The organism is Alkalilacustris brevis, from assembly GCF_003350345.1.
GTDB classification, from domain to species: Bacteria; Pseudomonadota; Alphaproteobacteria; order Rhodobacterales; family Rhodobacteraceae; genus Alkalilacustris; species Alkalilacustris brevis.
Map to the genome: position 1 here is coordinate 1 of NZ_QNVJ01000095.1, position 43,783 is coordinate 43,783.

Here is a 43,783-nt window from a genome sequence, read left to right on the forward strand (position 1 = left end):
GCCGGTCAGCACGCAGCCTGTCGAGGTGGCGCAGTCGGAATTCGTGCCGCAGTGGAGCGAGCGCTGGCGGGTCAGCACCGAAGCGGTCGAGGCGCTGGTGGATACCGGCGAGGCCAGCCTGGTGGACGCCCGCCCGAGCAACTTTTTCGAGGGCAGCTTCTGGACCATCGCGCGGGCCAGCACCATCCGCGGCGCCGAACCTGTCGACCCGTTCGCCGTGCCGCCCGTAGCCTGCGAGGCAAAGGTGTTGTTCTTCCCCGCCCCGCCATACTGGCAGCGCAGGGCAACGCCTTCAGGTCGTTGACTTGCCCTCGCGGGCGCGGCGCCCGATAAGCTGAATCATCGGCAGCACCACCACGAGGACAATCGTGATCACGATGATCCAGACCGAGGCCTGCCGGTCCAGGAAGATGCCGAACGACCCGCGCGAGATGGTCAGCGTCTGGCGCAGCGATTCCTCGGCCAGCGGCCCCAGCACCAGCGCCAGCACCACCGCCGCTGGCGAAAAGCCGTAAAGCCGCATCATGAAGCCCACCACCCCGGCGGCCAGCATGATGTAGATCTCGATGTGAGAGCTGTTCACGCTGAACGTGCCCAGTGTGCAGATGACCAGCACCACCGGTGCGAGGACGCGGTAAGGGATCTTGAGGATCATCACGAAGACCGGGATGGCGAAGATGCTGATGGTCAGCAGTGCCATGTTCCCGAAATACATCGAAGCGATCAGGCCCCAGGCGAATTCCGGGTTCTGCGTCATCAAGAGCGGCCCGGGCCGCAGGCCCCACATCAGGAAGGCCGCAAGCAGGATAGCGGTCGAGGCCGAGCCGGGCAGGCCCAGCGTCAGAAGCGGGATCATCGCCCCGGAGGATGCACCGTTATTGGCGGCTTCAGGCGCGACCAGCCCGGCCATCTCGCCCTTGCCGAAACGTTCGGGATTGCGTGAGAGCGACTTCTCGACCGAATAGGCCACCAGCGAGGCAATCGCGGCGCCCGCGCCGGGGATCACCCCGATCACGAAGCCCAGGAGCGAGCCGCGCACCAGTGTGAAACGGGTCTCGATGAAATCCTGCGCCTTGGGCCAGAAATTGTTCTTGCGATCATAGGTGATCATGTCAGAGCTGTCGACCTTGTGGATGCCGCGATAGAAGGCATAGAACAGCTCGCCCAGGCCAAATAGCCCGATCGCCACCGGAATGAAGTTGATGCCGCCGATCAATTCGGCCGAGCCAAAGGTGTAGCGGCTGCGCCCGGTCTCCAGGTCCACCCCAACGGTACCCAGCGCAAAACCGATCAGGGCCGAAATCAGCCCCAGCCGCCAGTTCCCGCCGATCATCACTACAAGCGTGAGGATGCCCATCATCGCCAGCAGGAAGTACTCGGGCGGCCCGAAGCTGCGGGTCACCTGCGAAAAGAGTGGCGCAAGCAGGGTAATCAGGATCACGCCGACAGTTCCGCCCGTGAACGAGGCGACCGCCTGCATTACCAGCGCCGGCCCGGCCCGACCCTTTTGCGCAAGCGGGTATCCATCGAAGGTACTGGCTACCGTGCCGGAATCGCCAGGCGTGTTGAGCAGGATCGCCGTGATCGTGCCGCCATACATCGCCCCGTAATAGATCGCGCTGAGCATCACCACCGCGCTGATCGGGTCCATTCCGAACGTAACCGGAAGAAGCAGCGCGATCCCTGCGGCGGGCCCGAATCCGGGGATCACCCCGACGGTCATGCCCACCAGCGCCCCGACCACCAGATACAGGATATTGACCGGCGAAAGGGCCACCGACATGCCCATCAAGAGATCGGAAAAGATGTCCATCGAACGTCACTCCCCCCGGGATCGTTCAGCCGCTGCGCGCGGTCGTCTTGTGCTTAGAAAGGCAGGCCAAGAAGGCCTTGCGGCATCGAGGCATTCAGGAACTTGCGGAACAGGATGTAAATCGCCACTGGCACGAGAACCGACACCAGCACGTTCTGTAGATACCGCCCGCGGTTGATGACGCTAAGCGTGGCGAAAAGAAACAGGATAGTCGCCGGCACGGCATCGAGAAAGCGCAGCGCCACCAGATAGCCCACACCCATCAGGATTATGAACAGTGCCCCGGGCGAGAAATTGTCGAACCGCAGCGTGATCCCTTCCGGGGTTGCGCGCATCCGCAGCAATTCCTGCACGACACTGATCAGGGTCAAGAAAACGATTCCGCTGCCTACGATGCGCGGAAAGAAACCCGGCCCGAGCCGTCCTGTCTGGCTGAGAAACGCCAGATGGTTGAACGCGTAGTAGGTATAGAACAGCCCCCCGGCCAAGATCGCGAGCAGGAATAGTATACGCATGTGCTCGGTCCCCCCTTGGCGATGGCCCCCCGGCGCATGTGCCGGGGGGCCTGTTTGCCGATGCTGAGATCAGTCGATGTAGCCGCCAGCACGCAGCGTGTTGGCGAAGGCAGCTTCGGTGTTCAGGATGTACTCGTTGAAATCATCGCCAAAGAGCGTGATCTCGGTCAGCATGTTGCTTGCGATGTACTGTTGCCACTCAGGGGTATCGACAACGAACCGCATGGTCTCGATCCACCAGTCCACGGCCTCTTGCGGGGCGTCGGGCGGCAGGATCAGGCCGCGCGGCATCGACACGCCCGGATCCATACCGAGGGAGGCCATGGTTGGCACACCCTCCAGTTCGGCAGGCGTGCTGCCGCCGGTGTAGGCCAGCGCGCGCATCTCGCCCGCCTCGACCATGCCGACAACCTGGCCGGGGCTGTTCATTAACGCGTCCAGCGCACCCGAAAGCAGTGCGGTCTGGCTGTCAGGACGCGAGTTGAACGGCACATAGTCGAATTCAAACCCGGCCTTCTCGGCAAAGAGCGCGATGGCGATGAAGTCCACATTGACGGTGCCGGTGCCGCCGATCACCGGCGGGTTCTCGCGCGCGCCTTCGATGAATTCCTCGATGGTGGTGTAGGGCGAATCGGAGCTGACCGCGAGCACCAGGTCATCGGTGGCCAGCAGCGCGACGGGGGTGAAGTCGGTGATATGCCAGGGCGTGTCGGCCTGCAGCGGCGTGGTGATGATGCTGCCCGAGGTGGACGAAACATCATACGCGCTGCCCGCCTGGTTGTAGAAATAGCCCCAGCCCACGGCGCCGCTGCCGCCAGAGCGGTTGTTGATCGAGATCGGCTGCGTGTAGAGGTCGTATTTCTGCAAGATGTCGGCCAGAACGCGCGACATGATGTCGTTGCCGCCGCCGGGCGCGAAGGCCACGGTCATGTCAAGCGGTTGCGCGGGATAGTCCTGCGCCTGGGCGGTGCCGGTGACGGCAAAGCCAAGGATCGCAGTTGCTGCCAGCGTGGCCATGCCGCGACCGGTCAGCCCGGTTTTATGGAAACTCATGTTTTTCCTCCTCCGTTTGGCATTGCGGTCAGTGCAATGCGTTTAGTCAAGCTGGGCGCGCGCCGCTGGAGCCGGCGCCCTGCTCATAGTGTGTTGATCCAGCGGCGCTTTCCGTTGATGTGGTGTTTCTCGGCAGCCTCACGCGCGCGCCCGGCGTCACCGGATTCTATCGCGGCGAGAATCTCGCGGTGTTCCTCGTTCGAAAAGCGCATCGATTCGTCGCCACGCAGCACCCGCCGGCGCAGCAGGCGCACCTGCTTGTCGAGCGCGCTGTAGATCCGCGCCGTCCGGCTGGCGCCCGAGAGCACCGCGATACGGTCGTGAAACAGCAGGTTGAGGCGGAAATAGGTTTCCTCCTCGTCGCTGTCGATGCAGTCCTGCATCTTCTGAACAAGGGCGCGCAGTTCGGTCAGGTCGCTTTCGGTGGCGCGCGTGGCCAGGCAACTGCAGGCATAGCCGGCAATGGTGGCGCGCAGGTCGTAAAGCTCCAGCGCATCCTCAAGCGAAAGCTGGCGAACGAAGGCGCCCTGGTTGGCCACCGAAGTGACCAGCCCGTCCTGTTCCAGCAGCCTTGCGGCCTCGCGGACCGGGCCGCGGCTGACACCCAATTGTGACGACAGGAACTGTTCGTTCAAGCGCTCACCCGGTGCGATGTCGCCGCGCAGGATCATCGCCTCAAGCTGGGTGTGCACCGTCGCTGTCAGCGAGCCATGCCGCCGCAGCGTGGTGCCATTCGAACTGTCTGCGCCAGATTGCACTATCACTCCAGGAATTGTCTTTCATTCGCCCTTTAAGGGATTCGAAACGGCGCTGTTTGTCAACAGTCATCTGGTTGTTGACAATCTGACAACACCACTTCAAGTTTGCTCCATCGCAAGATCGCGCCCGAAGACCACGCCGAAACGGCGCCCTTTCGTCGCGGTCGGGTCGCGCAAAACAACAATTGTAGCGCCTCGCAGCAGCCAATTTTGCAAGGCGCCCGGCAGGCAGATTTCAGGGCCGCCGGTTTGTCGGGGGAGGAACGGGGTTCATGCAGGTCAAACCGCTTCAGGGCAAAACGGCGTTCATTTCGGGCTCGGGCCGCAATATCGGGCGCGCCGTGGCTGTGCGGCTTGCCGAAATGGGCTGCAACATCGTCATCAACGGGGCGCGTGACCGCGATGCCTGCGAAGAAACCAGGCGCGGTGTCGAACAACAGGGTGGCGCAGCGCTGATCGTCATGGGTGACATGGCTGATGCCGCCACCGTCGACAACATCGCCAAATCCGCGCTGGAGCGGTTTGGAGCTGTAGATATCGTGGTGAACAACGCCGCCATCCGACCGCATAAATCGTTCATCGAAACCACCGAGGCCGAATGGCACAGAGTCGTCGACACGGGCCTGACCGCCGCGTTCAAGATCAGCCGCGCCTTCCTGCCGGGCATGATCCAGAACGGCTGGGGCCGGATCATCAGCATGACCGGCATGAAGGCGATGCGCGGCTATTATGAGGGGGCGGCGATCTCGGCCTCGAAACACGCGCTCTGGGGTCTGACCAAGGCGCTCTCGACCGAGTTTGCGCCCAAAGGTGTCACCGTCAACGCCATTTCGCCGGGCCAGATCCTGACCGAAGGCCGCGACCCGGACGATCCGAAGAAGCTGGCCACGATCCCTGTTGGCCACATGGGCACGCCCGAGGATGTTGCGGCGATGGTGGGATTTCTGGCATCGGAGGACGGGCGTTTCGTGACAGGCCAGATGATCGGAGTGAACGGCGGAGAATCGACCTGAGAATGTTCGCGCGGTTGCTCAGTCCCGGCCTGCGCCCTGCCGAATACTCCATAACAACATGAGGGGAGGGAGGATGGTTCAGTTTGCCGAGCGTCTCGTGCGGCTCCAGCCTGCGGCGACGCGGGTTGTCTCGGAGAAGGCACAGGAGATGCGCCGCGAGGGGCGCGATGTGCTCTCGCTTTCAACCGGGGAGCCAGATTTCGTCTCGCCCGACTCGGTGATGGAGGCCGGGCGCGCCGCGCTGGATGCCGGGCGCACCTTCTACACGCCCGCCGCCGGCATTCCGGAGTTGCGTAGCGCCGTCGCCGAATACTACCGCGAACGCTTCGGGCTGGAATACGGCACCAACGAGGTGATGATCGGTGCCGGCGGCAAGCCGCTTCTCTTCGAGGCCTGCATGTCGCTTCTCAATCCCGGTGACGAGGCAATCCTGATCGCGCCGGCCTTCGTCAGTTATTACGAGCAGGTGCGCCTTTGCGATGCCACGCCGGTGGTGATCCGGACCGACCCGGATACGCTCGACTTCTCGCTCGATGACATCCGCGCGGCAATCACGCCCCGCACGCGCGTCATCATGCTGAACGCGCCCAACAACCCCTCGGGCCGGATCTATAGCGATGAGCTGGTGATCGGACTTTGCCGCCTGGCGATGGAGCATGACATCACCATCATCAATGACGAGATCTATGAACGGATCGTCTTTGACGGGCACAGCTATCGCAACCCGCTCAACCTGTGTCCCGAGGCGCGCGAGCATGTGCTGCACATCAACGGCGCCTCGAAAAGCTATGCCATGACCGGCTGGCGCATTGGCTTTGCCATCGGACCGGCTGCGCTGATCAAGAAGATGACGATGCTGCAGGGGCACAACACCTCGGGCGCGTGTTCGATCGCGCAATGGGCGGCGCTGGGCGGTTTGCAGAACGGGCAGGCCGAGGTTGACCGGATGCGCGACAGCTTTCAGGCGCGCAAGACGCTCATCACGCGTCGGCTCGATGACATGCCGCTCTTGCGTTACATCCCGCCGGAAGGGGCGTTCTACATCTTTGCCGATATCCGCGATGCCATCGGCAAGCGCAGTGGCGAGACGGTCATCACCGATGACGTGAGTTTTTGCGAAGCGCTGATCGAAAAGGCCGGGGTGGCGACGATCCCGGGTTCGGCCTTCCTGCAACCCGGCTTCTTCCGCATGTCGTTCGCCACCTCGGAGGCGATCATCAACGACGCGATGGACCGGATGCACCGCTTCCTGTCGGGCCTGGAGTGATCCGGCCCAGCATTGTGAAAGGATTACCTGATGTCTGAAAAGATCATCGACGTCTCTGAAGAAGTGCCGATCCGTGCCATCGGCGATGGCGAACTGCACAGCTTCTTCGGCTATTACAACAAGACGAACTTCAGCCTCGACGACAGCAAGATCCTCGGCAACCGCACGCCGCTCTTCACCGGCGACCTGACCGGGCGCGAAGTGGCCGAGGTGGGCTATTTCGACCTGAATGACGGCGACCGCTGGCACAAGCTGGGGGACACCACCGCCTGGAACTGGCAGATGGGCTGCCAGCTTCAGTGGCTGGGCCAGACCGGCAAGGTGATTTTCAATACCCGCGCCGAGGGGCCTGCGGGGCCTGAAAATATCTATCCCGATTTCCGCTCGCGCGTGGTCGATCCGGCCAGCGGCGAGGCGCGCGAATTGCCCCTGCCGATCTATGTGATGGCGCCGAATGGCGAATTCGCGCTGACGGTGAACTATTCGCGTTTCATCGCCACGCACCGCACCATCGGCTATGACGCCACCCATGCCGAACCCAAGCTGCCGCTGGCCCCCGAAGATGACGGCATCTGGCGCATGGACATCGCCACCGGCGAGGCAAAGCTGATCCTGTCGCTGCGCCAGCTCTTTGATTTCGAGCATGTCGCCTCGATGGACAAGGCGATGCACTGGATCACCCACATGGAGGTGAACCCCGCAGGCACGCGGTTCCTGTTCATCCACCGCTGGACTGAACGCCCCGAAGACGAGTTCTGCTATCTGCACCGGCTGTTCACCATCAATGGCGATGGCAGCGACCTGCGCCTGCTGGAAGACACCGACCACCCGCTGCCGCAACTGGCCGATGATTTCGACCCAAGCGCGCTTGGCACGTTTGACTATGAGAAATCGCCCCACCAGATCTCGCACCCGCTGTGGAAATCCGATGACGAGGTGATCGTCTGGGGCCCGCATGACGGCGAGATTCACTATCAGCTTTACAACGACCGCACCGGCGAGGTGACGGTGGTCGGCCCCGAGGTGCTGACGGAAAACGGCCACATGACCTACGGCCGCGACGGGCGCTGGATGCTGTCGGACACCTACCCCGACGCCGAGACCAACAAGCGCGTGCTGTTTCTCTACGATACCAAAACCGACACCCGCTATGACCTGGGGCAGTTCTACACGCCGCCCGATCTGGGCAAGCACAACCGCTGCGACCTGCACCCGCGCTGGAGCCGTGACAACAAGCGCGTCTGCATCGACTCGGTGCACGAAGGACGGCGGCAGATGTATCTGCTGGATATCGAGGCGCTGCTTAAACGTCTGAGTTGAGACCTGCGCGCGGGGTGCGGGCTGAGCTTGCCGCGCGCGCATCAAACATGGCCACAGGCAAGGCGCCGCGACGGCCGGTAACGAATCCTGAGGAGGGGATCGCATGATCATCGACATTCACGGGCATTACACCACTGCCCCCAAACAGCTTGTCGAATGGCGCAACGAGCAGCTCGCCGCCAAGGGCGACCTGAGCAAGCTATCGCAGCCCGACGGGCCCGAGTTCACCGATGACGAGATCCGCGAAAGCCTGCTGAGCGCTCAGATCGCGACGCAAGTCGAGCGTGGCATCGACCTGACGCTGTTCTCGCCTCGCGCCGCAGCGATGGGCCACCATTTCGGCGACGAGGCCATGTCGCGCCACTGGAGCCGGATCTGCAACGACCTGATCCGCCGGGTGTGCGATCTGTTCCCGCAGCATTTCGCGCCGGTGTGCCAGTTGCCGCAATCGCCCGGCTGCTCCCCCGATGCCATCATCGACGAACTCAAGCGCTGCGTTCAGGAGATGGGCTTTGTCGGCTGCAACCTGAACCCCGACCCCTCGGGCGGCTACTGGACCGACCCGCCGATGACCGACCCGTGGTGGTTCAAGGTCTATGAGGTGCTCGAAGAACTCGACGTGCCGACGATGATCCATGTCAGCGGCTCGTGCAACCCGCATTTCCACTATTCGGGGGCGCATTACATCAACGGCGACACCACGGTGTTCATGCAGTTGCTCGACTCTGACCTGTTCGAGCGGTTTCCCAAGCTCAAGTTCATCATCCCCCACGGCGGCGGCGCGGTGCCGTTCCACTGGGGCCGCTACCGGGGGCTGGCGATCGACCTCAAGCGCAAGTCGCCGGCCGAACTGATGGGGGACAACCTCTATTTCGACACCTGCGTCTATCACCAGCCGGGTATCAACCTGATGGCCGAGGTGGTGCCGGTCGACAACGTGCTGTTCGCCTCGGAAACCTTCGGAGCAGTCCGCGCGACCGACCCGGAGAACGGCCACAAGTTCGATGATACGCGCCGCTATGTCGAGAACTCGCCGCACCTTACCGCGGAAGATCGCGAGAAGATCTTTTCGGGCAACGCGCGCAAGGTGTTCAGCCGGCTCAACCTGCCGGCATAAGTATCGTTGTAACGCGCGGATGGTTAGGCCGGTGCCGGGCAAGGCCCCGGGCCGGCCTTCAGATCACCCGCAGTTGCTCGGCCCCGGCCGCCACGCGTGTCTGCCTGCCCAGAAAGTCGAGAAGCACCCATATGCGGCGATCCGGGGCAATGGCCTCGATTCTTGCCACGAAACCGGCAAATGGCCCTTTCGTCAGCGCGACCTGATCGCCGGGGCCAGGCAGCGGCGGTGGCGGCGTTCCCTCAGCGTTCTCGCCACAGCGCAGCATCAGTTGCGCGACCAGATCGCATGGCACGGGCTTCGGCTCTCCACCCAGGCTGACCAGGCGCGCGATCCCGAATGTGGAACTCACCGCGCGCCATGCGGCCCGCTGCATATCAAGCGCAACAAACAGATATCCGGGAAACAATGGCTGCTTTCGGGTGACGAATCTGCCACGCGCACGCCGGGTTTCTTCCTGCAGAGGCAGGAAGGTCGGGAAGCCCTGGCGCATGAGGTTGCGCTCGGCAATCCGGTGGGCGTTGGGTTTGTATTGGGCGAGAAACCAGTGCTCGCTTGGCATGTGGGATGTCATCGCTCTCACCTTATGCGTGTGCGCAGGATGCGCTCAAATTCGAGCGAGATCAAGTGATGCGTCGCGATACCTGTCTGGCTTGGGCCTTCAGGGGCAGGACACGCGCGTAATATGGAAAAAGACCCCAGCATGAAACACAGCCCCTTGCCGAATGGTCCGCCCGGCGGCAACGCCGGGCAGCACCTGCCTGCCCCCCGGCAGGCGCTTTAGACGCCTCAACATGTTAAAACTTAGATCGTTACTTGAGCGCCGCGCCGGTGGTGCCGTCAGGCATAGGCGCCTACCCAGGCAGGCGCTGCCCTCGGGTCTCTTCTCAGGCCGTGTTCTGCAGAGGCCTTTGAAAAGACGAGCACCGCGCAAGCCGCCTGGCAGGCGCGATGCTCTGGGGCAGGGGTCCGGTCAGATGCCCTCGAAGATCATGACCGCCACCCCGGCCGCGATCAGTGCCGCCATGGAAATATTGAAAAACCGCAGGCGCACCGGGTTGGAAAGCCAGCGCGCAAGCATCTGCCCCACGCCTGCCCAGGCCAGCGCCGAGGAAAGCCCCGCAATGGCAAGCACAAGAACGATCATCGTGGCGCTGGCCCAGGGGCGCTGCGGGTCAATGAACTGTGCGGTAATGGCAATGGCCATGACCCAGGCCTTGGGGTTGATCCATTGGAAGGCCGCGGATTCCAGCATCGTGAAAGGCCGCGCGCGCGCACTTGCCCCCCTCAGGCCGCCGTGGCGGGCGATCTGCCAGGCAACCCAGAGCAGCAGCGCCGCCCCGACCCAGCGCACCACCTCGCGGAAGGTGGCGCTTTGCTGAAACAACTCGCCCAGCAGAATGCCGACTGTGAGCGCCATGAGCGGAAAGCCCAGTGTGATCCCCGCGACATGCGGCAGCGTCCGGCGCAGGCCGAAATTCGCGCCCGAGGCGGCGAGAAGCGCGTTGTTCGGCCCGGGCGTCAATGAGCCTGCAAACGTGATCAGGGCAAGCGAGACAAGGATCTCGATGGGCATGAGAGAGAACTCGGGCAAACGAGAGTGTTGAAAATGTCAGAATTGCTGACATTGATAGCGCTGCAGCGGCTGAAAGGTCAAGCCAGCAGCTCTTCGCGTGTCAGGGTGAAATCCGAAGCGATCCAGCGGTCTTCTAGCTGGCGCAACCTTTCGCCCAGAGCCGGGCCCTGAAGCGCGGGCATCAGGTCGGCTGCGGCAACTGGAAACCGGGCCTCGGCCCCGCGCGCGATATCGCGCTGCCAGCCGGGCGGCGGCGGGGTTTCATGCAAGGCCGCGCGCACCAGCACCATGTCAGCCGCGGCAAGCGCGCCGTGACGATATCCCAGTTCGGCCGGCCCGCGGGTGCGACCGGCCTCATCAAGCAGGCGGGCAAGGTGGCGCGCATCGTCGCGCGGAAGGCGCAACGTCCGGGCAACCGCGTCTGCCCCACCCTGGGCCGGCGCGGCCAGAACGGCCAGGCGCCGCGAATAGGCGGCGGGCGCGTCGCCTTCGAGATGCACGAGCACCGGCAGCGCACGCGCCGTGGTGCCGGGCAGCACCTGTGCGAGCACGCCGCTGGCCTCCATTGCGGCCACGCTTGGCGCGGGGTCGGGCGCAGCAAGCAGCCTGCGCATCTCCGCGCCCACCCTTTCACGCGAGAGGGTGACAATGCCGTCAACTTGCGCGGCGCAAGCGGCCAGCCCTTCCGGGTCTGGCCCGGCATCGGGGTCGCCATACCAGGCGTGAAAGCGGAAGAAACGCAGGATGCGCAAGTAATCCTCGGTTATGCGGGCCTCGGCCCGACCGACAAAGCGCACCCGCCGCTCCGCCAGGTCGGCCAGCCCCTCGCCCAGCGGGTCGATCACTTCGCCCGTGGGGTCGGCGTAAAGCGCGTTCATGGTGAAGTCGCGCCGCGCCGCATCTTCGGCGACATCACTGGAATAGGCGACCACAGCGCGGCGGCCGAAGGTTTCGACATCGCGCCGGAAGGTCGTGACCTCGTGCCCGACTCCATCAGCCACGATTGTGACCGTGCCATGATCGATCCCCGTGGCCACGCCGCGCAGCCCGGCGCCTTCGGCCAGTTCGAGCACGCGCTCGGGCCTTGCGTCGGTGGCGATATCGACATCATTGACCGGCTGGTGCAGCAACGCATTCCGCACGCAGCCGCCCACGAACAGCGCCCTGTGTCCGGCTCGTGCCAGCATCGCACAAACGGCCCGCGTGCCGGGGGCGTCGATCCATGTGCCGCGAATCTTCATGGCCCCATCCGTATGGCCAGGCCGCGCAGAATGCGCGCGGTCGCGCCCCAGATGTAATACGGCCCCCAGGGCACGACATAATAGTTGCGCCACTGCCCCAGCCAGCGCCGCCGCTCGATCCGATAGCGCACGGGGTTTTCCAGATGCGAAAGCGGAACGGCGAAAACCTCGTCAACCTCGCCGGGTTCGGGCCGGGCCAGCAGCGGCGCATCGAGCCGCGCCAGATAGGGCGTGATGGTAAAGCCGGTCACGGTCTCATGTTCGGTGAGCGTGCCGAGCAGCTCGACAGTGGCCGGGTCAAGCCCGACCTCTTCGCGGGCTTCGCGCAGGGCGGTGGCCGCAAGATCTGGGTCTTCGGGGTCGCGTTTGCCGCCCGGAAAGGCAATCTGCCCTGCGTGGTGACGCAGCCGCGAGGAGCGCCGGGTCAGGATCACCTCGGGGCCATCCGTGCCCGGCTGCAGGGCCACCAGCACCGCGGCAGGGCGCAGGACGCGCCCGGCGGGCAGCTTGACCTCGGGGTTCAGTTCAAAATCCGACGAGGGCGGCGCGCGTCGGGCAAGCGCGCGCCGCACCCTCTCGAAAGGGTCGGGCTCAGCCACGCGCGGCCCGGCCATCGGAGTGCCCCGATTGTGGTGGCTTACGCGTGGGCTCGAAGCCCAGGGTGCGCGGGTCAAACTCGTAATGTGCCCCGCAAAACTGACAATCGGCGGTTACCAGCCCTTCCTCGGTGGTCATGGTGGCAATGTCCTTTGCCGAATAGATGCTCAGGCTCTGACGCACCTTGGCCGGCGAGCAGGTGCACCCGAACTGCACAGATTGCGCGTCAAAGACTCGCGGGCCTTCTTCGTGAAAAAGCCGCACCAGCAGTTCCGTGGGTTGCACCTTGGGGCCAAGAAGCTCTTCCGTTTCGACCGTGTCGAGTAGCATGTTGGCGCGATTCCAGTTTTCGCTGCCGTCCTCGGCCAGCACATCATCGGGGGTAAGCAGCCCGCCCTCGCCGCTGCCGCCTTCCGACGACCTCAGGCCAGGCGAGGCCTTGGGCATGTGCTGAAGCATCACGCCGCCCCCGCGCCAGAGGCCCGTTTCCGGTTCCTTGCGGAAGCTCAGCGAAAACCGGGTGGGCAGTTGTTCGGACTGCGCGAAATAGGTCTCGGCGCAGGAGGCAAGCGCGCTTCCAGAAAGCGGTGTGATCCCCTGATAGGGGGTCATGCCCGCGCCCTGATCGAGGATCATCGCGAAATACCCCTGCCCGAGCAGGTCATAAGGGCGCGCGCCCGACGGGATGCGGGTTTCATCGAAGCTGGCCCAGGCGCGGATCAGCGCGGGCGCGTCGTCATCTGCGGGGGCATAGTAATCGGTGGCGATGATGCGCACCGGGCCATCGCCGCGAATCTGCAACGACAGCCGCCAGCGCAGCTTGATCGTCTGGCCGATGAGCGCGGTCAGCAGCACGGCCTCGGCCACCAGCGCCTCGACCTCGGGCGGATAGGCGTGCTGGGCGAGGACATTGTCGAGCACCCCGTCAAGCCGGGCCACCCGGCCGCGAATGTCGGGCCGGTCAAGCTGAAACGGCAGGACGGTATCGTCCCAGGCGATCTTGGAGCCGAGGGTCATGTCTTTCCTTGCAAGATGGGGCTTGGCATATCCGTCAGCATATATGATCCAATGCGCGACGGCCAAGGGGGTGCGGCGGCCGAAGGTTTTGGCGGACAGGCGGGCGCCGCCTGACATGTGCGGCGGCAAACCCGGAAACGGCAAAAGGTTTCCCTCATCCCCGCTGAGGGCTATATGCAGGCCATTACCCGCAAGAGGCCCGCCATGCGCCGCAATGCGCTGACCTATCTCGAACGCCTCGTTGACCCTTACACATCGTATGCGGAAGACGACACGCCCCCGCGCCGGCTCTGGCCGTTCCTGCGGCAATACACAGGGCCGTTTCGCGGTGTGTTCTGGGCGGCGGGGCTGATGTCGGTGCTGGCGGCGGCGGTCGAGGTGGGCTTGATCTGGTACATGGGCCGTATCGTCGATGTGCTGGCCGAAACCGGCCCGGCCGAGATGTGGGCCGTGCATGGGGCCGAGCTGATCGCCGCGGCGGTGTTCATCCTGATCCTGCGGCCGCTGGTGCAGGCGCTTTCCACGGGGCTGCTCAACAATGCCATCCTGCCCAATTTCGCCACGCTGATCCGCTGGCGCTCGCATCGGCAGGTGCTGCGCCAGTCGGTCGGCTGGTTCGAGAACGATTTCGCCGGTCGCATCGCCAACCGGATCATGCAGACCCCGCCCGCCGCCGGCGAGGCGGTGTTTCAGGTTTTCGACGCGCTGAGCTATTCGCTGGCCTATCTGGTGGGAGCCGCGCTGTTGCTGATGGGCGCCGATCCGCGGCTGGTGCTGCCGCTTCTGGTCTGGTTCGTCCTTTACATGGCGCTGGTGCGCTGGACGATCCGCCATATCGGACCGGCGGCCAAGGCCTCGTCGGATGCGCGCAGTGCTGTCACGGGGCGCGTCGTGGACAGCTACACCAACATCCACTCGGTCAAGCTGTTCGCGCATCACGATCGCGAGCTGGACTATGCTCGCGAGGCGATTGAAAAGGCGCGCAGCACCTTCCAGCGCGAGATGCGCATTTTCACAATCATGGATATCGGGCTTGTGGTGCTGAACGGGCTGCTGATCGTCGCGGTCGTGGGCTGGGCCATGCTGCTTTGGGGGCAGGGGGCGGCCAGTGTCGGCATCGTGGCGGCTGCTGCCGCGCTGACGCTGCGGCTCAATGCGATGACGGGCTGGATCATGTGGGCCGTGTCGTCGTTCTTTCGCAATCTCGGGGTGGTGGCCGAGGGTATGGAAACCATCGCCCAGCCGATCACCCTGACCGACCGCCGCGATGCCGTCCCGCTTGAATTCGGCAGGGGGGAAATCAGTTTCGAAGGCGTGACGCACCACTATGGTCGCCCCTCGGGCGGATTGCAGGATGTCAGCCTGACCATCCGCCCCGGCGAACGCGTCGGTATCGTCGGGCGTTCGGGGGCGGGCAAATCCACGCTGGTCAAGCTTTTGCTGCGTTTCTACGACCCTGAGGCCGGCCGCATCCTGATCGACGGGCAGGACATCGCCCGCGTCACCCAGGACAGCCTGCGCCGGCAGATCGGCATGGTCCAGCAAGACAGCGCGCTGCTGCACCGTTCGGTGCGCGAAAACATCCTCTATGGCCGCCCCGACGCCAGCGAGGCCGAGATGATCGATGCCGCCCGCCGCGCCGAGGCGCATGATTTCATCCTCGATCTTGCAGACAGCGAAGGGCGCAGCGGCTATGATGCCCGCGTGGGCGAACGCGGCGTCAAGCTTTCGGGCGGGCAGCGCCAGCGGGTCGCCCTGGCGCGGGTGATCCTGAAGGACGCGCCCATCCTCGTGCTCGACGAGGCGACATCGGCGCTCGACTCCGAGGTCGAGGCGGAAATCCAGAAAGCCCTTTACGGCGTGATGGAAGGCAAGACCGTGATCGCCATCGCGCACCGGCTTTCCACCATCGCGCGGATGGACAGGATCGTCGTTCTGGAAAACGGCACCATCGCCGAAGAGGGCACACATGACGAATTGCTGGCGCGCGGCGGACTTTATGCCCGCTTCTGGGCGCGCCAGTCGGGCGGGTTCATCGGCACCGATGACGCCCTGCCGGACGGAAAGGCCGCGCAATGAGCTTTGCAAGACGTGTCGCAGCCCTGATCGATGCTTTCCGCCCCGCCGAGGGGCCGCCGCCGCAAACACTGGCGGCTTTCCTGCGCTGGGCGCTGCACGGGGCCTGGCCGGTGTTGTTTCTGGCCGCCGCGCTTTCGGCGCTGGCGGGCGGGCTCGAGGTGGTTTCGGCCTATATCCTGGGGCGTGTTGTCGATGCCGCCGCTGCCAGCGACCCGGCCACTTACATTGCCGAAAACTGGCTTCTGCTGACGGCCTTTGCCGCGTTCTTCGTGCTGGTGCGCCCGCTTTCGTTCGGTCTGTTTTCACTGGCTAACAATGTGATGGTGGTGCCCAATATCGCACCGCTGGCGCTTTCGCGGCTCAACCGCTGGACGATGGGCCAGTCGGTCACCTTCTTCGACAACGACTTCGCCGGACGCATCGCGCAAAAGCAGATGCAGACCGCCCGCGCCATGGCCAATGTCACGTCCGAGGTGATCAACGCGGTTTCCTTTGCGCTGGCGTCGCTGCTGGGCTCGGTCATTCTGCTTTCGGCGATCGACGGGCGGCTCGCGCTGGTGCTGGCCGTCTGGCTGTTTGGCTATTTCGCCCTGATCCGCTTTTTCGTGCCGCGGGTGCGGGCGCGGTCCAAGGCGCGGGCCGGGGCGCGTGCGATGGTTTCGGGGCAGGTGGTGGACACGCTGACCAACATCAAGACGGTCAAACTGTTCGCCCATGCCGATCACGAGGATCGCGCCGCGCTCGATTCCATGAAGATCTACCGCAACCGCGCGATCGATTTCGGCTCGATCTCGGCGCTGTTTCGGTTTGCGCTGATGGTCACGGCTGGCATCCTGCCGGTGCTGTTGATTGGCGGCGCGCTCTGGGCCTGGAGCCTCGGACAGGCCACGCCGGGGGCCATTGCGGCGGCGGGTGCGGTCTCGATACGCATCTCGCAGATGACCGGCTGGATCAGCATGACCCTCATGGGCATCTACGCCAATATCGGCGAGATCGAGGACGGGATGCGCACCCTGACCCCGCCGCACACCCTGACCGATGCGCCCGATGCCACCGAGATGCCCCGCGCCAGAGGCGAGATCGTGTTCGAGGATGCAGGCTTTGCCTACGGGCGCCGCTCGGGTGGGATCGAACGGATCAACCTGCACATCGCGCCCGGCGAGAAGATCGGGATCGTCGGCGCCTCGGGCGCGGGCAAATCGACGCTGGTTGCGCTGCTGCTGCGGCTTTACGATGTCGAGGCTGGGCGCGTGCTGGTCGACGGATACGATCTGCGCGAAGTCACGCAGGAAAGCCTGCGCCGGCAGATCGGCATGGTCACGCAGGAAACGGCGATGTTCAATCGCTCGGCCTTTGACAACATCGTCTATGGCCGCCCCGATGCCAGCCGCGAAGAGGTCGAGGACGCCGCCCGTGCCGCCGAAGCGCACGAGTTCATCCTCGGCCTGCGCGACCATATGGGCCGGACCGGCTACGAGGCGCATCTGGGCGAACGTGGCGTGAAACTTTCGGGCGGGCAGCGGCAGCGCATTGCGCTTGCTCGGGCGTTTCTCAAGAACGCGCCCATTCTTGTGCTGGACGAGGCAACAAGCGCGCTCGATTCGGAGATCGAGGCGCAGGTTCAGGCCGCACTCCTGCGGCTGATGGAGGGCAAGACCGTGCTGGCAATCGCGCACCGGCTTTCAACCATCGCGCATATGGACCGCATCATCTTGCTGCATGAAGGGCGCATCGCCGAAGAGGGCGGCCATGAGGCGCTGCTCGAACTTGGCGGGCTTTACGCACGGTACTGGAACCGGCAGTCGGGCGGGTTCATCCGCACCGATGATGACGAAACCCGCGGCAACAGCCCCGGCGAAGGGGTGGAGGCGGCGCAATGAGTGCGCCGGACACGCACCGTGATCCTGCGGAAGGCGTGCGGATCGCCCGGCTTGGGCACCGCGGCGACGGTATCGCGGCAGATGGAACGCTGGCCGCGCGAACCCTGCCGGGCGAAGTGGTGGCGGGTGCCTGCGAGAACGGCCGTATCGCCAGCCCGCGCATCCTTTACCCGTCACCCGACCGTGTGCGCCCGCCCTGCGTGCATTACCGCCAGTGTGGCGGTTGCGCGCTGCAACATGCCAGCGACGGGTTCGTCGCGCAGTGGAAGCAGGATATCGTGCGCAATGCGCTTGCCGCGCAGGGGCTTGAGGCGTCTTTCGGGCCGATGCACAGCTCGCCCCCGTGCAGCCGGCGCCGCGCCACGCTGACCGGACGGCGGCTCAAGCGGGGGCCGGTGGTGGGCTTTCATGCCCGTGCCTCGGACGTGGTCACACCCATCCCCGATTGCCTGCTCCTGCATCCTGACCTGATGGCGGTCTTGCCCGCGCTTGAAGGCATCACCGCCAGCGCGGCCTCGCGCAAGGGGGCGCTTTCGTTCACCGTGACCGCATCGGAGGCCGGCGTGGACCTGGCCATAACGGGCGGGCCTGTGCTGGACGGCGCGCTGCGCGCCCGGCTGGGCGCATTGTCCGCGCAGCACAGGCTGGCGCGGCTGTCCTGGGATGGTGAGGTGCTGCTTCAGCACGCACCGCCCTTTCAGCGTTTCGGCGCCGCCCGCGTCGTGCCGCCGCCCGGCGCCTTCCTGCAGGCCACTGCCGAGGGCGAGGCTGCCCTGCTGGCCGCGGTCGAAGATGCCACGCCGGGCGCCCGCCGCATCGCCGACCTCTTCGCCGGTTGCGGCACCTTCGCCCTGCCGCTTGCCGCCCGCGCCGAGGTGCACGCAGTGGAGGGCGACGCGGCGATGACCGCGGCGCTAGATGCCGGATGGCGGCAGGCGCAAGGGCTGCGCCGCGTCACCACCGAGGCGCGCGACCTGTTTCGCCGACCGCTCACCGCGGGTGAGTTGGCGCGCTTTGACGCGGTTGTGATCGACCCGCCCCGCGCCGGGGCCGAGGCCCAGATCGCCGAACTTGCCCGCAGCACCGTGCCGGTGATCGCCTATGTTTCGTGCAACCCGGCCAGTTTTGCCCGCGATGCACGCGCTCTTGTCGCGGCAGGCTACAGGCTGGAATGGGTGCGCGTTGTCGATCAGTTCCGCTGGTCGCCGCATGTGGAGCTTGCAGCGCAGCTGGTGAGGCGTCATATCCCGCGCGAGTGACTGCCACCGAGGACGATATGAGCCTGCGCAAGAATGTCGAGACCCTGATCGAAACGCCGCTGTTCCGGCGCACTATCATCGGCGTGATTCTGTTCAACGCCGTCATCCTGGGAATGGAAACCTCGCACAGCCTGATGGATGCGGCCGGGCCGCTCATCATCGGGCTGGACAGGCTTTGCCTGACGATTTTCGTCATCGAGATCCTGCTCAAGCTGTTCGCGCAGCGGTTTGGCTTCTTCCGCTCGGGCTGGAACCTGTTTGATTTCGTGATTGTGGGGATTTCGCTTGTTCCGGGGGCAGGCGCCTTCACGGTGCTGCGGGCACTGCGCATCCTGCGTTTGTTGCGGGTGGTTTCGGTCACGCCCAGCCTGCGCCGCGTGGTCGAAGGCTTCCTGCGCGCGCTGCCGGGGATGGGCTCGGTCTTTCTGCTGATGGCGATGATCTTCTACATCGGGGCCGTCATGGCCACCAAGCTGTTCCAGGAAACCTTTCCCCAGTGGTTCGGCACCATCGGCGCCTCGGCCTATTCGCTCTTCCAGATCATGACGCTGGAAAGCTGGTCGATGGGAATTGTCCGTCCGGTCATGGAGGTTTACCCCTACGCTTGGGCGTTCTTCGTGCCCTTCATCATGATGACCACTTTCGCAGTGGTGAACCTGCTGGTCGGTCTGATCGTGAACTCGATGCAAGACGCCCATCACGAGGAGGAAGGCGTCCGGACCGACGCCTACCGCGACGAAGTGCTGCGCCGCCTCGAAGCGATTGAGCAACGCCTCGAACAGCGCGACAGGTAACACCCGCGTGATTGCCCCGGAACGCGAGTTTTGTGCTAGGTGAGAAGCCCGGAAAGGCTGTATGATCGCACAAAACACTGAGCGAGGCAGGCAGATGAAACTGATTCGGGCACTTGTTCTCGGCGCCGTTGCGCTGGGGCTTGCTGCGTGTGGTGAACCGTCCAAGTTCCGCAGCTATGACGGGCCGGAAGTGACACGCATCAATGTCTTCAAGGGCGAGCGGCTGATGCAGTTGATGCATCACGATCAGTTGCTGGCGAGCTATTACATTGATCTTGGCCGCACCCCCGAGGGGCAAAAGCAGCGCGAAGGTGATGGCCGCACCCCCGAGGGGATTTACCTCATCGACCGGCGCAATCCCAACAGCGCCTTTCACCTTTCGCTGGGCATCTCCTACCCCGAACCCTCGGACGAGCTGCGCGCAAAGGAAGCGGGCGACAAGCCGGGCGGCGACATCTTCATCCACGGACGCGGGCCGCGCTTCCAGAACCCTCCGCGCGACTGGACCGAAGGCTGCATCGCCGTTACCGACCGCGAGATGGAAGACATCTACGCCATGGTGCAGGTCGGCACCCCGATCCTGATCCTGCCCTAGAACCCCACCAGATCGGGCCCGTCGCGGCGCGGCATCGGCCCGCGTTCATTCGGGTTCCCGGTGACAAGCACCCACCACAGCTTGCCATTGGGATCCTGATGGAAGTTGAAGCCCATATCGCGCGCCTCGGGGTCGAGCAGCACGCTGCGGGTTTCGCGATCCTGCATCCAGGCGGTGATGGTTTCCAGTTCCGTCTCGAAGGTTTCCGAGACCAGTTCACCCTTCATGGTGCCCGGATAACCCGCGCGCCGCACCCGCTCGACCGGCGAGGAACCGTCCGAGCCGAAATGCCACGGCCGCTGCTGGCGCGACATGTCGCGCGCATGGGTCGCGGCGGCCGCGTTGAGCTGCGCATTCAGCTCCAGCGGCTGCGCGCCGCTGCGTGCCCTGAGCGTGTTCACCGCATCGAGCGCGCGGAACTGCACGCGTGGCAGATCGCCCTGGGAAATCCGGTAGACCCCTTGCACGGGGCGGCCATCGGGGCCCAGTTGCGGGCCGCCGATCGGATCGCAGGCGGCAAGGGCGAAAAGGGCGGCGGTAAGAAGCGAAATCACACGAAGCATGAGCGGGCACCTGTCATTATCCGGATGGCAGCGATAGCCGGTTATGCCCGGATATTCAAACCCAACTCTGCGTGACCGATATTCATGGGCCCGACCTGCGGCGCAGATGCCATGAATCCCGGGTGGCACGCTCACATCTGCGGCAGTGCCTCCGCCATCCTCTTGCGGGCAGCAGGGCGCATCCCCATCATCACCTGATGACGTTTGCCACGGTTCTTCTGTCGCTCTTTCTGGTCAACGGAGGCTCAGACATGCGCGACGATCCCCCGCGTTTCGGCCCCGCCGGGCCGGACCCCTGCGGCACCGAGGCGCTTGTCCATCTTCTGGGTCAGCCCGCGCCCGATGCGCGCGCGCTTGAAGAACTGGACGCTCCCGGGCGGGTGCGGGTCATCGCGCCGGGGCAGGCTGTTACCATGGACTACATCGCAACGCGGCTGAACATCGAGCTGGATGAAAACGGCCTGGTTGTGCGGTTGCGCTGTGGCTGAAGCGGCATGCAGCCGCTTGACCCGCCGCGCGCGATAACTTACCTCTCTGCCAGCGTTGCGGGTATGGTGTAATGGTAGCGCCCCAGCCTTCCAAGCTGGTCGTGCGGGTTCGATTCCCGCTACCCGCTCCAGATCCCACCTCTTCTTCCCGGCACGCTCTTCTTGGTCGAAATATCCTCGCCGAAGGCATCTGCCGGCTGCCACAGGCGCCGCGCTTGGCAACAATGCGCAGGCCCCCCGCCAGGGCCGTGGCCGGATACGACACCACACGCCTTGGGCAATGCTTGCTCCGCCGTGCACAAGCGCCTAAACGGGGGCCGTCAAGGGATCGGAGCGCATGGCAGACAAGGCAGCCGAACAGGCCGACGAGCGGCCAAAATCGCGGCAGATCGGGGCACTGGCTTCGCTCTGGCCCTTCATGCGCCCTTATCGGAAGCTGATCACGGCCGCCCTGCTTGCGCTGATCGCCACCGCCACGGTATCGCTGGCGCTGCCTCTGGCGGTGCGCCGGGTGGTCGACGGGTTCGACCAAGGCGAGACGGAGCTTCTGAATTCGTACTTTCTGGCCGCGCTGGCCATTGCCGGGCTGCTCGCGCTGGGGACGGGGCTGCGCTATTACCTCGTCACCCGCCTGGGCGAACGTGTCGTGGCCGACATCCGCAAGGCCCTGTTCGACCGGATGATCGGCATGAGCCCCGCCTTCTACGAACGGATCATGACCGGCGAGGTGATTTCGCGCCTCACCACCGATACCACCTTGATCCTGTCGGTGATCGGCTCGTCGGTGTCGATCGCGCTGCGCAACATCCTGCTGCTGGTGGGCGGGCTGGTGATGCTGGCGCTGACCAGCGCCAAGCTGACCGGTTTCGTGCTGCTTCTGGTGCCGCTGGTGATCGTCCCGATCATCCTTCTCGGACGGCGGCTGCGGCGGTTGAGCCGCGAGAACCAGGACTGGATCGCCGCCAGTTCGGGCAGCGCATCCGAAACCCTGCTCGCCGCGCAAACTGTGCAGGCCTTCACCCATGAACGCGAAAGCCGTGCAGATTTCGCCCGTGTCACCGAAACCTCGTTCGATGTGGCGCGCCGGCGCATCCTGACCCGGGCGGTGATGACCGTCATTGTGATTCTGCTGGTCTTCAGCGGCATCGTCGGCGTGCTCTGGAGCGGCGCCAATGATGTGATGGCGGGCAACATGACGCCGGGCGAACTGGTGCAATTTGTCATCTATGCGGTGATCGTGGCCGGCTCGGTCGGGGCGCTGTCGGAAATCTGGGGCGAGCTGCAGCGCGCCGCCGGTGCGTCCGAGCGCCTGACCGAACTGCTCGGCGCCGCCGATGCCGTGTCGGACCCCGCCGCGCCGCTGCCCCTGCCCGCTCCGGTGCGCGGCGAGGTGGCCTTCGAGGATGTGCGCTTTCGCTATCCCGCGCGGCCCGAGTACCTGGCGCTCGATGGCGTCAGCTTCCGCGTGCGTCCGGGCGAGACGGTCGCGCTGGTCGGCCCGTCGGGCGCGGGCAAGACCACGATCATCCAGCTTTTGCAACGCTTCTACGACCCGGAGGCCGGGCGCATCACGCTTGACGGGATCGATCTGCGCGACATGGCGCGTAGTGATTTCCGCGCGGCGATGGCGCTTGTGCCACAAGACCCGGTGATCTTCGCGGCCTCTGCGCGCGAAAACATCCGCTTCGGCCGCACCGCCGCCACCGATGCCGAAATCGAGGCCGCCGCCCGTGCCGCCGCCGCGCATGAGTTCATCGCCGCCCTGCCGCAGGGCTATGACACGCCGCTGGGCGAACGCGGCGTGCTGCTGTCGGGCGGGCAGAAACAGCGCATCGCCATCGCCCGCGCCATCCTGCGCGACGCGCCGGTGCTGCTGCTCGACGAGGCGACAAGCGCGCTCGATGCCGAAAGCGAACGCGCGGTGCAGCGCGCCGTCGATGCCATGGCGGCCGAACGCACCACCCTGATCGTGGCGCACCGGCTGGCCACCGTGAAAAAGGCCGACCGCATCCTTGTCTTCGAGGCCGGGCGCATCGTGGCCGAGGGCACGCATGACGAACTGGTCGCTCAGGACGGGCTTTATGCGCGGCTGGCACGGCTGCAATTTACCGACGGCATCGCTGCCGAATAATCGGCCCCGGCGGAAAGTTTCTTGCACCTGCGCGAGCGACTGTACATCCTGTGTCGATCAGAAGGGGAAGGCGCGGGGCAAACACGCGCCCCGCATCGGGAGGGGACCCGAAGGCATGAGCAACTTCCGCTCATTCGCGGATCGCGATGCAATCGAGAGTGAAGCAGGCTGGGCCGAAGTGGAGGCCGGCTTGCCACCGACAGTCTACGGGCTGCTCTCGCGCACCAGCGAACGCTTTGCCGACCGGCCGGCGATTTCGTTTCAGATTACATCGGGCGCCAGGGACAGGGCCGAGACGCTCGATTGGGCCACGCTTCTTGCCCGCACCACGCAGGCCGCCAACCTGTTTCGCAGCCTTGGTATAGGCGAGCAGGATGTGGTGGCCTTCGTGCTGCCCAATGCAAATGAAACCGTCATCACCCTGCTGGGCGCGATGACGGCGGGCATCGTCAACCCGATCAACCCGCTGCTGGAGCCGTCCACCATCGCGGGCATCCTGCGCGAAAGCGGCGCCAGCGTCGTGGTGACGCTGAAATCGATGCCCAAGACCGATGTCGCGCAGAAGGTCGCAAAGGCTGTTGCCGACGCCCCCGATGTGCACACGGTTCTGGAGGTCGACCTCAACCGTTACCTCAGCCCGCCGAAAAGCTGGATCGTGCCGCTGATCCGCCCGCGCGTCGAAGTGCAGCATCAGGCGCGCGTTCTGGGTTTCAACGCCGAGGTCGCGCGTCAGCGCGCCGATGCGCTGGATTTCGACCCCGGCAACGAAGACCGGGTCGCTGCGCTGTTCCATACTGGTGGCACCACGGGTTTGCCGAAACTGGCGCGGCACCGGGTTTCCGGAATGCTCTACAACGGCTGGCTGGGCCAAAGGCTGCTGTTCACCGAACGCGATGTGCTTCTGTGCCCCTTGCCTATGTTTCACGTCTTCGCGGCCTATCCGATTGTCATGTCGCTGCTGTGCTCGGGCGCGCATGGGGTGTTTCCCACGCCGCAGGGCTATCGCGGCGAGGGCGTGTTCGACAATTTCTGGAAGCTGGTCGAGCGCTGGGGCGTGACCTTCATGATTACCGTGCCCACGGCGCTGGCGGCGCTGATGCAGCGCAAGGTGGATGCCGACATATCCACGCTGCAGGCGGGGATTTCCGGCTCGGCCGCGCTGCCGGTGGAGCTTTACAACAGGTTCGAGCGTGCCACCGGCGTGCAGATATCAGAAGGCTATGGCCTGACGGAAGCCACCTGCCTTGTCTCGTGCAACCCCGTCGGCGGGCACAAGAAGGTCGGCTCGGCGGGGATACCCTTTCCGCATACCGAGTTGCGCATTCTCGAATTCGACGATGAGGGCCGGATTCAGCGTGATTGCGACACCGACGAGGTGGGCGAGATCTGCGTGGCCAACCCCGGCGTGCAGCCCGGCGCGATCTACACCGACCCGGCAAAGAACCGGAAGCTTCTTGTCGAGGAGCGATTTCTGCGCACCGGCGATCTGGGGCGGATTGATCCAGACGGCTACCTCTGGATCACCGGACGCGCCAAGGATGTCATCATCCGCAGCGGTCACAACATCGACCCGGCGACCATCGAGGATGCGCTGCTCAGCCATGACGCCGTTGCCTTTGCAGGGGCCATCGGCCAGCCCGACGCCTTCGCAGGCGAGCTGCCCTGCGCCTATGTCGAACTGGTGAACGGCAGCCAGGTCACGAGTGACGCGCTGATGGAACATGCCCGCACCCGCATCGGCGAACGCGCCGCCACACCCAAGCATCTTGAGGTGTTGGACGAACTACCCAAGACCGCCGTGGGCAAGGTGTTCAAGCCCGCCCTGCGGCAGCGTGCGATCATGCGGGTTCTCGATGCCGCACTGCGCGAGGCCGGGCTGGCCGCCGAGGTGGCAGAGGTCGTCGAGGACCGCAAGCGCGGGCTGGTCGCCCGGCTGCGGTGCCGCGACCATGCCGACAAGCCCGCGGTCGAGAACCTGATGGGAGAGTTCACCGTGCAATGGGAATGGCAGGAAACGGCCTGAGCACGGGGTTGCAAAGCCGTATGTGCCGGCTGATATTTGGATCATGCCCGTTCTGCTTTCCCTCGGCCATGGCTATTCCGCCCGCGCGCTGGCGCGACGCCTGCTGCCGCAAGGCTGGCAGATCATCGGCACCACCCGCAGCGTCGGGAAGGCCGAGGCTCTGGCGCGCGAGGGTGTGGAGGCACATCTCTGGCCCGGCACCGATCTGGCGCCGTTACTGGTGCGGGCCACGCATCTGCTGACCTCGATCGCCCCGGATGAAGGGGGCGATCCGGTGCTGGCCGCCCATGGCGAGCAGATCGCCGCCGCGCGCCACCTGCAATGGGTTGGCTATCTTTCCACCACAGGGGTTTATGGCGACACCGGCGGCGACTGGGTTGATGAAACCACGCCGCTTGCCCCCAGCACGACCCGCGGCGCGCGCCGCGTTACGGCCGAGGCCCAGTGGCGCGAGATCTGCGCGCACGGGGGGCTGCCGCTGCATATTTTCCGCCTTGCGGGCATCTACGGCCCCGGGCGCGGCCCCTTTGCCAAGGTGCGCGCAGGCACGGCGCGGCGGATCATAAAGCCGGGGCAGGTGTTTTCGCGCATCCATGTCGAGGATATCGCGCAGGTACTCGAGGCTTCGATGCGCCGCCCCCGCGCCGGCGGGGTCTATAATGTCTGCGATGACCTGCCCGCGCCGCCGCAGGATGTGATCGCCCACGCGGCCGAACTCCTCGGTCTGGCCCTACCCCCAGAAGAGGATTTCGACACCGCCGAGATGTCCCCCATGGCGCGCAGTTTCTATTCCGAGTCCAAGCGCGTGCGCAACGATCTGATCCGCCAGGAGCTTGGCGTCACGCTGACATATCCCGATTACCGCGCCGGTCTTTCCGCCCTGCTGCGAGAGGAAAGCGCGAAATAACTGTAATGCACTGGTTTGAATAAAGGAGTTTATAGAAATGACAGCCAAGGCCATTATCGGAGCCGCCCTACTGGCAGCAATCCCCGCTGCCGCCACGAGCCAGCAGGTAATCGGCGAGATTACTGCCACGCTCGACGGTGAGGAGCGCAGCTGGCAGACGCTGGGCCATGGCCCGGACAGCTACAATACCGGGCTGACCGATTTCGGATTTGGCATGTATCAGGTTTCGATCCACGGCTTTCCCGACGGGCGGCCGGGCATTCGCGGCTCGCTTCAGATCGTGTTCGGCGGCATGGAGGGCGGCGACGATCCGACCGAGGTTGAAATCCTCTACATCCCGGAACGCATGTCGCAATCCTATGCCCTTCCTGAAGATGACGCCGCCCGCGCCGGGGCGCTGGTGCTCGACCGGCTGGAAGCCGACGGTAACGAAGGCTTTGCGGCGGGGCGGATTTCGGCCATGCTGTGTTTCAAGGAGGGGTTCATGGCCACACCCGATCCGGATGACTGCATCACGGTTGAAGGCCGGTTTGAAACGGCGCTGCTGCTGGAAGACTTCTGAACAAGGGCGTCGCCGCAAGAAATGGTCACGATCCAGCGAGGATCGGCCAGATACGGCAGCATCCGGCGCGGTGGCGCTTGAATCACGCCCGACATGCTACAGGATCAACCTGTGGTATCCGACGGGCGCGCGGCACATGCCTGCCGGGCGAACAAGTCGAGGAGGAGCCAGCAAGATGCACCCAGATCTTGAGCGTGATAGCCGCACGGGGCGCCGGGCCGGGCAATGGCTGCGGCGTCCGGGGCGGCTTCTTGCGCGTATGCTCGCCCTGCTTGCGCTTGTGCTCGGGGGCTTCGGGCTGGCCGCGCAAGACAGCGCACCGGCGCAAAATCCGGCACTGGTTCTGACTGTCGATGGCGCGATCAGCCCGGCGAGTGCCGATTACATCATCCGCGGCATCCGCGAAGGGGCCGAGCGCGGCGCGCCGCTGGTGATCCTGCGGATGGACACGCCCGGCGGGCTTGATACCTCGATGCGCGATATCATCCGTGAAATCCTGTCTTCGCCGGTGCCGGTGGCCACCTATGTCACGCCGTCGGGCGCCCGTGCGGCGAGCGCGGGCACATATATCCTCTATGCCAGCCATGTTGCGGCGATGGCCCCGGCGACCAATCTGGGCGCGGCCACGCCGATTGCGATTGGCGGCGGGGGCGGGGGCGGCGAGCAGGACGAAGAATCGGACCCTCGCGGCTTGCCTTTCAGCCTGGGCGCCGAGGCCCAGACCGACGAGAATGGCGAGGCCGATACGAACGGCGGCGCAAACGGCACTGCAAACGCAGACGATACCGAGCAGCCCGACAGCCGCGACGACGCGGCCACCGAGAGAGAGGAAGACACCGGCAGCACCGCCGGCAATGGCGTGAGCCCCCCGCTCAGCGCCAGCGAAGCCAAGGCCATCAACGATGCGGTGGCCTATATTCGCGGGCTGGCCGAGTTGCGCGACCGCAACGCCGACTGGGCCGAGCGCGCGGTGCGGCAGGCCGAAAGCCTGTCATCGCGCGAAGCCGCCGAGATGGGCGTGATCGATTTCGTGGCCGAGAACCTCGACGATCTGCTGCGGCAGGCCGACGGGATGACGGTGAAGGTTGGCGAGGCCGAGACCACGCTGCAGACCGCAGGGTTGGATTACGAATTCCTCGAACCCGACTGGCGCACCGCGATTCTGTCGGTGATCACCAACCCGAATGTGGCGCTGATCCTCATGCTGGTGGGGATATACGGGATCATCTTCGAGTTCCTCAACCCCGGCGTGCTGGTGCCCGGCACGGTTGGGGCGATCAGCCTGTTGCTGGGGCTTTATTCGCTGGCCTTGCTGCCACTCAACTATGCGGGGGTGCTGTTGATATTGCTGGGGCTTGCGTTGATCGTGGCGGAAGCCTTTGCGCCATCCTTCGGCATCCTGGGAATCGGCGGCACGGTCGCGCTTGTGGTGGGGGCAGTGATGCTTGTGGATACGGATGTGCCCGGCGTGGCGGTGTCGATGCCGCTGATTGCGGCGGTGGCGGTGATGGGGCTGATTCTGACGCTGATCATCGCGCGGCTGGCCACCGGGGCCTTCCGCGCCCGGGTCGTGACCGGGCAGGAAGAGCTGGTCGGCGCACAAGGCCGCGTGCTCGAATGGAGCGGCACCACAGGCTTTGTCTGGCTGCATGGCGAACGCTGGAAATCCGAGGGGCCGGAGGGGCTGGCCCCCGGCGAAACGGTGCGCGTGGCCCAGGTTTCGGGCCTCGTGCTTAGGGTCGAGCGGGCCGCCTGATGCGTGCGCGCCACCCCCCGCAATGAAAGGGAGACCATGATGGAAATCTTCTTCGATATCGGATTTTACGGCCTGCTCGCGATTTTCCTGATCGCGCTTCTGGCCTCTGCGATCAAGGTTCTGCGCGAGTACGAGCGCGCTGTGGTCTTCACCCTTGGCCGTTTTACAGGAACAAAGGGGCCGGGGCTGATCATCCTGATCCCATTCGTCCAGCAGATGGTGCGGGTCGATCTGCGCACGATCGTGCTGGATGTTCCCAAGCAGGACGTGATCTCGAAGGACAACGTGTCGGTCAATGTCTCGGCGGTGATCTATTTTCGCGTGATGGATGCCGAAAAGGCCACCATCCAGGTCGAGAACTTCATGGCCGCCACCAGCGAGCTGGCGCAGACGACCCTGCGCGCGGTGCTGGGCAAGCACGAGCTTGACGAAATGCTGGCCGAGCGCGACAAGCTCAACAATGACATTCAGGAGATCCTCGACAGCCAGACCGAGATCTGGGGCATCAAGGTCGCGAATGTCGAGATCAAGCATGTGGATGTGGCCGAGTCGATGATCCGGGCCATCGCCCGCCAGGCCGAGGCCGAGCGCGAGCGGCGCGCCAAGGTCATCAACGCCGAGGGCGAGCAGCAGGCCGCGCAGAAGCTGCTGGAAGCGGCTCAGATCATGGCCAAGGACCCCGGCGCGATGCAGCTGCGTTATCTCAGCTCGCTCAATTTTATCGCCGGCGACAAGAACTCGACCATCGTCTTTCCCTTCCCGATCGAGATGGCGAGCCTGGTGCCGGGGATCAAGAAGGCCTGATCGCCAGCCAGGGCGGGGGCACGGCCCCGGCCCTGGCTGGCCTGGGTTCGGGCAAAGCCCGCCTGATGGAATCCCCGCCCCAAAGACCCCGGGGCAGCCGCACCCCGGCTGGCGCTGCGTGCCTTCGGCGAGGATATTTGGACCAAGAAGAAGGGGCGCGCCCGCGTTGTTTTCGCAGGGGTGCGCCCTTTGCCGGGCCGGGGGCGCGCAGGCTGATCGCAGGCGGCGGGTGCAGCAGGCTCAGCGCGCCGCCGGTGCCGGGGCGCTGCGGCCTTTCCACCAGTTCAGCAGCACGACCAGCAGCAACACGGCCGCGCCTGCGGCCTCGATCGTCGCGTCGGGCCAGAAGATCGCGACAGTCGCGGGTATGATAACCAGACGCGACACGGGATCGAGCCAGGTGAAGAGGTAGCCCTCGATCGCGGCGGCGAATGTCACCAGCGCCAGGATCGCGATGACCCCGGTCCACAGCACGACATGCAGCGGACCGCCGAGGATGATCTCGGGGTTGAACACCATGAACATCGGGATCAGGTACAGCCCCTTGGCGAACTTCCAGGCCTGTACGCTGGTTTCCATCGGCTTGGACCCTGCCACCGCCGAAGCGGCGAAAGCGGCAAGCGCGATGGGTGGCGTGACGTTGCTGTCCTGACTGTACCAGAACACCACCAGATGCGCGATCAGCAGCGGGATGCCGAACTCCGTGTGCAGCGCGGGGCCGACCAGGACGATCAGCACGATATAGGCTGCCGTCACCGGCAGCCCCATGCCCAGCACCAGGCTGGCGAGCAGGACAAGCAGCAGGGCCAGCACGATGTTGCCGCCCGAAAGCGCGATCATCATGGAGGAAAACTTGAGCCCCAAGCCCGTCAGGCCGACCACCCCCACGATGATCCCGGCCACGGCACAGGCGATCGAGACGGCCACCGCATTGCGCGCGCCCAGCGCCAGTGCCTCGATCAGCTTGCTGATGCCGAGCTCCGCCGCATCGCGCAGCACGCCGATGGTCAGCGGCTTGCCCCGGCGCGGGTCGATCACCACAATCACGACAAGCGCCCGAAGCAGGGCCACGGCCACCACCGAGATGATGGCCCAGAACCCCACCCGCATGGGAGAGTAGTTGTTGACCAGAAGCCATATCAGCACCACCAGCGGCACGATGAATTGCCATCCGGCCTTGAGCACATTGCGCACCAGCGGCAACTCGGCGGCTGTCATGCCCTTCATGCCGGACTTCATCGCCACGATATGCACAAACAGGTAGACCGTCCCCAGGTACAGGATTGCGGGGAAGATCGAGACCATGACGATCTCGATATAAGGAATATTGGTGTATTCCGAGATCAGGAACGCCCCGGCGCCCATCAAGGGCGGTGTGATCTGCCCGCCGGTGGAGGCCGCCGCCTCGATCCCGCCGGCCTGTTTGCCCTTGTAGCCCAGGCGTTTCATCAGCGGGATGGTGAAGGCGCCGGTCGTGACCACATTGGCGATCGCCGAGCCAGAGATCGAGCCCATCCCCGCCGAGGCCACCACCGCGGCCTTTGCCGGCCCGCCCGGCTTCCGACCGGTGGCGGCAAAGGCAAGGTCGATGAAGAAGCGGCCCGCGCCGGTGACTTCAAGGAACGCGCCAAACAGCACGAACATGAACACGTAAGTTGCCGCCACCCCCAGCGGCAGGCCGAAGATCCCCTCTTGCCCGAGGTAGAGCTGCCCGATCAGACGTTCGACACTGGCGCCACGATGGCTCATGATTCCGGGCATCCATTCGCCCAGTCCAGGCAGCGCGCCGCGCGCGCCGGCCAGCGCGTAGAGGATTGCGATCGCGCCGATCACGGTCATGCCCAGCCCGACCGCGCGGCGGCTGGCCTCGAGCACAGTGATGGTGGCGATGATGCCCATGGTGATGTCGGTCTGGTTCCAGAACCCCGCGCGCATGATGATGGCGTCCAGATTCCAGACCATGTAGAAGCCGCTCATGAAGGCCGCAGCCAGGAAGGAGCCATCGACCAGCCAGCCCAGCAGCCCGCGCCTGCGGTCAGGCCCGAAGACCGGGAAGATCAGGAAGCACAGAAACAGCACGAACGCGAGATGGATCGAGCGCTGGTAGAAAAGGCCGAAGGTCTGGATGCCCGCCGAATACATCTGAAACAGCGACATCGCCACGGCGACAAGCGTGATGAGCACCAGCACGGGCCAGGGTTGCACGCGGTCTGCGGATTTCAGGTTCGAGGGCAGCTCCGCGATCTCGGGCGCGGAGTCATCGCGTGTCGGGGAAGGCTTGGCCATGGGGCTTCCTGCTATTCGGACCATCGTTCAAGCAACTCCAGAAAAAGTTGGCGGACCTTTTCGGTTCGGAGTTGCGCAAGTTCAAGAACCTGCAGCGTTTCGGACGTTTCAGGGAAAAGTCGAAACGCTGTGGAAACCGTCCCGCCGGGCCGGTCATGGTGCCGCCGGGTCGGGTGACAGGGCAAGGGTGACACGGGTGCCCGCGGCGATGGCGCTCAGATCCAGCTCGGCACCGTCAGGCGCGACCAGCCGGTGATGCACCCGCGCGCTGCCGACGCGCAGCGGCAGGGCATTGCCTGCGACGGGTTCGTCCATCCCCTCGATCCAGTAGCCGCCCTCGCTGGCGCTGCGCATCTTTCCGCGTTCGGGCAGGTGGCCAAGCCCGGCGGCGAAATCGTGCAGGTAGGATCGGGTCAGCATCAGCTGCCCTTCGTGTTCGGCAAAACAATCGGCCACTGCCCCTCCGGTCACGGAATGATTCCAGTGCAGGCACCATTCCTGCCCCGGCGACGCCTCCAGAACGGCAAGGATGCGGCCATCGTCATGCCGCACCTCGACCTGTGCCGCTGCCATTTGGGGCATCATCATCGCCACAAGCGCCAAGCCCGTTAGAAAAGGAGCAGGGGGCGGCCCGATCTTGTCAGGCCGCCCCGCCTTTGCCCTGTTGTCGATCACGGACGCAGATTGTCCGGAACTTCGGCGCCGCTTTCCTCGTAGTAGCGGATCGCGCCGGGGTGCATCGGGATCGGCGTCGAGCCGAGCGCGAACTCGACCGTGGTGTCATTGGCCGCCGGGTGAATGGCGATCAACTCATCGACATGTTCGAAGAGCACGCGCGTGATCTCATAGGCGAGACCCTCGTCCATCTCTTCATGCACGACCAGCACGTTGGGGGTCGAGATCGTCAGCGTGGCTTCACCGATGCCCTCGTAGATGCCTTCACGCAAGGTATAGGCGGCGAAGGTCGGCTCCACCTCGATGGCGTTGGCGATCTGCTCTTCGGTCAGCGGCACCAGCGCGATGTCGCGGGTGGCGGCCAGGTTCATGATCGAGCTGGTGGGCGGGCCGACGCTCCAGAAACCGGCATCGATGTCACCGTCGCGCAGCGCATCCGCGGTTTCATTGAAGTTCAGCCGCTGGGGCTCGAAATCATCATAGGTGATGCCATTGGCCGCCAGCAGGGCCTGGGCGCTTACCTCGGTGCCCGAGCCGGGCGCCCCGACCGAGACGCGCTTGCCGCGCAGGTCATCGATTCCTGCGATGCCGCTGCCGGCGATGGTGACGATCTGCACGGCGTTCGGATAGATTGAGGCCAGTGCGCGCAGCTCGCTCATCTGACGACCTTCGAACGGGTCAGTGCCATTGTAGGCGGCAAAAACCGTGTCGGCCAGCGCCAGCGCCAGATCGCTGTCAAAGCGCGAGATCAGCGCCATGTTCTCGACCGAGGCGCCCGTTACCTCGGCGGTGGCGCTGGCACCATCGACATAGTTTGTGATCAGCTCGGCCAGGCCGCCGCCGTAGGGGTAATACACGCCCCCGGTGCCGCCTGTCGCGATCGACAGATCCTGCGCCTGCGCACCTGTTCCCAGCGCCAGAACAGCTGCCACGGCGTATGTCAGTTTCTTCATGATACCTTCTCCCTGTTTGCAAACGGACGGGGTATCGGGCCCCGTTCCTGCATGGCCCATTCACCCTTAAAAATGCGCGCCCTGTCAACCGCCTTGACGAAAAGCGGCCCGTGCCGTGACGTCACGCCGCGGATGGCACAGGGCAGCAGGAGGCGAAGCCGGTCTTGCTTTGCCGGAGCACGAGCCGAAATCATGGAAATAATTGCGTGGCCGGGGCTCAGTAGTCGCGTTCGAAGAAGACCCCGACGCCGCTGCGACCCTCGCTGTCGGTGCGGCCGCGAACCGAAACCGAAGGCGAAAGGTCCAGGTTCAGCGACACCTCGCTGCGGCCCTCGGCATCGACAGTCACGTCGGTATAGACGTTCTCCGTCAGATAACGCCCCACCCTGAGCGCTGCGGTGCCGTCATCGCCCGTGCTGATGTCCAGATCATCCAGTCCGAAACTCTCGCGCAGGTTGCCCACCAGCCCTTCACCGCCCCGCCCGGCCAGCGTGGCCACCGCCGAGGCAAGCTGTGCTGCCTGAAAGGGCGATAGGCGGCTCAGTTCGCGCCCAAATAGCAGCCGCGCGACGATTTCTTCCTCGGGCAGTTCCGGCGACGAGATGAAGCTGATCTGCATCGCGTCGGCCTCACCCGCGAAAACGATGCTGGCGGTGATGCCATCGGTCGTGGTCGTTGCCGTCAGCCGGATGAAGGGCACGAACCTTCCCTGCAAGCGTGCCACCCCGTCGCTGAGGGTAAAGCGCCGGCCAAGAATATCGAGCCGTCCGCGCAGCAGGGTGAACTCGCCCGACGGCACCACATCCAGCGTGGTGCCAGTCAGCCGCAGCGTGCCGCCCAGTTCGGCATCCAGCCCGCGGCCACGCACGAACACGCGGTTGGGGCTGGACAGGGCGACATCCAGGGTAAAGGCATTGGGCTCGCGCCCATCGGCACGGCGCCCATTGGCGATGACCCGCGCTGCGCGGCGGGTGGCCAGGCTGGCCGCGCTTTCGTTGACGTGGATAAGGTTGGGGATGTACTCGCCTGCGCCCAGCCCGCTTGAGGGTATGCGCACCTCGGTTCCGTCAAGGAACAGATCACCCGCGATACGGCCCTGGCTGCGCAGCAGCCCGCCGGTGATCGCCAGATTGCCGGAGACGCGGGTCTCGAAGATGCGGCGGTCGCTGATTCGGGCGCGGTCCAGCGTGACGGAAAGGTCGGCTGGCAGGACACCGGGCTGAAGCCCGATGCTGCCGTTGATCCCCAAGCTGCCACCGCCCTGCACCTGTGCTGCGGCATCGACCTGCATGGAACCGCCGCCAAGCTGCGCGCTGCCCGAAATTTCCTCAAGCGTCACGCCCTGCTGCGGCGCCACGGCGCGTGCGCCACTGGTCGTGACCGTACCCGACACGGTATCAAGCCCGGGGCGGCCCTGAATCCGCAGGTCGTATTGCGCCAGCCCCTGCACATTCACCGGCTCGTGAAACGGGTTGGACAGTGCCAGGTTGGCAGTGCCGGTTATTGCCAGGTCGGCCGTCAGGTCGCGCGCCATGTTGCCGGTGACACGCGCGTCTATCCCGCCCGGCCCGGTGCCGGAAAGGTCAAGTGCATAGCCATCGCCCGGCCCGTCGACGATCTGTCCGCCAAATGTGACCGGGCCGCGCAACTCCGGCACGATCAGCCCCAGATCGGCCAGCCTGACCGACAGATCCATCAGCCGCCGCGCGCCCTCTACCTCGGCGCTGGCCGAGGCGGTCAATTGCGGATTTTCCAACGTGAAACGGTCAAGCTCGAACAACTCGCCGCGCTGAAAGCCCGCGAGGCTGAGCTGACTGCGCCCGCGCCAGAGCCGATCCACCGGTCCCAGGCCCAGCGCCAGGTCACGGGCTTCAGCCTCGAGGGAAAGGCGCCGGTCGGAGCCATCGTCGAACAAATGTGCCTGCGCGTCGAGCGTGCCGCCATAGCCTGCGCCAAGCGCAGCGAGGTCGCTGAACCGGAACTCGGCCACCAGGTCGCTTGCTTTTTCAGCGATCCGACCGCGTGCCTCGGCCGAAAGGGCGCTGGCCGACAGCGCGAAATGCGCGATGTCGAAATCGCCGCCTTGATGCGTTGCATCCAGCCGAAGGGTGCTTTCCCCGCGAAGCAGCCGGTCAAGCTGCGCGATGCCGACTGTCAGATCCTGCCCCTCGGCGGTGAAATGAACGCTTTGCGCGCCGTCGGTATCGGCAAAGCGGCCTTCGGCGGCCAACGCACCGCCATAGCCTGCCCCCAGCACCGAAAGATCGGCCAGGTCGACCGTTCCGCTGACCCGGCTGTGCAGGCTGCCGATGAACCCGTCGAGATCGGCCTCGAGCTGTTGCGCCCGCAGGGCAAAACGGTCGATATGGGTGCCGTCGGCGTCGCGCCGCAGATCGGCCTCTATGCTGCTGGCCCCTTGCAGCAGGCGATCAAGCTCGGGCTGGTCGGCGCGCAGATCGCGGCCGTTGACCGACGCGCGCAGATCGAATGCCCCTGAAAACAGTTCCACATCGCCCTCGACCTGGCCCGAGAGCGCGCCGCCCAACTCGCGCCCGGCCAGCGCCGAGAAACGGTGCAATGCCAAAAGCCGCGCCTCAAGCTCTAACGCCATGTCCAGCCCGCGCAATTGGGCAGTACCGCTCAGCCCGTAATCGCGCCCCGACAGAACCAGCCGTTCGAGCGTGAGCGCTCCGCCCTGTTCCCAGTTCAGCCGGGCGTTGCCGCGCACCCTTTCGCCCAGCGCTTCGGCCAGGGCGGGGTCGCCGGGGGCCAGGCCTTCAGCGGCGAAATCGAAGGCTGCCGCCAGCCCGGGCACCGCGCCCGGCATACTGGCGGCGGTGATCTGCCCTTCGCCGGTCAGCCGCAGCAGCCCAATGCCCAGGCCGGGCCGCGAAAACCCGGCAACCGAGATGTCTCCGCGCCAGTCTTCGCCGCGCGCGGCATCGAAATCCAGATCGAGCCGTGCGCGGTCGATCCGGGTGCGCGGCCCCGCGGCGGGCAGCAGCACGGGGCGGCTTTCGGGGTCTGCTATTTCGCCATGCAGCTGGATCAGTTCGGGCAGCCCATCGGCGCCGATTGCGACATTCCCTATCAGCCTCAGCGCATTGGCGCGCAGGTCAAGCGTGCTCAGCTCCATCCGCCCGTCGGGAAAGCGTGCGCCTTCGGCCTCAACGCGGATATCCTCGCCGAAGAAGTCGCGAAACTCGGGCGCAAACAGCGGCGCGATATCACCGCCAAGCGCGGCGCGGAAACGTTGGGTGCGCGCGGCGGGGTCTTCGGCGTCGTCATCGCCCTCGGAAAGCAGCGCCACCTCGCCCGACAGGCGTTCCTGCCCGTCGGTTTCCAGCCCGATCTGCGCCACGAAATCATCAAGCAGCCCTTCGCCGGCAATCGACAGGGCGATATCGGGGCGGCCGGGGATGTTGAGCAGATTGGCCGCGATTCCGTCCTCGGCCTCGCGCACATGCAGATCGAGCGAGAGGATGCGCGTGGCGTTGCTGTAGGCCCCATCAAGCGTGAGTGCGCCCATCTCGCCATCGACACGCTCGATCGCGATATTTGCGCTACCCTCGCCACCGGCAAGCTGCGCGCCACCGTCAAGGGTGACGACCGCCTCTGCACCGAAAAGCGCCTCGCCCAGAACGACGCGCCCGGCCGATACCTGCCCGACCCGCAGCGAAACCGGCAGCTCGGGCAGGGCAAAAGGCGTGGCTTCGGGGCTGGGGCCTTGGCTGGCGCCCCAGCCGGGCATCCGCTCCAGGATGATTTCCTCGGCGGCAAGCTCGTTGACCTCGACCTGCCGGCGCAACAGCGCGGCGCGATTCCAGTCAAGCACCGCGCCGCGCAGGGTAAGCCACACACCGTCCTCGTCGGCGATGGTCATCTCACGGATGGTGGCGCGCGACGACAGTGCGCCCTCGAACCCGATGATGCGCACCTCGCGCCCTGCATCCGACAGGAAATCCTGCAAGGTCCGTGTCAGGAAGCTTGCGTCTTCCTCGTTGGCTGTCGCAGGCAGGGCCGGCACCAGGGCCAGCGACACGATCAGGACAAGTCTGGCGATGATCCGTTCCAGCATCAGAAGGCCTGCCCGATCCCGATATAGAGTTGCGCCCCGTCGCCGGTATCGCCGCGCACCGGAAAACCGACATCCAGCCGGATCGGACCGATGCCGGTGGCATAGCGCACGCCAAGCCCGGCGCCGGCGTGCCAGCCGGCGTTGCCACCAAAGCTGCCATCGCCCACGAGCCCGGCATCGGCGAAGCCGACAACGCCGATATTCTCGGTCACGCGCGCGCGCACCTCGGCCGAGAGTGCGGCAAAGCTGCGCCCGCCCGAGCCGACGCCGCCCACATTCACCCCCAGAGAGCGGTAAGGCTGGCCGCGCACGGTGCCGCCTCCGCCCGAGTAGAACAGGTAATCGCGCGGTGTCCCTTCGATGCTGGCCCCGACTACAGATCCAAGCTGCACCCGCCCGGCCAACACGAAGCCGCGTCCCGCGCCGACCCCGTAATAGGCACGCCCGTCAAGACGGAACTGCGCCCCCGAATCTGCGCCGGTGAGGCCAAGGAACGGTGTTGCCCGTGCATCGATATAGGTGCCCGAGGTGGCGTTTGTGTCGCTGTCGCGGCGATCCCAGTTCACGCCGATCGGCAGCGCCAGTGTGCTGCGGGTTCTGCGCCCTGCGGCATCTTCGGTGCGTTCGCGCAAGTACGCGATGCCGGCCTCGCCGGTCAGGCGGTCGGAAAAGAAATGCGTCACGCCCACATCGACGGTGCCCAGGATGGAATCGTAATCATCGACATCGACGGTGCGCAACTCGCCCCCGAAACTGAGCGTGGTCTCCGGCGTGAAGGTCGCCGGGCGGCTGAACCGTGCGGCAAAGCGATAGTCGCGCCCGCCACTGCTGGCACCGATGCGTCCGATCTCGCCGTCAAGGCGCAGCCGCTCGGCCCCGCCCAGCAGGTTGCGGTGCAGCCAGAAGGCGCTCAGCCGCACCCCCTCGACCGTGTCAAGCTCGGCACCAAAGCCGATCCGCCTGAGCGGCGCCTCGATCAGGGTGGCGGTGATGTCGAGCGTGTCGTCCGCGCCGATATCATCGGATTCGGACATGGCGACCGATCCGAAAGTGCCGGTGCGCCGCAGCCGGCGCGCGGCGCGCTCTATGGCCTCGGGGTTGAATACCTCGCCCTCGGGCAGGCCGGCGATCTGGCGGACCCGTTCGGCGCGCGTGCGCTCGTTGCCTTCGACGATGAGGCGGCCGAATCGCAGTTGCGGGCCGGGGGTGAAGCGCAGGAGCGCATCGAGCGTGGCATCGCGATGATCGGCAGTGATCCGGCTTTCCGCTTCGGTGGCCTTGGCATGACCTTGCGCGCGCCAGCCGTCGACCACGGCCTGCGCGGTATCGCGGATGATCGGGCTGCGCGCGGTGCGCCCCGGTGCGAACTCCTCGGGCAGATCCGTGCCGGGTGCCATCGGCACGACTTCGGCCCGCGCGAAGGTGAAGGCGGGGCCGGGATGCACGGTGATGCTGATTTCGCGGATGTCCTGCGGCAGTTCCAGCGGTGAAAAGGCCGCGGCTTCGCGCCCGTCGATGCGCACCTCGACCACACCCGAATAATGGCCTGCGGCATAAAGCGCGCCGACCTGCCGCCCGTATTCCGAGTTGGCAATGGCAAAGAGTTCCTGCGGGTCGTTGACGCCTTCGCGCCGGGCCTGAAGCAGCGGCGAGGCACCGCGCAGGGCCTCGACAAGCGCCTCATCCGCGCCCGGTGCGGAGAAACGTATCGCGTCGATTGCCCAGACTGGCATGGCCGCCGCCAGAAGCGCCGCAACTCCGAAGCCCTGCAGCCACCTCCGGCCTTTCTGAAACCGCCCCCGCTGACCCAATTCGCAACTCGCAATGAAACGCATGGGTGCAGTCTCGCATGTTGCGCCGCGGCCCACAATGCGCTTTGCCGTGTGTTGCGCGGTGCGCGCGCGGAACCTTGCCACCTGCGGGCCTGCCGGGGCCGCGGCCCTCAAACCCCGACCGTTCGGCCCTGACAGGCCGGGCCTGTCAGGGAGGATATTTTTGCCAAGAAGAAGTTGCCGCGCGCTTCAGACCAGGCGCGAGACCTCGACCGCGGCGCGCACGAAATCGGCAAAGAGCGGATGCGGCGCGAAGGGTTTCGATTTCAGCTCGGGGTGGAACTGGACACCGATGAACCAGGGGTGGTTCTGGTACTCGACGATTTCCGGCAACCGGCCGTCGGGCGACATGCCTGAAAATTTCAGCCCGGATTCCTCGAGCTTTTCCCGGTACTTGATATCCACCTCATAACGGTGGCGGTGGCGTTCCTCGATCTGGGTGCCGCCATAGATCCCGGCCACGCGCGACCCTTCGGCGAGAATGGCCGCATAGGCACCCAGCCGCATGGTGCCGCCCTTGTCGTCATCAGTGCTGCGCCGCAAGGTATGGGTGCCCTGCACCCACTCCTTGAGGTGATAGACAATCGGCGTAAAACGCCGCGCGCCGGCCTCGTGGTCGAACTCCTCGCTGCCTGCATCGCTCAGCCCGGCCATATTGCGCGCGGCCTCGATCACCGCCATTTGCATCCCCAGGCAGATACCCAGATAGGGAATCTTCTTTTCGCGGGCGAATTGCGCGGCCTTGATCTTGCCTTCGGTGCCGCGCTCGCCGAATCCGCCGGGCACGAGGATGGCGTGAAAACTCTCCAGATGCGGGGCCGGGTCTTCGGTCTCAAAAATCTCGGAATCGATCCATTCGGCGCGGACCCGCACGCGGTTGGCCATGCCGCCGTGGGTCAGGGCCTCCTTGATCGATTTGTAGGCATCCTCAAGCTGGGTGTATTTGCCCACGATGGCCACGCGCACTTCGCCCTCGGCATGGTCGAGCCGGTCCATCACGTCTTCCCAGCGTGACAGGTCAGGGCGCGGCGCGGGCGAGATGGCGAAAGCGTCCAGCACGGCCTGGTCCAGCCCTGCACGGTGATAGGCCAGCGGCGCCTCGTAGATCGATTTCAGGTCATAGGCCGGGATCACGGCATCGGGCCGCACATTGCAGAACAGCGCGATCTTCTGCCGCTCCTTCTCGGGGATCGGCTGCTCCGATCGGCAGACCAGCACATCGGGCGCGATGCCGATGGCGCGCAGTTCCTTGACCGAATGCTGCGTGGGCTTGGTCTTCAACTCGCCGCTGGCCGCAAGATATGGCAGCAGCGTCAGGTGCATGAAGATGCACTGGCCGCGCGGGCGCTCATGGGCGAACTGGCGGATCGCCTCGAAAAAGGGCAGCCCCTCGATATCGCCCACGGTGCCGCCGATCTCGCACAGCATGAAATCGACCTCTTCGGCGCCGACGGCCAGGAAATCCTTGATCTCGTTGGTGACGTGAGGGATCACCTGGATGGTCTTGCCCAGGTAGTCGCCGCGGCGTTCTTTCTCGAGCACGTTGGAGTAGATCCGCCCCGAGGACACCGAATCGGTGGCGCGGGCCGACACCCCGGTGAAACGTTCGTAATGGCCGAGGTCGAGGTCGGTTTCGGCGCCATCGTCGGTGACGAAGACCTCGCCATGCTCAAAGGGTGACATCGTGCCGGGATCAACATTCAGGTAGGGATCGAGCTTGCGCAACCGCACCGAAAAGCCGCGTGCCTGCAGAAGTGCCCCCAGCGCGGCCGAGGCAAGCCCCTTGCCAAGGCTGGAGACGACCCCCCCGGTAATGAAAACATAACGTGCCATTCGGCGGCGTCCCCCGTGCTATGGCGTGGTTCGGGCAGTGCTCCGAAAGCCTGCATCACGGGATTGGAGAAATACTCTATTCCCGCGCAGGCTGCAACCGCCCGCCCCAATATACTGTTGCGGTTTCTACTTGGCCCTCAAGGCGTGGTAGCTAGCGCCTCAGTCGGCGCGCGGCGGTGTAAGCGGTGCGTCGTCAGCCGGCGGCGGCAGCAGGTCGTCAGCCGCAGGCGGGGCCGCGGGTGCGGTATCTGATGCCGGCGGCGGTGTCGTCAGCCGGTCAAGCACCGAGGTGCTTGCCGAACGCTGTGCAGCCAGAATCGTCAGCGTGAGCGATGTCGCGATGAAGGCAATGGCCAGCGCCCAGGTCACCTTGCCCAGCGGCGAAAGTGCCGGCCGGCTGGCGCCTGCGGCACCGCCGCCGCCTCCGCCCATGCCCAGGCCACCGCCTTCAGAGCGCTGCAGAAGCACCACACCGATGATGCCCAGCGCCAGCAGAAGGTGAACGATCAGAACGACATTTTCCATCACACATGCCCAAATTGCCCTGCGCCCATTTAGGCCGATGAAAGCTGCGCCGCAACCCCCCGTGCCGGGGCGTGCCGGGCATTCATTCCGCCCGGTGCCGTGCGGGATGTCCTGTGTGCCCGCCCGATATGACCGATACGCAAGAAAAAAGGCGGTGGAAATTCCACCGCCTTCCCAGATTTCGGAACATTCCGAAAATCAGTTCGCAGCCACCGCAGCGGCAATCAGAACCAGCAGCATGATCGGCACGACGATGCCGGCCGACGATTTGCGGGTTTCTTCAACGATGATTTCCGGCTCGATAACCGGTTCAGCATATTTGCTGCCGTGGCCACCGGCGAAAGCGGTGGAAGCAGCGGCCGAAAGCACGGCGGCAAGAGCGATCTTCTTCATATCAACCTCCAGAATCTGCCCACGCCATGATTTAGTGAGGACGGCGCGGGCACCCAAGACTGTACCTCGTGAGAAACCTGAAAGCATCTTGAAAACTCAAATGCAACGGGTCTCGCACGCGATCAGGGGCAGTTTGCGCCGGCATCGTCAATTTGGCAACACCTTACATCACGAAAACGTGTGGAATCAGCCGCAAAACGCGCGATCCTCATGCAAAGCATGGCGAATTGGAGATGGCTCCAACCGCACCAGGCTGCGTAACCCCGGCCGAGGCGTCGCTGCTGCACCGCAAGGTAGCTGCCCGGAGCGTCGGTTGCCGCAGCGGTTCAGCCCCAGGGGCCGCCCGAAGTGCGGCGCTGCGCGCGGGGGTCAGGGCGCGCCTGGCCCGCCATCGCCCGGAGGGCGGCCACGCGGTTCTCGGTGGCGGGGTGGGTCGAGAAAAGCGCGTCGTGGCGATGCGCGTGTAGCGGGTTGATGATGAACATATGCGCCGTGGCCGGGTTGCGTTCGGCGACATTGTTGTCGATCCGTGCGGCGAAGGCCTGGATCCGCTCGAGCGCGTCGGCCAGCCAGTGCGGGTTGCCGCAGATCTCGGCGCCGATGCGGTCGGCCTCGTATTCGCGGCTGCGGCTGATGGCCATCTGCACCAGTGCCGCCGCCAGCGGAGCCAGAATCATCATGGCAAGTAGCCCGATGATCCCCAGCGGGTTGTCGCGTCGCCCGCCGAAGAACAGCGCGAAATTGGCCAGCATTGAAATCGCGCCGGCAAAGGTTGCGGTGATCGTCATGATCAGCGTGTCGTAATTGCGGATATGGGCAAGCTCATGTGCCATGACGCCGGCAACTTCCTCGCGGCTCAGCCGCCGCAACAGGCCGGTCGTGGCTGCGACGGCGGCATTTTCCGGGTTTCGGCCCGTGGCGAAGGCGTTGGGCTGCTCCGTCTCGATGATAAAGACAGCAGGCACTGGCATGTCGGCGCGGCGGGCCAGATCGGCCACCATGCGTTGCAGTTCCAGGCCGTCGCGCGTGTCGGCGGGGCGGGCGTTGTGCATCCGCAGGACCATCTTGTCCGAGTTCCACCAGGCAAAGGCATTCATGCCGCCCGCGAAAACCAGCGCAAGAACGACTCCGGTGCTGCCACCAATCAAGGCCCCCACGCCCATCAGCAGCGCGGTCAGCGCGGCCATCAGCATTGCCGTGCGGACGTAACCTTTTGTCATCGCGTCGAAACCTGTGCCTTGCCTGTCTGTCAATCCGGAATGATCAGATGGGGCGTGGCGCGCGGCTGTGCAAGGGCTGCCATGTCAGTTGCAGAGGTGATGCGCCAGCCGCCCGGTATCGCAACCCACGCCACCGATAGGGCCGGCGGAGGCGGGGAAAGGATCACTGTTCCACAACCGACCGTCGGCATCGGGCAGGCCGGCCGCGGCGCCAGCATGTGTGCGGATGGCGGTGCCGTCGCTTGACAGGGTCACGCCCATCAGTGTCGTGCGCCTGACATTGCCGGCATTGTCGATGGTCGTGCCGTGCAACGTGGTGCGGCTGATGCTGCCATCGGCGCAGACCGTGGTGCCGGTGAAGCCGGTATGACAGACAGTGCCCGCCGCAAGCGGGCTGGCCATCGCCAGAAGAAGCGCCAGCCCGAGCATCAGGGTCAGCTGCCCGGCCGGCCCCCTGTTTGCCGTGACCGAAGCAGCGCAATGCGCTTGCGCGTGTTGCCCTTGGCGCGGCAGCATGTTCCCCCCGGTCAAAATACTTCCCTTCCAATCCCGCGCAGGCTGGCAGGCCCGATAGCGGTGACGTGGCAGCATCCAGTTTGCCCTGGCAGGGTAAACGGTCTCTCTGCACGGGCACCATAAAATTTTTCGAACTGTGCCATGATCTTGCCACATTTACGGGCGCTGCGCGCCCGGATCAAGCACGCTTTCGGCCCATTGCCACACGAGCGCGGATCGGTCCGGGCAGCATGTCGCGAACACCGGCTGCGACATTTATGGCTTTTTATCAATGCGGTGCGCCTTTCGTGCCTGTTCCTCTCGCGCAGGGAGGCGGTATGCAGGCCAGCCGCTGCCCCCCCCCC

Annotated in this window: 36 protein-coding genes, 1 tRNA gene and 1 pseudogene; 18 read left to right on the forward strand and 20 right to left on the reverse strand. The window is 65.2% G+C overall.

Translation table 11 applies throughout. The annotated features are described in order from the left end of the window. Positions 1-304, forward strand: a pseudogene (locus DQ229_RS16560) (hypothetical protein); the annotation flags it as partial. On the opposite strand, the gene DQ229_RS14670 reads toward DQ229_RS16560, so the two are convergent. The 4 genes from DQ229_RS14670 to DQ229_RS14685 all read right to left on the reverse strand — a co-directional run bounded on the left by DQ229_RS14670 (position 293) and on the right by DQ229_RS14685 (position 4,139). After that, a complete protein-coding gene (locus tag DQ229_RS14670; RefSeq protein WP_114967014.1) occupies positions 293-1,813 on the reverse strand; it encodes a tripartite tricarboxylate transporter permease in 1,521 nt (506 codons plus the stop codon). The pseudogene DQ229_RS16560 and the gene DQ229_RS14670 overlap by 12 nt on opposite strands. Before the next feature lie 53 nt (positions 1,814-1,866). Then, the gene (locus tag DQ229_RS14675) at positions 1,867-2,328 is read right to left on the reverse strand and encodes a tripartite tricarboxylate transporter TctB family protein (RefSeq protein ID WP_114967015.1); all 462 of its coding nucleotides are present in this window, start codon (positions 2,326-2,328) and stop codon (positions 1,867-1,869) included. Positions 2,329-2,397: 69 nt separating this feature from the next. Beyond that, complete coding sequence (locus DQ229_RS14680) at positions 2,398-3,381, reverse strand: Bug family tripartite tricarboxylate transporter substrate binding protein (RefSeq protein ID WP_114967016.1); 984 nt, start codon at positions 3,379-3,381, stop codon at positions 2,398-2,400. 83 nt (positions 3,382-3,464) lie between these two features. Further along, positions 3,465-4,139: a GntR family transcriptional regulator gene (locus DQ229_RS14685; RefSeq protein ID WP_114967017.1), complete on the reverse strand. Its 675-nt coding sequence runs from the start codon at positions 4,137-4,139 to the stop codon at positions 3,465-3,467. A gap of 272 nt (positions 4,140-4,411) precedes the next feature. On the opposite strand from DQ229_RS14685, the gene DQ229_RS14690 reads away from it, so the two are divergent. The 4 genes from DQ229_RS14690 to DQ229_RS14705 all read left to right on the forward strand — a co-directional run bounded on the left by DQ229_RS14690 (position 4,412) and on the right by DQ229_RS14705 (position 8,856). Then, a complete protein-coding gene (locus DQ229_RS14690) occupies positions 4,412-5,152 on the forward strand; it encodes an SDR family NAD(P)-dependent oxidoreductase (protein WP_114967018.1) in 741 nt (246 codons plus the stop codon). Between the two features lie 73 nt (positions 5,153-5,225). Next, a complete protein-coding gene (locus DQ229_RS14695; RefSeq protein WP_162300893.1) occupies positions 5,226-6,419 on the forward strand; it encodes a pyridoxal phosphate-dependent aminotransferase in 1,194 nt (397 codons plus the stop codon). Positions 6,420-6,449: 30 nt separating this feature from the next. Then, positions 6,450-7,739 carry a hypothetical protein gene (locus tag DQ229_RS14700; protein ID WP_114967020.1) on the forward strand — a complete coding sequence of 430 codons (1,290 nt, stop codon included), beginning with the start codon at positions 6,450-6,452 and terminating at the stop codon, positions 7,737-7,739. Positions 7,740-7,842: 103 nt separating this feature from the next. Further along, a complete protein-coding gene (locus tag DQ229_RS14705) occupies positions 7,843-8,856 on the forward strand; it encodes an amidohydrolase family protein (protein WP_114967021.1) in 1,014 nt (337 codons plus the stop codon). Positions 8,857-8,914: 58 nt separating this feature from the next. Here the strand turns inward: DQ229_RS14705 and nusG are convergent, their stop codons facing one another. The 5 genes from nusG to hslO form a co-directional block, all read right to left on the reverse strand. Further along, the gene (gene nusG, locus DQ229_RS14710) at positions 8,915-9,430 is read right to left on the reverse strand and encodes a transcription termination/antitermination protein NusG (protein ID WP_238381119.1); all 516 of its coding nucleotides are present in this window, start codon (positions 9,428-9,430) and stop codon (positions 8,915-8,917) included. Between the two features lie 399 nt (positions 9,431-9,829). Then, positions 9,830-10,432, reverse strand: a complete 603-nt coding sequence (locus DQ229_RS14715) for a LysE family translocator (RefSeq protein WP_114967023.1) — start codon at positions 10,430-10,432, stop codon at positions 9,830-9,832. Positions 10,433-10,509: 77 nt separating this feature from the next. Beyond that, on the reverse strand, positions 10,510-11,673 hold the full coding sequence (locus DQ229_RS14720; protein ID WP_114967024.1) for a CCA tRNA nucleotidyltransferase: 1,164 nt from the start codon (positions 11,671-11,673) through the stop codon (positions 10,510-10,512). Beyond that, positions 11,670-12,287, reverse strand: coding sequence for a CoA pyrophosphatase (locus DQ229_RS14725; RefSeq protein WP_114967025.1), 618 nt, complete (start codon positions 12,285-12,287; stop codon positions 11,670-11,672). Before DQ229_RS14725 ends, DQ229_RS14720 begins: the two co-directional genes overlap by 4 nt. Then, a complete protein-coding gene (gene hslO, locus DQ229_RS14730) occupies positions 12,265-13,287 on the reverse strand; it encodes an Hsp33 family molecular chaperone HslO (RefSeq protein WP_114967046.1) in 1,023 nt (340 codons plus the stop codon). The genes DQ229_RS14725 and hslO overlap by 23 nt, the downstream gene beginning before the upstream one ends. A 174-nt stretch (positions 13,288-13,461) precedes the next feature. On the opposite strand from hslO, the gene DQ229_RS14735 reads away from it, so the two are divergent. From DQ229_RS14735 to DQ229_RS14755, 5 genes are all read left to right on the forward strand, one after another. Next, positions 13,462-15,366, forward strand: coding sequence for an ABC transporter ATP-binding protein (locus tag DQ229_RS14735; RefSeq protein WP_238381120.1), 1,905 nt, complete (start codon positions 13,462-13,464; stop codon positions 15,364-15,366). Next, on the forward strand, positions 15,363-17,246 hold the full coding sequence (locus DQ229_RS14740; RefSeq protein WP_114967027.1) for an ABC transporter ATP-binding protein: 1,884 nt from the start codon (positions 15,363-15,365) through the stop codon (positions 17,244-17,246). The genes DQ229_RS14735 and DQ229_RS14740 overlap by 4 nt, the downstream gene beginning before the upstream one ends. Then, on the forward strand, positions 17,243-18,505 hold the full coding sequence (locus DQ229_RS14745) for a class I SAM-dependent RNA methyltransferase (RefSeq protein WP_114967028.1): 1,263 nt from the start codon (positions 17,243-17,245) through the stop codon (positions 18,503-18,505). The genes DQ229_RS14740 and DQ229_RS14745 overlap by 4 nt, the downstream gene beginning before the upstream one ends. 17 nt (positions 18,506-18,522) lie before the next feature. Beyond that, positions 18,523-19,299 (forward strand): ion transporter, encoded by a 777-nt coding sequence (locus DQ229_RS14750; RefSeq protein ID WP_114967047.1) that lies wholly within the window; start codon positions 18,523-18,525, stop codon positions 19,297-19,299. Between the two features lie 94 nt (positions 19,300-19,393). After that, positions 19,394-19,894 (forward strand): L,D-transpeptidase family protein, encoded by a 501-nt coding sequence (locus DQ229_RS14755; protein WP_114967029.1) that lies wholly within the window; start codon positions 19,394-19,396, stop codon positions 19,892-19,894. Here DQ229_RS14755 and dalA read toward each other — a convergent pair. Further along, the gene (gene dalA, locus DQ229_RS14760) at positions 19,891-20,457 is read right to left on the reverse strand and encodes a divisome-associated lipoprotein DalA (RefSeq protein WP_114967030.1); all 567 of its coding nucleotides are present in this window, start codon (positions 20,455-20,457) and stop codon (positions 19,891-19,893) included. The two genes, DQ229_RS14755 and dalA, sit on opposite strands and share 4 nt — an antisense overlap. Before the next feature lie 197 nt (positions 20,458-20,654). Between dalA and DQ229_RS14765 the strand changes: the two genes are divergently transcribed. From DQ229_RS14765 to DQ229_RS14800, 8 genes are all read left to right on the forward strand, one after another. Continuing rightward, positions 20,655-20,945 (forward strand): I78 family peptidase inhibitor, encoded by a 291-nt coding sequence (locus tag DQ229_RS14765; RefSeq protein ID WP_238381121.1) that lies wholly within the window; start codon positions 20,655-20,657, stop codon positions 20,943-20,945. Between the two features lie 57 nt (positions 20,946-21,002). Further along, positions 21,003-21,076: transfer RNA gene (locus tag DQ229_RS14770), tRNA-Gly, on the forward strand. Between the two features lie 206 nt (positions 21,077-21,282). After that, complete coding sequence (locus tag DQ229_RS14775) at positions 21,283-23,076, forward strand: ABC transporter transmembrane domain-containing protein (protein ID WP_114967031.1); 1,794 nt, start codon at positions 21,283-21,285, stop codon at positions 23,074-23,076. A gap of 115 nt (positions 23,077-23,191) precedes the next feature. Further along, positions 23,192-25,099: an acyl-CoA synthetase gene (locus tag DQ229_RS14780; protein WP_114967032.1), complete on the forward strand. Its 1,908-nt coding sequence runs from the start codon at positions 23,192-23,194 to the stop codon at positions 25,097-25,099. Positions 25,100-25,142: 43 nt separating this feature from the next. Continuing rightward, the gene (locus DQ229_RS14785) at positions 25,143-26,006 is read left to right on the forward strand and encodes an SDR family oxidoreductase (RefSeq protein ID WP_114967033.1); all 864 of its coding nucleotides are present in this window, start codon (positions 25,143-25,145) and stop codon (positions 26,004-26,006) included. Between the two features lie 37 nt (positions 26,007-26,043). Next, a complete protein-coding gene (locus DQ229_RS14790; protein WP_114967034.1) occupies positions 26,044-26,568 on the forward strand; it encodes a hypothetical protein in 525 nt (174 codons plus the stop codon). Positions 26,569-26,743: 175 nt separating this feature from the next. Further along, positions 26,744-28,324 (forward strand): NfeD family protein, encoded by a 1,581-nt coding sequence (locus tag DQ229_RS14795; protein WP_202909592.1) that lies wholly within the window; start codon positions 26,744-26,746, stop codon positions 28,322-28,324. A 39-nt stretch (positions 28,325-28,363) separates the two neighbouring features. Further along, positions 28,364-29,128, forward strand: coding sequence for a slipin family protein (locus DQ229_RS14800; RefSeq protein ID WP_114967036.1), 765 nt, complete (start codon positions 28,364-28,366; stop codon positions 29,126-29,128). A gap of 240 nt (positions 29,129-29,368) precedes the next feature. On the opposite strand, the gene DQ229_RS14805 is transcribed toward DQ229_RS14800, so the two are convergent. The 10 genes from DQ229_RS14805 to DQ229_RS14850 all read right to left on the reverse strand — a co-directional run bounded on the left by DQ229_RS14805 (position 29,369) and on the right by DQ229_RS14850 (position 43,439). Beyond that, complete coding sequence (locus tag DQ229_RS14805; RefSeq protein WP_114967037.1) at positions 29,369-31,414, reverse strand: TRAP transporter permease; 2,046 nt, start codon at positions 31,412-31,414, stop codon at positions 29,369-29,371. 153 nt (positions 31,415-31,567) lie between these two features. Beyond that, positions 31,568-32,002 carry a DUF1850 domain-containing protein gene (locus DQ229_RS14810; RefSeq protein ID WP_114967049.1) on the reverse strand — a complete coding sequence of 145 codons (435 nt, stop codon included), beginning with the start codon at positions 32,000-32,002 and terminating at the stop codon, positions 31,568-31,570. Positions 32,003-32,085: 83 nt separating this feature from the next. After that, positions 32,086-33,042: a TAXI family TRAP transporter solute-binding subunit gene (locus DQ229_RS14815; RefSeq protein ID WP_114967038.1), complete on the reverse strand. Its 957-nt coding sequence runs from the start codon at positions 33,040-33,042 to the stop codon at positions 32,086-32,088. A gap of 217 nt (positions 33,043-33,259) precedes the next feature. Then, positions 33,260-37,120: a translocation/assembly module TamB domain-containing protein gene (locus DQ229_RS14820; RefSeq protein WP_114967039.1), complete on the reverse strand. Its 3,861-nt coding sequence runs from the start codon at positions 37,118-37,120 to the stop codon at positions 33,260-33,262. Further along, positions 37,120-38,853 (reverse strand): autotransporter assembly complex protein TamA, encoded by a 1,734-nt coding sequence (locus DQ229_RS14825; protein WP_238381123.1) that lies wholly within the window; start codon positions 38,851-38,853, stop codon positions 37,120-37,122. The genes DQ229_RS14820 and DQ229_RS14825 overlap by 1 nt, the downstream gene beginning before the upstream one ends. A gap of 288 nt (positions 38,854-39,141) precedes the next feature. Continuing rightward, complete coding sequence (locus DQ229_RS14830; RefSeq protein WP_114967041.1) at positions 39,142-40,785, reverse strand: CTP synthase; 1,644 nt, start codon at positions 40,783-40,785, stop codon at positions 39,142-39,144. 159 nt (positions 40,786-40,944) lie between these two features. After that, complete coding sequence (secG, locus tag DQ229_RS14835) at positions 40,945-41,310, reverse strand: preprotein translocase subunit SecG (RefSeq protein ID WP_114967042.1); 366 nt, start codon at positions 41,308-41,310, stop codon at positions 40,945-40,947. A 198-nt stretch (positions 41,311-41,508) separates the two neighbouring features. Then, positions 41,509-41,703, reverse strand: coding sequence for a hypothetical protein (locus DQ229_RS14840; RefSeq protein ID WP_114967043.1), 195 nt, complete (start codon positions 41,701-41,703; stop codon positions 41,509-41,511). A 326-nt stretch (positions 41,704-42,029) separates the two neighbouring features. Continuing rightward, complete coding sequence (gene htpX / locus DQ229_RS14845) at positions 42,030-42,923, reverse strand: zinc metalloprotease HtpX (protein ID WP_114967044.1); 894 nt, start codon at positions 42,921-42,923, stop codon at positions 42,030-42,032. 84 nt (positions 42,924-43,007) lie between these two features. After that, positions 43,008-43,439, reverse strand: coding sequence for a hypothetical protein (locus DQ229_RS14850; RefSeq protein ID WP_114967045.1), 432 nt, complete (start codon positions 43,437-43,439; stop codon positions 43,008-43,010). Positions 43,440-43,783 lie beyond the last annotated feature (344 nt).

Excerpts from the sequence above, each read along its gene's own strand:
- DQ229_RS14670 (WP_114967014.1), bottom strand. The coding sequence starts at position 1,813 with ATGGACATCTTTTCCGATCTCTTGATGGGCATGTCGGTGGCCCTTTCG.
- DQ229_RS14675 (WP_114967015.1), bottom strand. The coding sequence starts at position 2,328 with ATGCGTATACTATTCCTGCTCGCGATCTTGGCCGGGGGGCTGTTCTAT.
- DQ229_RS14680 (WP_114967016.1), bottom strand. The coding sequence starts at position 3,381 with ATGAGTTTCCATAAAACCGGGCTGACCGGTCGCGGCATGGCCACGCTG.
- DQ229_RS14690 (WP_114967018.1), top strand. The coding sequence starts at position 4,412 with ATGCAGGTCAAACCGCTTCAGGGCAAAACGGCGTTCATTTCGGGCTCG.
- DQ229_RS14695 (WP_162300893.1), top strand. The coding sequence starts at position 5,226 with ATGGTTCAGTTTGCCGAGCGTCTCGTGCGGCTCCAGCCTGCGGCGACG.
- DQ229_RS14700 (WP_114967020.1), top strand. The coding sequence starts at position 6,450 with ATGTCTGAAAAGATCATCGACGTCTCTGAAGAAGTGCCGATCCGTGCC.
- DQ229_RS14705 (WP_114967021.1), top strand. The coding sequence starts at position 7,843 with ATGATCATCGACATTCACGGGCATTACACCACTGCCCCCAAACAGCTT.
- nusG (WP_238381119.1), bottom strand. The coding sequence starts at position 9,430 with ATGACATCCCACATGCCAAGCGAGCACTGGTTTCTCGCCCAATACAAA.
- DQ229_RS14715 (WP_114967023.1), bottom strand. The coding sequence starts at position 10,432 with ATGCCCATCGAGATCCTTGTCTCGCTTGCCCTGATCACGTTTGCAGGC.
- DQ229_RS14720 (WP_114967024.1), bottom strand. The coding sequence starts at position 11,673 with ATGAAGATTCGCGGCACATGGATCGACGCCCCCGGCACGCGGGCCGTT.
- DQ229_RS14725 (WP_114967025.1), bottom strand. The coding sequence starts at position 12,287 with ATGGCCGGGCCGCGCGTGGCTGAGCCCGACCCTTTCGAGAGGGTGCGG.
- hslO (WP_114967046.1), bottom strand. The coding sequence starts at position 13,287 with ATGACCCTCGGCTCCAAGATCGCCTGGGACGATACCGTCCTGCCGTTT.
- DQ229_RS14735 (WP_238381120.1), top strand. The coding sequence starts at position 13,462 with ATGCAGGCCATTACCCGCAAGAGGCCCGCCATGCGCCGCAATGCGCTG.
- DQ229_RS14740 (WP_114967027.1), top strand. The coding sequence starts at position 15,363 with ATGAGCTTTGCAAGACGTGTCGCAGCCCTGATCGATGCTTTCCGCCCC.
- DQ229_RS14745 (WP_114967028.1), top strand. The coding sequence starts at position 17,243 with ATGAGTGCGCCGGACACGCACCGTGATCCTGCGGAAGGCGTGCGGATC.
- DQ229_RS14750 (WP_114967047.1), top strand. The coding sequence starts at position 18,523 with ATGAGCCTGCGCAAGAATGTCGAGACCCTGATCGAAACGCCGCTGTTC.
- DQ229_RS14755 (WP_114967029.1), top strand. The coding sequence starts at position 19,394 with ATGAAACTGATTCGGGCACTTGTTCTCGGCGCCGTTGCGCTGGGGCTT.
- dalA (WP_114967030.1), bottom strand. The coding sequence starts at position 20,457 with ATGCTTCGTGTGATTTCGCTTCTTACCGCCGCCCTTTTCGCCCTTGCC.
- DQ229_RS14765 (WP_238381121.1), top strand. The coding sequence starts at position 20,655 with ATGACGTTTGCCACGGTTCTTCTGTCGCTCTTTCTGGTCAACGGAGGC.
- DQ229_RS14775 (WP_114967031.1), top strand. The coding sequence starts at position 21,283 with ATGGCAGACAAGGCAGCCGAACAGGCCGACGAGCGGCCAAAATCGCGG.
- DQ229_RS14780 (WP_114967032.1), top strand. The coding sequence starts at position 23,192 with ATGAGCAACTTCCGCTCATTCGCGGATCGCGATGCAATCGAGAGTGAA.
- DQ229_RS14785 (WP_114967033.1), top strand. The coding sequence starts at position 25,143 with ATGCCCGTTCTGCTTTCCCTCGGCCATGGCTATTCCGCCCGCGCGCTG.
- DQ229_RS14790 (WP_114967034.1), top strand. The coding sequence starts at position 26,044 with ATGACAGCCAAGGCCATTATCGGAGCCGCCCTACTGGCAGCAATCCCC.
- DQ229_RS14795 (WP_202909592.1), top strand. The coding sequence starts at position 26,744 with ATGCACCCAGATCTTGAGCGTGATAGCCGCACGGGGCGCCGGGCCGGG.
- DQ229_RS14800 (WP_114967036.1), top strand. The coding sequence starts at position 28,364 with ATGGAAATCTTCTTCGATATCGGATTTTACGGCCTGCTCGCGATTTTC.
- DQ229_RS14805 (WP_114967037.1), bottom strand. The coding sequence starts at position 31,414 with ATGGCCAAGCCTTCCCCGACACGCGATGACTCCGCGCCCGAGATCGCG.
- DQ229_RS14810 (WP_114967049.1), bottom strand. The coding sequence starts at position 32,002 with ATGATGATGCCCCAAATGGCAGCGGCACAGGTCGAGGTGCGGCATGAC.
- DQ229_RS14815 (WP_114967038.1), bottom strand. The coding sequence starts at position 33,042 with ATGAAGAAACTGACATACGCCGTGGCAGCTGTTCTGGCGCTGGGAACA.
- DQ229_RS14820 (WP_114967039.1), bottom strand. The coding sequence starts at position 37,120 with ATGCTGGAACGGATCATCGCCAGACTTGTCCTGATCGTGTCGCTGGCC.
- DQ229_RS14825 (WP_238381123.1), bottom strand. The coding sequence starts at position 38,853 with ATGCCAGTCTGGGCAATCGACGCGATACGTTTCTCCGCACCGGGCGCG.
- DQ229_RS14830 (WP_114967041.1), bottom strand. The coding sequence starts at position 40,785 with ATGGCACGTTATGTTTTCATTACCGGGGGGGTCGTCTCCAGCCTTGGC.
- secG (WP_114967042.1), bottom strand. The coding sequence starts at position 41,310 with ATGGAAAATGTCGTTCTGATCGTTCACCTTCTGCTGGCGCTGGGCATC.
- DQ229_RS14840 (WP_114967043.1), bottom strand. The coding sequence starts at position 41,703 with ATGAAGAAGATCGCTCTTGCCGCCGTGCTTTCGGCCGCTGCTTCCACC.
- htpX (WP_114967044.1), bottom strand. The coding sequence starts at position 42,923 with ATGACAAAAGGTTACGTCCGCACGGCAATGCTGATGGCCGCGCTGACC.
- DQ229_RS14850 (WP_114967045.1), bottom strand. The coding sequence starts at position 43,439 with ATGCTGCCGCGCCAAGGGCAACACGCGCAAGCGCATTGCGCTGCTTCG.